The sequence below is a fragment of the Ensifer adhaerens genome (assembly GCF_013283195.1).
GTDB classification, from domain to species: domain Bacteria; phylum Pseudomonadota; class Alphaproteobacteria; order Rhizobiales; family Rhizobiaceae; genus Ensifer; species Ensifer adhaerens_G.
This window is the reverse complement of record NZ_JABEKT010000005.1, coordinates 1-50,583: the sequence shown is the minus strand read 5'-3', so window position 1 is coordinate 50,583 and position 50,583 is coordinate 1. Positions and strand designations below refer to the sequence as shown.

Below are 50,583 nucleotides of genomic sequence, written 5' to 3'. Positions count from 1 at the left end.
TGATGTTGGGCAGCGAGGCATAACGCGGCTCGTTGAGGCGCAGGTCGGTGGTGACGACCGCCGGCAGCTTGATGTCGATCGTCTGCAGGCCGCCATCGACTTCGCGCGTCACGGTCGCCTTGCCGTCACCGATCTCGACCTTGGAGGCGAAGGTGCCTTGCGCCCAGCCGAGCAGCGCCGACAGCATCTGGCCGGTCTGGTTCGAATCGTCGTCGATCGCCTGCTTGCCGACGGATCTTGACGTTGTAGTCAACCACCCGCTTAACCGTCACAAGTATTTTCATGGATTCTTCCCTCCAAGAGCTTTCGCAGGAAAATGCGCCTTAACGGAGCCGCCTGATTGTCGGTTGGCGACATCGATACGCGTTTTTTCTCCAATTACAATCACTGTGCTTGGCGCTAAATCGATATAACCCCGAGAATTGGAATAACGTTTACGTACACGTAAGAAGGTAGCCTGACAAGACCTCTTCGCAGATGCGGCAACGGTGTTTTTCTCCGGTCAGGAAACGACAATCAACCCTTTGAAATAATAGGAAAACTGCGGTGCGCGCGGTGTCCGGCTGACGATTTCAGGCCGTTGGGCGACCCCACGGCGTCGGCGGTTTGCGCGTTTCGGGCAGGGGTTGTGGCAGGACGACGACGGACTCAACCTTGTGTTCGACGGCGCGCGGCGTGACGATCGTGCGGTCGAACAGCGGCACGCCGCGGCGTCGCAAAACGACCACCAACGCGAGCCCGGCGACGATGCCGCCGACATGGGCGCTCCAGGAGACGCCACTACCCGGATCGACCACCAGCATGAAGAATTGCTGGCCGATCCAGAAGGCGAGTGGAATGGCCGCCGGCAGGGGCAAGGGAATGCGGAAAAACACCAGAACCCAGACGCGCACCTTCGGATGCAGCAGGAAATAGGCGGCGACCACGCCGGAGATCGCGCCCGAGGCGCCGATCAGCGGCGCTTCGGATGCCGGGTCGAGCAGGCCATGCGCCAGGGCTCCGGCAGCGGCACAGGCGAAATAGAACACCAGAAAGCGAAAGTGCCCGAGCGCATCCTCGACATTGTCACCGAACACCCAGAGGAACAGCATGTTCATCGCCAGATGCATGAAGTCGCCATGCAGGAAGGAGTAGGTGATGAAGGTAAAGCCATCGGGCACGATGATCAGCGACGGGTCGAGTTGGGCATAGTCGAAGACGAGTGCCGGTATGTAGCCGAAACCCAGGAGCGTCGCATTGGCGAACTCTTCGGTGGCGATCGGGCCGGTTATCAGCCAGACGGCGATGTTGATGACGATCAGGCTGATCGTCACATACTGAACCTTGATGTACTTCAGGGTGTTCTTATCGTGAAGCGGTATGAACATGCGGTCTCCCGAAGCGTGTTTCCCTGGACGTTATCGGTTTTTTCCGGGAATCCATAGGACGTCGGCTTGCCCCTTGTCGTTGGTCCAGCGGGCGGCCACGAACAGGAAATCCGACAGCCGGTTGATATAGGCGATTGCCTCACGGCTGACGATTTCTGTCTCGATCTGCGCCAGCGCCACCATCTGCCGCTCGGCGCGGCGGGCAACGGTGCGCGCTACATGGAGTGCGGCCGATGCGGCGCTGCCGGCCGGCAACACGAAGGAGCGCAGCGGTTCAAGGTCGGCGTTCAGCCGGTCGATTTCCGATTCGAGCCAGTCGACCTGGCTTGCGACGATGCGAAGCGGTTCATATTCCGGCTTCTCGCCGGTATCGGGCGTGGCGAGATCCGCGCCGAGGTCGAAGAGATCGTTCTGGATCCGCATCAAGGTGGCATCGAGAGCGGGCACGTGGGCGGTGTATTGCCGGGCAGCGCCGACAAAGGCATTGGTCTCGTCGACAGCGCCATAGGCATCGACCCTGAGGTCGCTCTTCAGGCGGCGCGGGCCGGCGACGAGCCCGGTGGTGCCGTTGTCGCCCGTCCGGGTGTAAATCTTGTTGAGCTTGACCATGGTGTCGTCAGGTTCCTTAAGACGGGCGGCCGCCGCCGGTCAGCCACAGCGTCAGCATGATCAGGGCGATGGCGACTGCCTGCAACAGGACGCGCGCCTGCATCAGCTTGTTGGAGGTGTTGCCGCTGCCGCCCTTGGCCATGTTCACGAGGCCACGGATCAGGACGATGACGACCAGGCCCATGACGAGCAGGGTCAGGCCGGTGAAGAAACTGGACATCGAATGCTTCCTTGCGTTTACGATCAGCCTAGGCGGCCGATTATGCGGTAAAACAATGCTGCCGGCAGGAGCTTCTTCAGGAGCGCACCCTGCCTGGCGGGCCTTGTTACAATATAGTGCGGCTTGGGTCTTTTTGCCGTCAGCGCATGCTTGAGCACGGCATAGACCGCCTCCGGGCCGAGCTTGCCGGCGGCCGGCTTGCTTTCGCCTTTCAGCCGTCGCAACTGCCGTTCGTATTCGACCCGGTGCACTGATGTCTTCAGGTCGATGAAGCGCTCGATATAGGTCACGGCATTGGCGGTAAACCTGGAGGCGATCGGTCCCGGTTCGATCAGGCTGACCTCGATGCCGCTGCCTGCGAGCTCCATCTTCAGCGTCAGCGACAGCCCCTCGATCGCGAACTTCGAGGCGTTGTAGGCGCCGCGCCAGCGATAGGGCACGATGCCGAGAATGGAGGAGCATTGCACGATGCGGCCGCTTCCGCGGGCGCGCATGGCGGGGATCACCCGGCGCGTCAGGTCGTGCCAGCCAATGACGTTGGTTTCGAGCTGCAGCCGCAAGGCCTCGGTCGGCAGATCCTCGACGGCACCGGCCTGGCCATAGGCGCCGTTGTTGAACAAAGCATCGATGCGGCCGCCCGAACGCGCCATCACGGCTTCGACCAAGGCAGCGATCGTTTCCGGCTGGGTATAGTCCATCAGGAAGGTTTCGATGCCCTCGTTTTCTAGAGCGCTGCGGTCGTCTTCGCGGCGGACGGTGGCGAACACCCGCCAGCCGTCGGCCTTGAGCGCACGGGCGCAATGGGCGCCGATCCCGGATGAACATCCGGTGACAATGATTGTGGGGCGATCGGACATCCTGTCGATTCCTGTAGAAATCCTGCCCCCGTTTCCCATATTCATCGGCGGGATACAATTGAATTGCGCGAGCCCGAACCCGTGTACGTTGTCGCGGTTGGCCGAGCGCCAAAGCCATGGAACGGCATCGGAGGCCCCGCATGCGAATGCAGGTGACCCTGGTGCCACTCGGCCGGAGTGGAAATGCCATCGTTTATACGCATCACCTGGAAAGTCGTGTTCGATGCGCTATGGCACTTCAGTCTGGACGACGGCTGGGCCATGGCGAGCCATGTGGCGCTCTCCTCGCTGCTTGCCGTCTTCCCATTCCTGATTTTCGGAACGGCACTCGGCAGTTTCCTCGGGGCCGATCAGTTTGCCGAGACCGCCGTTCATCTCATTTTCGACGCCTGGCCGGAATCGATCGCCACCCCGATCGCCAACGAGATCGTCCAGGTTCTGACCATTCCGCGTGGGGGCCTGTTGACCGTTTCGGTGCTCGCGGCCGCCTATTTCGCCTCGAATGGCGTCGAGGCGCTGCGGGTGTCGCTCAACCGCGCCTATAGGGTGACGGAAAGCCGCTACTGGTATGTGACGCGCCTGGCGAGCCTCGGCTTCGTGATTGCAGGGGTACTGATCCTGGCAGCGCTCAGCATCCTGCTCGTCGCTGTGCCGCTAGCACTTCGCTACGCCGGCGAATGGCTGCCCTGGCTTGACGGGGTGTTGGCGACCGTCGACAACTGGAGCCTGCCGCTGGCTCTGGTCGTGGTCACGGGCGGGCTCTTCATGTCGCATCTGTGGCTGCCGGACGGGCATCGCAAGGTGATCGACGTGTTGCCCGGCATCTTCCTGACGCTGCTCTGCTGGACGATCGGGGGCTATACCTTCGCCTACTATCTTTCGACCTTTGCGACCTATGTCTCGACCTATGCCGGCCTTGCCTCGATCATGATCGTCTTGGTGTTCCTCTATATGGTCGCGGCGATCTTCATCATCGGCGCCGAGATCAACGCGGCCATCCTGAAGTACCGGGTCAAGCGCATGGTGCGGCGCAGCTTCCAGGGACAGCGCGCGACCGGGGATTAGGTTCGCCTAGAGGATCAATGCCCTGATGTCCGCCGGCGTGCGGCCAGCCTCGCGGAAGGCGGAGATGCCAGTGTCGCGATTGCTCTTGGAGAGTTTCCGGCCGTCCGCGCCGAGCAAAAGGCGGTGATGATGGTAGACCGGCTCCGGCAGGTCGAGGAGCCGCTGCAACAGGCGATGCACCGCAGTTGCATGATAGAGGTCGCGGCCACGCACCACATGGGTAATGCCTTGCAGCGCGTCGTCGACGACGACGGACAGATGATAGCTTGACGGCGCATCAGAGCGCGACAGGATGACATCGCCCCAGGCCGCCGGATCGGCCGCTATGAGGCCCGTCTCTCCCTCCGGGCCGTGGCCGGTCTCCTGCCAGGTCAGGGGCGTTGCGCCGGCCGCAAGCACGGCCCTTTGCATGTCCAGCCGCCAGGCATGGGGTTTGTCGCCGGCCAGAATGGCGTTGCGCGCGTCGCGCCCCAGATCGCGCTCGCGTCCGGGATAGAGTGGTGCGCCATCCGGATCGCGCCGCCAGGCACGGCCCCGCGTTTCGGCATCGGCAACCGCCGCCTTGATCTCGCCGCGGGACATCGCGGAGGGGTAGGCGAGGCCCATATCATCAAGCCGTTTCAAGGCGGATGCGTAGACGTCGAGGTGATCCGATTGTCGACGCGCCGGCTGTTCCCATTCAAGTCCGAGCCATGCGAGGTCGTCGACGATTGCCGTTTCGAACTCGGGGCGGCAGCGCGTCCGGTCGATATCCTCGATGCGCAACAGGAACCGCCCGTTCGACGCTTGCGCCATATCGTGGTTGAGCATCGCCGACAGCGCGTGGCCCAGATGCAAAAGTCCGTTCGGGCTCGGTGCAAAACGGAAAACGGGTTGTGCGGATGACGTGTCTGCCATCGTTTCCCTTTGACATGGAAGCGGTATAAAAATCATCCGCTTTTTGGAGGCGCCATGCGGATCATCCGGACACATGAGGACATCGAGGCGGGTCTTGCCGGCCTGGTGATGCTCGACGCCCGTCTCGAACATGTCGTGGCCAGGGCCGGTCCGGTGCCGCTCAGGCGAACGGATCCCGGCTATCGCGGGCTTGCCAGTATCATCGTGTCGCAGATGGTCTCGAAGGCGAGTGCTGCGGCGATCTGGAAACGCATGGAAGGCTCGCTCGGCGAGATTACCGCGCCTGCCGCGCTCTCGCTCAGCGACGAGGATTGCCGTGCGATCGGGCTTTCCCGCGCCAAGGCCGATACGCTGCGGCGGGTGGCGCAGGCGGTCGTTGCCGGCGATATCGACCTCGACGCGATCTGCAATGTCGAAGCGCTGGACGCGATCCGCGAGCTGACGATGATCAAAGGCGTCGGGCGCTGGACTGCGGAGGTCTATCTCTTGTTTTGCGCCGGACATCCGGATGTCTTTCCATCCGGCGACGTCGCGCTGCAGAACGCCATCGGCCATGGGCTCGGCCTCGAGCTTCGCCCGACCGCCCGCGAGATTGATTCGCTGGCCGCGCACTGGGCGCCGTGGCGCAGCGTCGCGGCGCGTCTGTTCTGGGCCTATTACGCGCAGGAAATGCGCCGGGATGCCGTTCCTGTGACACCTTGAAGGAAAAAGCGAATCCAAGGTTCGCTTTTTTCTTTCCTGCTTCACAATCCTGTTGCAACGGGCCTAATATAGAAGGTGCAGATGCCGAATCGATCAGGAGAATACGCTTGACGATTGCAGTCTCACCGCAGGCCTTACCGGCGCTCGTCTTGAACGCTGACTATCGGCCGCTGAGTTATTACCCCTTGTCGCTCTGGTCCTGGCAGGACGCGATCAAGGCGGTCTTCCTTGACCGTGTGATTATCCTTGCGGAGTACGAGCACTCGGTCTCCTCGCCCAGCTTCTCTATGCGGTTGCCGAGCGTGGTTTGCCTCAAGAGCTACGTGCAGCCGTCGCGTCATCCGGCGTTCACCCGGTTCAACGTCTTCCTGCGCGACAAGTTCGAATGCCAGTATTGCGGCACGCCCGACGACCTGACCTTCGACCACGTAGTGCCGCGCGCCCATGGCGGTCAGACGACCTGGGACAACGTCGTTGCGGCCTGCTCGCCCTGCAATCTGCGCAAGGGCAGCAAGTTGCCGAAGCAGGCAGGCATGGTCCCGCACCAGAAGCCCTACCAGCCGACGGTGCAGGACCTGCACAACAACGGGCGGCTATTCCCGCCGAACCACCTGCATGAAAGCTGGATGGACTATCTCTACTGGGATGTCGAACTGCAGCCCTGAGGTATTTCGGCTATCGGATTGTCGGCGACAGCGCCTCGAACGCCGGGGCAAAGCCACGCCGCGTGAACCTCTTCACGCGGCCGTCTCTTCAGGCGAAAGGTGATTTTACGTCTCAATCAGGCCTTGGCAGCGCCGCGCAGGGCGATCGCTGCAAAGATCAGGCTGGCAATGACGTTCCAGCCGGCAAAGGAGAGGCCGAGCACCCGAAGCGCTGCTTCCGTGCAAGAGGGACCATGCTTGGAATCGAGGTCACCTAAGAGATCGCCGACATTGGACGATACGCCCTGCGCCGTTGTCGCGCAGGTCGACGGCCCTTCCCAGAAGCCCCATTCAGCGCCCGAGTGGTATACGCCCATGCCGGCACCCACGAGCATCAGGATGCCGATCGCCAGAAGCAGCGTGCGCGTCGTCCAGGCCGGCAGCTTCAAGGCGCTGGTGATAACGGCCAGAATGCCGAGCGGGATGCCGTAGTAATAGGGGTCGCGCTGCAAGAGGCAAAGCGCGCAGGGGATATAGCCGCCGATATGCTCGAAACCGAGCGCGCCGCCAACGGTCGCCGCCATGCCGAGCGTCAGGAGAACGGCGATGACGAGGTGATGGCGGGAAGCGGTGGAAGCGTCGATCATGCGTACCTCACGCGGGAAAGCATCGGGATTGGTGTCCGGCATATGCTGCATTGCAACTGAATGATGGCCTTCTTAGGTGCGACGGCGCGCGCTGTAAATCGTCTCGCCTGCGTCGTCTCTGCACGCTTTCGTGATTGTTGCGGAGCAAGTTGAAAATGATGGTTGACCGCAGCAAAAACCTTCGTGTAAATCCACGCCGCTGATATCTTACATCCCTGAGCCCCATTGGCGGAATTGGTAGACGCGCTCGACTCAAAATCGAGTTCCGAAAGGAGTGCTGGTTCGACCCCGGCATGGGGCACCACTCTTAAAAAACCAGCGCTGTTTTTATTGAGATTTTTCGCTGTTTTTCGACGGTTTAATACCGTTCTGTTCCTATTCAAGGGAAGATTTCTATCAACTCTTCATCTGTCATCAGGGCCAAGAGACAACGGTGATATTCGGGGCACGTCATTTTGCCCTGCTCAGTACACGCCAACCCTTGCGGGCGGCTAACCCCAGGAGCCGGCCAGCAAGGACGTGAGCTCCTATTGTGGCGAGCGGAAGTGCGCCGAGCGTGACCGCACTGAAGACAAAGAACCAGTGGGCGACAGCTTGAGACATGTTTGGGATGCCTAGCAAAACGAGCAGTACGCTGGGGATACTAAGGACGTCAGCCGAGAGACTGCGCCAGTTCAATTGAACCGTTCGCGTCGACCACCAGAAGAACGCTATCAGCAAGGGTAGATAGTGAATAGCGATCATCGCCAAGACCACAGAAGCCTCCCAACGCGCATTGGCTCGCCCTAGCTATACGCAACATGGACTAAAAAGCGAGTTGGATGAGCAGGCAACGCGGCGTTGTCACTGATTTGGCTGCATTCCGTCTCAAGGGCACGGTAGACGTGCTTTTCTGCCTCTAGGCAATTCATCCTCCGTGTTGCACAGGCCACTGCCGATTTGTCGCAGTGACTTCCGCTTCAATTTCGATAAAACAGAAAGATCATTCTGTTTTTGGGTGGTCATGCTCGATCTGATTTTTCCCTATTATCTCTGGGTCAAGGCGGCGCATGTCGTCTCGGTGGTCGTCTGGCTCGGTGGGCAATGTCTGCTGGTCGTTCTGCTTGGCAGCCATCGGCAGGTGCTGGCGCAGCAGGACAATGCTGACCTGTTGAGTGCGGTGGAGCAACGCTGCCTGCGTCTGGTCGTCAATCCGGCGATGCTTGCGACGCTTCTCTTAGGCGCGACGCTGTTCTTTCTGCGTGGGCCGGAAACGCTCGGCGAGCTCTGGTTCCAGCTCAAGCTTGCCGGCGTCTTCGCGATGACTGGTCTGCACGGCGCCATCGCGGCAACCGTCGCCTCGCTGCGCCACGGCATCGTCCCCGCCACCCGCATCCGTGTGCTGCAATTTGCGGGGCAGGCGCTGACCGTCACCATCGTTTCCCTCGCCGTCATCAAGTAGGTATGGCTATGCCCGAACATAAAACCAATCAAAAAGTCTCCCGTCTGCTGCGTATCGCAGCGATCGCAGAGGGCACGACTTTGCTGCTCCTCGTCTTCGTCGGCGTGCCGCTGAAGCATGGCCTCGGCTACGGCGAGGTGACGCGCTTCCTGGGGCCTTTGCATGGCCTTGCCTTCCTCACCTATATCTGGGCCGTCATCAACGAACTGTCCTTAGGAGATCAGCCGCGCGGTTGGGCCTTCAAGGCGATGCTGTTCAGCTTCGTGCCGGGCGGCACCTTCTGGTTCTTCCGTCGATCGATCGCTTCTGCGAGCTAGGGCATCATGGGCTACGACAAGGGGCTGAAAACGCGCGAAGAAATCCTCGATGCCGCTGGGCGGCTGATTTTCGTTCGTGGTTATGCCGCCTCCTCCTTTTCCGAGATCACCGCCGCGCTCGGGATCTCGCTCGGCAAGATCACTCACCATTTTCCGAGCAAGGCCGCGTTGTTCGAGGCGCTGTTCGAGCAGGCGGTAGCGCATTTCCGAAAGGAGACGCTGCCGATCTTCGAAGCGCCTGAACTGATGCCATTGCAGCGGATCGAGCGGGTGTTTTTCCGCATCGAGACGTTCTACGCAGCGCAAGGGGAAATCATCGGTTGCCCGGTGGGGCAGACGATGGTCGATCCCGTTGCGACAACCGTGGCGATGCGCGAACTGGCGGCGGCGTTGCTTGGTGATATCGAAAGATTGCTGGCGCGCAATCTCGTCGAAGTGGGTTGGTCGCCGGCGCAGGCGGCGTCGCGAGCAGCGATCGTGACGGCTGCATGGCAAGGTGCGGTGGTAATCTCCCGGGGTGGGGGCGGGGTCGATGGTTTCAGGCGTATTCTCGGTCACGTCAGAACGCTTCTCGCCGAAGAGCCGCCGCGCTGACGTGAGGAATGCGTGGAGGCGACGAAAGAGGAAGCTCGTGCCTGTCGGTGGATAGCCCGCGTCGCGCTGGCGATTGAACTGAGGCCGACGAAGATGTTAGGTGCAGTGCAGCAGAAGTCTGTCGCGGCGGGGCCATGTTACCGACAATCGAAAATTACGACGAACTCTACCGCGCGTTTGAGTGGCAGATCCCCAAGAAGTTCAACATCGGTGTCGCCGTCAGCGATGCCTGGGCCGCGCGTGAGCCGGAGCGCATCTGTCTTCAGCATTTCAGCCCGGACGGCGATCATCGCACACTGACCTACGGCGCTTTCTCGCGGCAATCCTCCGCCTTCGCGCGCGGGCTTGAGCGCCAGGGGATCAAGCCGGGGGACCGCGTGGCGATCCTGCTGCCGCAGGGGTTCGAGGCCGCCATTGCGCATGCCGCCATTTACAAGCTCGGTGCGATTGCCCTGCCGCTCGCCCTTTTGTTCGGGGTCGAGGCGCTGGAATACCGTCTGCACGACGCCGGTGCCGCTGCGATCGTCACCAATGCCTTCGGCCACGAGCGCGTCGCCGCCATCCGCGGGCGGCTGCCGGGGCTGCGGCTGGTCGTGTTGAGCGGCGCCGAGCCCAGGCCAGGGACGCTCGACTTCACTGAGCTTGCCTCAGGGGGCGCCGACGGCTTCGTCGCCGCCGACACCAGGCCCGACGATGCAGCACTGATGATCTACACTTCGGGAACGACAGGGCCGCCCAAGGGCGCGCTGCATGGCCATCGGGTGCTGCTCGGCCATCTTCCGGGGTTCCAGTTTCACCACCATTTCCTGCCGCAGCCTGATGACCGGATGTGGACGCCCGCCGACTGGGCCTGGGCTGGCGGCTTGCTGAACGCGCTCCTGCCCTCGTTGCTGCTCGGCGTTCCCGTGGTTTCGTCGCCGGCGCAAAAATTCGACCCGCATACCGCCTTCCGGATTCTGGAAGAGATGGACGTGCGCAATGCCTTCATTCCGCCGACGGCGCTGCGGCTGATGAAGGCGATCGACAGGCCGCGCGAGCGGTACCGTCTCAATCTCAGAACCATCGGTTCTGCCGGCGAGGCGCTCGGGCGGGAAACCTTCGAATGGGCCAAGGCAGCCCTCGGCCTCGAGGTCAGCGAGTTCTACGGCCAGACGGAGTGCAACATCGTCATTTCGTCGGCCGCCGATCTCAGCGTGGTCAAGCCGGGCTCGATGGGCAAGGCGGTTCCAGGCCACCGGGTGGCGATCATCGACGGTGACGGCCAGGAATTGCCGGCCGGAACTATCGGCCAGGTGGCGATCCGCAGACCAGATCCCGTGATGTTTCTCGGGTACTGGAAGAACGAGAGGGCGACGGACGCAAAGTTTATCGGCGACTGGATGACGACCGGCGACCAGGGCGTGATGGATGGCGAGGGCTACTTCACTTTCTTCGGGCGCGATGACGACGTGATCACCTCATCAGGCTACCGCATCGGTCCTGGAGAGATTGAGGACTGCCTTGCCGGACATCCGGACGTCCAGCTTGCCGCGGCCGTCGGAAAGCCGGACGCGTTGCGCACGGAAATCGTCAAGGCCTATGTCGTCCTGAGGCCCGGCGTGGCTGGCGACGAAGAAACCGCACAATCGATCCGCGACTGGGTGAAGACGCGTCTGTCGATGCATGAATATCCGCGGGAGATCGCGTTCGTCGACAGCCTGCCGCTGACGACATCGGGCAAGGTTATCAGGCGGTTCCTGCGCGAGCAGGCGGCGGCGGAGCCGCCGCACGCGCCCATCTGAGGACGCCGGTCAACGGCCGGCGAGCGCCTTGATCTTTTCCCGCAGCATCCGCGCCATGTTGCGGGTGTTGCGGTAGAGGTGCAACTGTGCTGCGACCTGGCGAACGTCGCGGTCGCGGGTCTGCTGCAGGCCGATGACGAGCGTGCCCATTTCTTCCCGCTGTTGCCAGAACCGGCTCATGATCGGGTGGTCGGGAACGGCGCAGGAATCCGAACGGGCGATGTTGGCGTCGTCGAGGTGCCATTCGGTCAGTTCCGCCAAAAGCAGCTTGCCCGGCGAGAACTTCGCATATTGCTCATTGTAGGCCGTCTTCCACGTATAGGCTTCGCCCGACATCAGGAAAACGACCATGGAGGCAATGGCCTTTCCGTCGAGGTCGAGTGTGTGGATACGAACGCTGTCGGCTTCGGCGAGGTTGGTGATTGCCTCGCGCGCGAAGGCCGCGCGGAAGCGGTCGAGCACCATGGCGCTGCGTTCGCGGCCCTTCCAGCCGGACGCTTCCAGCGCAAGGAACTCTTCCATGCGAATGCGGATCTCGCTCGGCTGGCGCGCGACGGAATAGGCGAGTTTCCCGCGCTTTTCCAGCTGGTTCCATTGGCGCCGCAATTCGCGGAAATGCGCCGGGCTGATCGCCTTTTTCAGATAGGTCGGGCCATCGAGCAGGCTTTCGAGCATCGGCCGGCTGAACGTGTCAGTCACTGTCAGCGGCAGGTTTCGGCCGATGGCGACAGCACGCGCCAGTTGCGCGAACTTGCCCTTGAGGCGCACATCCGGCAGAACCAGAACCGGGGGGAGGCTTGCCGACGGATTGGTCAGGGCTTCAAGCAGGTTGTCGATTGTTTCGGCCGCATCCTCGGCATCGAGCAGCGGCACGCCAAGCGGGCCGAAGGGATTGGACCAGGCGCGGATAATCGGTGCGCCGATCGAAAAGCCGGGCTTCTCGATCGAAAATGGCATCAGGAAGCGCATGCGGCTGCGGCGCTCGTTGTTGTCCCTGATGATGGCGAGCCGGATCACGCGTTCCTCGAGCCTGGGCATCGCCGGCGCCAGGAAACGGCCGGTGAAGAAGACGTTCGGCTCAAGCGCCCGGTTCGACAGGAAGTCGAGTTCGCCCTGCAATTCATAGCCGGCCTTGGCCGGGTAGATAGCGAGATGCCGTCCGGGGCGTCCGACCGCAAGCATGTGCTCCGCCTGGGGATGGGAATGGCCCATCGGTGCCAGCCCGCCAAGGATGCGGGCAGCTCTGTCGTCTGCGTCACCGGGAAGATTGGTATTGCCGATCATGGATGGATCGCCCCGTTGTTGTCATGGTTCGAACGCCCGCTTGCGAAAGCGAACAGCGCGAAGCCGAAGGTGCGCCTTACGGCGAAATGAAGCAGCATTGCCTCGACGAACATAGCACCGGCGGTTGCAAATGCAGCACCAATCAATCCGAAAAGAGGAATGAGGCTCAAGTTCAGCGCGAGGTTTGCCACCAGAGCGCCGGCGTACAGGATCACGCACAGCGTCTGCTGGCCGGCCATCGTCAGCAGGATTTCGGCGGGCCCGATGAAGGCCTTGGCCATGATGCCGGCAAACAGGATGGCCATCAAAGGCCAGCCGCCGACGAAGGCCGGACCGAACAGCGAGAGCAGGATCGGGCCGGCCGCCAGGACGACTGCACCGAGCACCAGTGACGGCCAGAACGCCCAGCGGGCGCTTTCGATGGCGATCTCGGCCAATTGCCTGCGGTCTTTTGCGGCCATGGCTCCGGCAATCCGCGGACCTGCTGCCGCCTTGACGGAGAACATGACGAAGTGAACCAGCGCCATCGTCTTGGCGGCGGCGAAGTAGACGGCGACATCGTCCGGCTTCAGGTAGAAGCCGACAATGACAACGTCGGAATTGGTCAGCAGGAATCCGAAGCCGTCGATCAGGAAGATCGGCACCGCGACCGTGAGCCAGCGTCCCATTTCGATGCGCAGCGGTCCTCGGACGTAGCGCGAACGCAACCGCCAGGTGAGTACGAGGAACTGGCTGATGGTCGTCGCATAGACGGCGGCCATGGCTGCGGCCATGGCAGTGCGCGCCGTGTGCGGCGCGCCCATCGTCGTTGCCAGCACCATGAAGGCGAGCACCAGTAGAGGGCGGATGATGAAGGTGGGGCTCATGGCTGAAAGCGGCCAACCATGGGCGCGGGCGGTGCCGTCCATCACGTCGCCGAGCGCGATCATCGGCAGAATGAACAGGCCGAGATAAAGCGGCACGAGGTAGTAACCCTCGATCCGTTCCGCAAACAGCCACAGGCCCGCAAACCCGACGAGGGCGAGCGTGCTTGCCGACACGAGGGCAAAGATGCGCGCGGTGGTCGTCAGGCCGCGAATTTCGTCCAGCGCCGCTGTTGCCTGGTATTCCGGCAGGAAACGGATCACAGCCGAATGGAAGCCGACGCAGGACAGGTTGCCGAACAGGATCACGAGCACCCAGACGAAGACGAAGATGCCGTACTCGAACTCGCCCATCAGGCGCGCGAGAATGATCTGGGACAGGAAGGCGATTGCGGCGCTGAGGATGCGGATGGCGAAGGCGACCAGCGCCATGCGCCGTGCCGTGTTTTTGGGGTCGGGTTCGGTCAGGGCGGCGACCAGCATGCCCCCCAGCGGAGACAAGCGGTGACGAAGCGCTGACGGCAGCATTCGTCCGGCTGTTTGACACACCGCCATGAACACGAGAACACCCTGAGATTACGCAATACAGGGTTTGGTTGTGCCAGATCAGCGTTAACAAACGGTTCAGTCGGCGGGTTTGCCTTGGGGAGGGAGCCGAGCGGATGGACCCCGTCCGGTGCCGAAAAGACGCTCTTTGGATCGCAACCGGCCAACGCCAGATCGTTCGGCCCCGCCACTGGACATCGGGAGGCGAGGCGGTGTTCGCCTTTCCCGCCTCGCAAACAAAAATGCCGCCCGGAGGCGGCATTTTCAGATCAGGCTTCGTAAATTCCGTGGCAGTGCTTGTACTTCTTGCCGGAGCCGCATGGGCAGGCCTCGTTGCGCGAGACCTTGCCCCAGGTCGACGGATCGGCCGGGTTGCGGTTTTCCGGAGCGACGGCCAGCAGCGAACCGGAGCCGCCGCCAAAATCGTCTTCGCCGGTCAGCGGGTCGATATGGTGACCTTCCATCATCGGCGGAACCGGCTGCGGTGCTTCGGCCGCCTCGCGCACCAGTTCGACGCGCATCAGCTGGGCCGTTACGGCCTGGCGCAGGTTGCCGAGCAGCGCCTGAAACAGCTCGAATGCTTCGGACTTGTATTCCTGCAACGGATCGCGCTGCGCATAACCACGGAAACCGATGACCGAACGCAGGTGGTCGAGGTTGACGATGTGTTCGCGCCAGAGATGGTCGAGTGTCTGCAGGATCACCGAGCGCTCGACATACTGCATGATCTCCGGTCCGAAACGCTCGGCACGGTCGGCAACGGCCTTTTCGGTGGCTGTCGTGACGCGCTCGAGAATATCGGCCTCGTCGATGCCTTCCTCGGCCGCCCATTCGACGATCGGCAGGTCGAGGTTGAGGTACTGCTGCACGTCGGCCTTGAGGCCGGCGACGTCCCACTGCTCGGCATAGGCGCGCTCAGGGATGCGCTTGGATACGATGTCCTCGATGACTTCGGTGCGCATGTCGGTCACGGTTTCGGTGACGCTGACGGCATCCATCAGCTCGATGCGCTGCTCGAAGATCACTTTGCGCTGGTCGTTGAGCACGTCGTCGTATTTCAGAAGGTTCTTGCGGATATCGAAGTTGCGGGCTTCGACCTTCTTCTGCGCGCGCTCGAGCGCCTTGTTGATCCAGGGGTGGATGATCGACTCGCCTTCCTTCAGGCCGAGCTTCTGCAGCATGCCGTCCATGCGGTCGGAGCCGAAGATGCGCATCAGGTCGTCCTGGAGCGACAGGTAGAACTTGGACCGGCCCGGGTCACCTTGACGGCCGGAGCGGCCGCGCAGCTGGTTGTCGATACGGCGGCTTTCGTGACGTTCGGTGGCGAGGACGTAAAGTCCGCCGGCGGCAAGCGCCCTTTCCTTCAGTTGCTGCACCTCGGCACGGATCGCCTGTTCGCGTTGGTCGCGCTCAGGGCCGGGCTCGACTTCCGAGAGTTCCTGCTGGATGCGCATGTCGACGTTGCCGCCGAGCTGAATGTCGGTACCGCGGCCGGCCATGTTGGTGGCGATCGTGACGGCACCGGGAACGCCGGCCTGGGCCACGATGAAGGCTTCCTGCTCGTGGTAACGCGCGTTCAGCACCTGGAAGTTGTCGAAGCCCGACTTCTTCAGGAGGTCGGCAAGCTGTTCGGACTTTTCGATCGACGTCGTGCCGACCAGCATCGGCTGGCCGCGCTCGTGCGCCGACTTAATCTCGTCGATGATGGCTTTCAGCTTTTCGCCCTGCGTCCGATAGACTTCGTCGTCCTCGTCGATACGCTTGATCGGCAGGTTGGTCGGGACCTCGATGACTTCCAGGCCGTAGATGTTGCCGAATTCTTCCGCTTCGGTGGAAGCCGTGCCGGTCATGCCGCCGAGCTTGGAATACATGCGGAAATAGTTCTGGAAGGTGATCGAGGCGAGCGTCTGGTTCTCGGGCTGGATCTGCACCTTTTCCTTGGCTTCGAGCGCCTGGTGCTGGCCTTCGGAATAGCGGCGCCCCGGCATCATGCGGCCGGTGAATTCGTCGATGATGACGATCTCGCCGTTGCGTACGATGTAGTCCTTGTCGCGCTGGAACAGCTTGTGGGCCTTGAGCGCGTTGTTGACGTGGTGGACGATCGCGACGTTCTCGATGTCGTAGAGCGATTCACCCTTGAGCAGGTCTGCCTGTCTCAGAAGGTTTTCGAGCTTCTCGGTGCCTTCTTCGGAGAAGTTGGCCGAGCGTTGCTTTTCGTCGATCTCGTAGTCTTCCGGCGAAAGCATCGGAATGAACTCGTTGATCGTGTTGTAGAGGTCCGAGCGATCGTCGAGCGGGCCGGAGATGATCAGCGGCGTGCGCGCTTCGTCGACGAGGATCGAGTCGACTTCGTCGACGATGGCGAAGAAGTGGCCGCGCTGAACCATCTGCGCACGCTCGTACTTCATGTTGTCGCGCAGATAGTCGAAGCCGAGCTCGTTGTTGGTCGCGTAGGTGATGTCGCAGCCATAGGCGGCCTTGCGCTGGTCATCCGTCAGGCCATGAACGATGACGCCGGTCGTCAGCCCGAGGAAGCTGTAGATGCGGTTCATGGTGGCGGCGTCGCGCTGTGCCAGGTAGTCGTTGACGGTGACGACGTGCACGCCCTTGCTGGCGAGCGCGTTGAGGTAGACCGGCAGGGTCGCGACGAGCGTCTTGCCTTCGCCGGTCTTCATTTCGGCGATGGCGCGCTCATGCAGGATCATGCCGCCGATCAGCTGGACGTCGAAGGGGCGCAGGCCAAGCACGCGGCGGGCGGCTTCCCGGGCAACCGCGAAAGCCGGCACCAGGAGGTCGTCCAGCGTCTTGCCGTCTGCGAATTCCTTGCGGAATTCCACGGTCTTGGCGGCGAGTGCCTCATCCGACAAAGCCTTCATGTCGGCTTCAAGAGCGTTGATGGCATCGACCCTCGCCTTGTAGCCACGCACGCGGCGATCGTTGGAGGAGCCAAACAACTTGCGGGCTAGGCCGCCGAGACTGACCATATGAATGGTCCTTTCTTTTTTGTTGCCTTGGGTTCCACTGGCCGCACTGTCCAAAACCGCGCAATGCCGTGAAACGCCCGGAAACTGTTCTGGACGCGAGGTTGCGTGACAGATAAGAGGGGGGTCGAATTATGTCAACGCACTTGCGTGGCCGGACGGCTACAGAACCGCCACATTCTGGTGGTGTTCAGCCGCCACGAGGCCGACGCAATCGCGTTGATGGCCAAAGGTGAAAGGTTACGAGCATGTCGAAGTTGAAGACCCTGGCCGCTGCGGCCCTGGTTGCGGCGATCGCCGTTCATGGTGTCGCGCGCGCCGAAGATGCGGACCCGGTCATCGCCACGGTCGGTGGCGAAGAAGTGCGCCAGTCCGAGCTCAATCTCGCCCTTGGCGGTCTCGACCCTCAGCTCCAGCAGATGCCGGAAGAGCAGAAGCGCGCAGCCGCGCTGTCGGCCGTCATCGACGTCAAGCTTCTGTCGAAGACCGCAGAGGCGGAAGGCCTTCAGGACGACGCGACGTTCAAGCAGCGTGTCGCCTACCTGACCGAACGCGAACTGCACAATGCCTTCTTCAAGAAGCACGTCGTCGATGCCATCACCAAGGAAGAGGTGAAGGCGCGCTACGACAAGGAAATCGCGGCCGTTCCGGTCCAGGAAGAAGTCAAGGCACGCCATATCCTCGTCAAGACCGAGGAAGAAGCCAAGGAAATCATCAAGGAACTCGACGCCGGCAAGAGCTTCGTCGAGCTGGCCAAGGCCAAGTCTTCCGACCCGAACAAGGACGACGGCGGCGACCTCGGCTATTTCACCAAGGGCCGGATGGTTCCTGAATTCGAAGCCGTCGTGTTCACGCTCGACAAGGGCGCCTACACCAAGACGCCGGTGAAGACGCAGTTCGGCTTCCACGTCATCCTGGTAGAAGACAAGCGCCCGCAGGCTCCGCCGACGCTGGAGCAGGTCGAACCGCAGGTTCGTCAGCTTGTCATGCGCGACAAATACGTTGAGCTGCTTGCTGCTGCCAAGAAGGATACCGGTGTTGAGATTTCCGATCCGGCTCTGAAGAAGGCCTATGACGAGGCCAACAAGGCGCAGGAAGCCAAGTAATCTCTCGACTGACGGGCCCGTCCAAGGGCAGGGCCCGTCGATCAACGTTTCTTGTCGATGCCCGACGGCTGAAGGCCGTTCGGGCATTTGTCGCAACTTCACCTTGATCCCACGTTCTTCAGGCAGGTTTCCCATGTCCGGTTCCGTCTCTCCGCTTGCTCCAAAAACCTTTGTCGACATGCCCGCCCTGCGCGGCGTTCGCATGGCAACGGCCGCGGCCGGCATCAAGTACAAGAACCGTACCGACGTGCTGATGATGGTTTTCGACGAGCCTGCTGCCGTTGCCGGCGTGTTCACGCGCTCCAAGTGCCCGTCGGCGCCTGTCGATTTCTGCCGCCAGAACCTGGGCGGCGGTGTTGCACGCGCGGTGGTCGTCAATTCCGGCAACGCGAATGCCTTTACGGGCAAGAAGGGCCGCGAAGCGACGGAGCTGACGGCAAAATCGGCAGCGAAAGCCGTCGGTTGCGCCGAGAGCGAGGTGTTCCTGGCTTCGACCGGCGTGATCGGTGAACCGTTGGACGCGACGAAATTTTCTGGCGTGCTCGACGATCTCGCCGCTGCCGGCACGGAAGCGTTCTGGTTCGAGGCCGCCAAGGCGATCATGACGACGGACACCTATCCGAAGGTCGCCACCCGCAGCGCCGAGATCGGTGGCGTCAAAGTCACGATCAACGGTATCGCCAAGGGTGCCGGCATGATCGCGCCTGACATGGCGACCATGCTCTCCTTCGTCGTCACCGACGCGGACATCGCTCCGGCAGCACTTCAGGCGCTGCTTTCGGCCGGCGTCGGCCCGACGTTCAATTCGGTCACGGTCGACAGCGACACCTCGACGTCCGATACGCTGATGCTGTTTGCGACCGGTGCTGCCGCTGTCGACGGCCAGCAGCAGGTGACGGACGCGTCTGACGCGAAGCTCGACGCCTTCCGCGCGGCGCTCAACGACCTGCTGCGCGATCTGGCACTCCAGGTCGTTCGCGACGGCGAGGGCGCTCGCAAGATGGTTGCCGTCACGGTGGAAGGTGCCGAGAACGATGCGGCTGCCAAGCGGATCGCGCTTTCGATCGCCAATTCACCGCTGGTCAAGACGGCGGTCGCCGGCGAGGACGCCAATTGGGGACGCGTCGTCATGGCCGTCGGCAAATCAGGCGAAATGGCCGAGCGCGACCGCTTGGCGATCTGGTTCGGCGATGTGCGCGTCGCCGTCGAGGGCGAGCGCGATCCGACCTATTCGGAAGCGGCCGCAACGGCGGTCATGAAGGCGCAGGATATCCCGATCCGCGTCGAAATCGGCCTTGGTTCCGGGCGCGCGACGGTCTTTACCTGTGACCTCACCAAGGAATATGTCGAGATCAACGGCGACTACAGAAGCTGATGCCTTCGTGAAGCGGTCTTGTCGGGGCCTGCGGCTCCTAAAGCGCTCGCATTGACGGTATCCGGGTTTGGCCGGTTGGGGGTAAGCAGATGACATCGAACGAGACACAGCCCGGCACAGGTGATGCCGCGGCTGGAGGCAAGGACAAGCGGATGGTTGATCTTCCGAGCGTGCGACGGCTTGAGGCAGTCGGTTTTCGCGCCTGGCCGGCAGCGTCGGTCCACTATGACGGCAGCTGGCTGATCCGGCTGAACGCCGGTCACGATTCCAAGCGCCTCAATTCGGTCAACCCGCTCGATCCCTCGGATTACCGCGACATCCCGGTTCGGCTGGAAAAGGCCGCCAGACGCTTTGCCGATTACGGGCGGCCGCTGACCGTGCGCCAGACGCCGTTGACGCCGCCGCAACTGATCGCCCACATGGACGGCGAAGGCTGGACTGCCTTTTCCCACAGCACCGTGATGATGGCTGACATTGCCGAGCGTGATTTCGGCGAAGGTATCGACCATCTGCCGATCAAGGATGTCGGCCGCTTCGTCGATGCGCGCATCCGCATCGGCAAGGACGACCCCAAGACCAAGGCGGCACTTGCCGAGATCATCAACGCCATCAAGCCGGAAAGCGGTCTGTTCCTGTTCGAGGATGTGGAGAGCGGCCCCACCGCTGTGTCGCTGGTCGTCCAGGACAATGATCTCGCTGGTATCATGCTGTTTGCGGTCGATGAACATTTCCGCAGGCAGGGGCTGGGCAAGGCCATGCTCGACGTGTCGCTGCGCTGGGCCCGCCTGCGCGGCGCCAAGAAGGCCTGGCTGCAGGTCGAGGCAGACAACGAGGCAGCGCTGGCGCTCTATCGCAGTGCGGGCTTTTCGGACGTCTACAACTATCTCTACCGTACGCCGAAGGCCTGACGAATGGATGCCACCGGAAAGAAGATCGTTCTCGTCGCCGCCTGCGCATTGGTCGATTCCGATGGCCGGATCCTTCTCGCACAGCGTCCTGAAGGCAAGTCGCTGGCCGGCCTGTGGGAGTTTCCCGGTGGCAAGGTTGAGCCCGGCGAGACGCCGGAGGAAACGCTGATCCGCGAACTGGATGAAGAGCTCGGCATCCAGACCAAGGTCGCTTGCCTTGCGCCGCTGACCTTCGCCAGCCACACCTATGACGATTTCCACCTGCTCATGCCGCTGTATGTCTGCCGTCGCTATGAAGGTGTGGCGATTGGCCGGGAAGGCCAGGCGATCAAATGGGTGCGTTCCAAGGCCCTGCGCGACTATCCTATGCCTCCTGCCGACGAGCCGCTCATCCCATTTCTGATGGATTTGCTCTGAACCTACCCAAAAACCGGCCGATTATTAATCGATCGTTTATCTCCCTCCCGCAAAGATAGCTGCAATTCAGTTTCGGTACGTGGCGTTCAGCGAACGGCGTATCGGTTTCGGGCAATGTGGCAGGACGAAGCTTGGGAAGGATGCTCCCGTTCGCCGCACCTTATGCGTTTGTGAGGCTGGGATGGTTGACGACGATTTCTGGAGGACGGTTCAGGAGAAGGACATGGTGACGAGCCAGTCCCGCCGGACGGGTGTGCTCAATCTGTCGCTGCTGTTTGGAACAGCCGTGATTGCGCTGACGCTTATCCTGACCCCGATGCTGTCTTCGAAGGCGGACAAGCGCATGCTCGCGAACACGCCGATGGACTACGACAATATTTCGACCGGCTCTATTCCCTCGAACGGCACCACCAAGCGCTATACCGTGCGCCGCAGCGTGCTGCAGGAAATGCCGGGGGCTGTCTGCATCATCGATGCCGACGGCAGCAAGAGTGGCTGCTGATCTGGGCGGCGCGTCGGACTGGTTCCTTGCGTGTCTGCCGGTCGGGAGGCGAGTTCCAACCGGGCTGGGTACCTATGAACACGTTGAAGCGCCTTATTCGCGATAAAAATGCGGCCACTGCGGTTGAGTACGGACTTATCGCGGGCCTGATTTGCCTCAGCCTGATACTCGGCCTGGAGCAACTACGAGACGCGCTGCTGTCTCTTTTCAATCTGCTGACAACGACGTTCCTGGATTCGCGGAACTGACGACCCGAACATCTGGTTTTCAGACCGGTCGCTCCTTTGTCCCCAACGCCTCCGACAACCGTTGTTTCGCAGAACCCGGTTTCAGCGGTTTCTGCTGGCTTTCGTGCGGCGCCCAGCCTGAGAGATAGACGACCGAGAAGGTTGCACGGATGCGACCGTCCGGGTCGGAAAAGCGTTCCGCGTAGATTTCCGCGGCCCTCAGGAAAAAGCGTCGGGAAACGGGTGTCCGGCTGCGGGCTGCCAGCGGGCTGGTCATGCCCATCGCCCGCAAATCCCTGATAAGCGCGAAGAGCGAATCATAACGCACCGTATAGGTTTCCGCGTCTGCCACCGGCAGGGCAAAGCCCGCCCGCTGCAGCAATGCGCCCATGTCGCGAACGTCGGCAAAGGGAATGACGCGTGGACTTGCGCCACCGGTCAGCTCGGCTTCTGCCGCAAGCAACGCCTCGCGCAACTCGTTCAGCGTTCCATTGCCGGGGATCGCCGCCAGGAACAGCCCATCGGGCTTCAGTGCCCGGCGCGCCTGAATGAAGGCGCCGGGCGTGTCGTTGGTCAGGTGGAGGGAAAGCGGAGAGACGAGAAGATTGAGCGTCTCGGGCTCTGCGGGGACGCGCTCGAGCGGCGCAATCGCAACCGGCATGGCAGCGGTGCCGAAACCGGCATCCGTTTCCACCCGCTCGACCGTTCCGACCTTGCCGGTTTCCAGAAGTCGGAGTGCGGTTGCGCCGGTGTAGCCGTGCAGCTCCATCGCCTTGTCGAACTGGCGCTCGACCACGCTAACGCGGTCGGCCAGTTCCTGTGCGACGATATCGAGGAGGAAGGCTGCTTTCGGGTCGGCATTGTTGAGTGCCCGGCGGCGGTGCGCCTCGACGAGGCTCTGGTCAAAGATGATTTCCACGGTACTCTGCTCCGGCAGCATGATGGCCTCCCCGGATCGGAACCGATTCAAAAGAGAAATCATGCCGAAATTCAAAGTGCTGCGGCGACATCAGCGCATCCGAAATGGCGCGTGGCGCTGCAGCGTTTTCCAGCGTCCTGCAAAGAAACCCACGCGACGGTAAAGTCAACCATATGAACCGGGAAGAGCGGCAATTTGGACTGGCGGGTGGCCTCGCCCTTCTGCGACAGGTCGGCAACGATCTCATCGACCTCGTCTATCCTCCCGTCTGTTGCGGCTGTGGCCGGCTGATGGGCCGCCACCGGGCCGTCTGTGCGCCCTGCTGGTCGACACTCCAACTGATCGAGCGGCCCTATTGCGAAATCCTCGGCCTGCCGTTTGCCCATGATCATGGGGAGGGAACGGTATCGCCCGAGGCGATCGCCGATCCGCCGGTCTTCGACCGTCTGCGCTCCGTTGCCATCCACGACGGCATCGCACGTGATCTCGTGCATGGATTGAAGTATCGTGACCGGACCGATCTCGCGCCAATGATGGCGGAATGGATGGTCCGGGCAAGCGATGGCGCGGTCGCTTCCGCCGATGCTATCATCCCGGTTCCGTTGCATGCCTTCCGGCTCTGGGGGCGCAAATACAACCAGGCGGCGGAGCTTGCCCGTGCCGTGGCAGCGCTGTCAGGCCGCCCCTATCTGTCGTCAACGCTTCGCCGCATCAGGCGCACGACCAAGCAGGTCGGGCTTGGCGCCAAGGCACGCGAGGACAATGTTCGCGGCGCCTTTGCCGTTGCCGAAAGCGGCAGGCAAGGTCTCATCGGAAAACGCATCGTCCTCGTCGACGATGTATATACGACTGGCGCCACCGTCTCGGCCGCGGCTCGCGCGCTGAAGCGGGAGGGGGCCGGACACGTCACGGTTTTAACCTTTGCAAGAGCCATGTCCGGTCTTATATGACAAATGAAAGTCCGGCATCGTTGCCGGTGAAGGAGCGGTTAGGAAACATGGCTTCGATCGTTATTTATACGCGTCAGTTCTGCGGCTATTGCTCGGCCGCCAAAAAGCTTCTGGAAACCAAGGGCGTCTCGTTCCTCGAACACGATGCGACTTACGATCCGCAGGTACGCCAGAAGATGATCGAGAAATCGCATGGCGGCACCACATTCCCGCAGATCTTCATCAACGACATCCATGTTGGCGGTTGCGACGATCTGCATGCGCTGGAGCGGGCCGGAAAGCTCGACGAGATGCTGGCCGCCTAGACCTTCTCCGCCCTGAATGGAGCGACAGAAACGCTCCTTTGCCGTATCTTCAAGAATTCCCTGATGGAAAGCCGGTTCGGACTTTCCCGGGAATGCTCGCAGGAGCCCGACTGCCATGACCTTCAAGGCTGCCGCCATCCAGATGTGTTCCGGCGTCGATCCGGCAAGAAATGCCGAGACGATGGCACGGCTGGTGCGCGAGGCGGCAGGTCATGGCGCGACCTATGTCCAGACGCCGGAAATGACCGGATCGCTGCAGCGCGATCGCGCCGGCTTACGGGCCGTGCTGCGGGACGAGGCCAACGACATCATCGTGCACGAAGCGGCGGCACTTGCGCGTGAACTCGGCATTCATCTGCATGTGGGATCGACCGCCATCGCCCTTGCCGACGGCAAGATCGCCAATCGCGGGTTCCTGTTCGGCACGGATGGCTCCAAGATCTGCGACTACGACAAGATCCACATGTTCGACGTCGATCTCGACAATGGCGAGAGCTGGCGCGAAAGCGCGGCCTACACGCCGGGCGCGACGGCGCGTTTGGCGGACCTCGATTTCGGAAAGCTCGGTTTTGCCATCTGCTACGACGTCCGCTTCCCGGAACTGTTCCGCCAGCAGGCGGTCGCAGGCGCCGAGGTGATGTCGGTGCCGGCGGCCTTTACCCGCCAGACCGGCGAAGCGCATTGGGAGATCCTGCTGCGCGCCCGCGCCATCGAGAACGGCTTCTTCGTCATTGCCGCAGCCCAGGGCGGCGTGCATGAGGACGGGCGCGAGACCTTCGGCCATTCGATGATCGTCGACCCCTGGGGCAAGGTGCTGGCCGCGGCCGGTGCTGCCGGCGAGGGGATCGTGCTGGCCGATATCGATGTTGCCGCTGTGCATGCGGCCCGCGCCAAGATCCCGAACCTCAGGAATGCCCGCAGCTTTGCGCTGGATCAGGTCCTGCCGACCGGCAAGGGAGGCGTTGCCGCTTGATCCGCTATACGCTTTCCTGCGATCAGGGCCACGCTTTCGAGGGCTGGTTCTCGTCGAGTGATGATTTTGATGGCCAGATGGAGCGCAAGCTCGTTTCCTGCCCCACCTGCAATTCCACATCGGTTGCCAAGCAATTGATGGCACCTTCGGTCGCAACCGCGCGCAAGAAGGAAGCGACGCGGGCGCTGGTCATGGATCAGGCGCAGAAGGAAACCGTCGCCAAGATCCGCGAACTCGTCAAAGCGGTGCGTGACAATGCCGAGGATGTCGGCGACCGCTTTCCCGAAGAGGCGCGCAAGATCCACTATGGCGAGGCGGACGAACGCGGTCTCATCGGCCAGGCGACGGTGGAAGAGGCCGTCGCACTTCTCGAAGAAGGCATCGCGATCGCGCCGCTGCCGGTATTGCCCGACGAGGTCAACTGACCGCCGGCGCGGCATCGTTCCCCACGCCAGCCGTTTTGCCGGTCGTTTCATAAAATCCGAAAACGCTCTTTAAAAACAGATTGTTGGTTCCCATTTCCGGATCTTTGCAATCCGGGATTTTGAGAGCAATGGATCTTGCTGACCTTCGTATTTCCACCGACCGCCTGACGATCCGGCATTTTGCGCCTGAGGACTTCGATGGGTTCCATGCCTATCACCGGCTACCGGATGTTTATCGCTATCTCTATGCCGATCCGCTGGACGAGGACGGCGCACGCACCAAATTTGCGAAGGCGCGCGACCCGCGCCTCGATGAGGATGGGGATGTCGCGGTCTTTGCCGTGGAGCGACGGGAGGATGGCGCGCTCGTTGGCGAAGTGCTGTTGAAGCTTGCGAGCAAGGCGGCGCGGCAGGCAGAAACCGGCTACATCTTCAACCCGGCGTTTGCCGGCAAGGGCTATGCGACCGAAGCGATGCGGGCGGCACTCGATCTCGGTTTCTCCCTCCTCAATTTTCACCGGATTTTCGCGCGGCTCGATCCGCTCAATACCGGCTCTGTCGGCGTCGTCGAGCGTCTCGGCATGCGCCGAGAGGCGCATCTTATCCAGAACGACCTGTTCAACGGCTCCTGGGGCGACGAGTACATCTACGCCCTGCTAAAGCACGAATGGAACGCGCGGCCAAAGGCTGCCCGAGGCAACTAGGGGTCAAAATGCAAAACCCTCCGGCGACAGACATCGCCGGAGGGTTTCAAATGTTCAGTCCATATCCCGCAGGCTCGGCCGGTTTGCCGTCAAAGTGGGCGCTTGGCGACGATCATGTAGTTGACGTCCATGTCCTTCGACAGGTTCCACTGGTTGGAGAGCGGGTTGAAGAACACGCCGGTGCGTTCGGTCAGTTCCAGACCGCTTGCGACAAGCGGCTTTTCCAGCTCCTCGGGGCGCACCAGCTTTTCATATTGATGGGTGCCGCGCGGCAGCCAGCGCAGCACGTTTTCGGCGGCGAAGATCGCCAGCGCCGCCGCCTTCATCGTGCGGTTGATGGTGGCGACGAACATCAGGCCACCCGGGCGAACCATATGGGCGCAGGTGCTCATAAAGAAGTCGACATCGGCGACGTGCTCGACCACTTCCATGTTGAGAACGATGTCGAAGCTTTCGCCCGCTTCGGCAAGCGCTTCAGCCGTTTCCGCACGATAATCGACGGCAACTCCGCTACCGGCGGCATGGGTCTTGGCGATGCCGATGTTCTTTTCCGACGCATCGGCGCCGACGACGTCAGCCCCCATGCGGGCCATCGGCTCCGACAGCAGCCCGCCGCCGCAGCCGATATCGAGCAGGCGCAGGCCTTTCAGTGGCTGCGGGCTCTTCGGGTCACGGTCGAAATGCTCGGAAACCCGGTCGCGGATATAGGCGAGGCGGACCGGGTTGAACTTGTGCAGCGGCCGGAACTTCCCCGTCGGGTCCCACCATTCGGCGGCCATGGCCGAAAAGCGGTCTACCTCGCTCTGGTCGATCGTCGTGCGCGCTGTCTCGCTCATGCTGCCGTCTCCTTCATTCTGCCTGATGAAGTCGGACGATCGGGCAGGGATGTCAAGAGGCGGGCCGCGGCCACAACAGCGCATCCAAGGCAGCTACAGCGGGTTCTGCCGATGGCACCCCAGCTGACAAGCGTTCGGTCAAGCCTCCGGCTGCGGTTGGTAATGCAGGATGACGACACCGGACTTGAGCGGCCGCGCGTGGGTGAGCTTTAGAGTGGTGCGCTTTGGCAGGGATTTGAAGAGCGGGACGCCGCCGCCAAGCAACACCGGGTTGATGCCGAGGCGATACTCGTCGACGAGGCCTCTTTCCACCAGCCCCGCGGCAAAATCCGCGCTGCCGAAGATGAAGATGGTGCCGCCGTCCAGCGCCTTCAGGCGTTCGACTTCGGCGACGGCATCGCCGGAAACCAGCGTGGTGTTGTGCCAATCGGCACGCGTCAATGAACGGGAGAAGACGTATTTCTCGGCGCCGTTCATGTAGGTGGCGATATCGCCCTCGGCCGCTGGCCAATAGGATGCCATCATTTCGTAGGTCACTCGGCCGAACAGCAGCGTATCGCCTTCACGCTGGGTCTCGCCGATGTAGGCGGCGAGCTCGTCCTCGAAGACGAACCAGCTGATGTCATGGCCCGGGGCCTCGAAGAAACCATCGACACTGACCATGTCCCACATGATGACCTTCCGCATTGTCATTGCTCCCGTTTTCGCTCGCCGCCGGTTGCGGACCATTTGCCGATAATTAATCCTCGCAATACTGGTTCAATTTTGCAAGTGGTTTTGTTGTTGTATCGGATATCGCCCGCCGTCGACGGGCCTTTCATGTATCGGCTGGCAGGGAAGCAAAGTGCGCGGGAAGCAGATTTTGGGCGATCGAAACCGTCGCCCCACAGCCTTCGCAACGCTTGCTGGAAATCGGTTGCGTGATCGCACGGCCGGACAGATCTGAAAGCGGCCATCCCGGATGACGTGCGCGACGGGGTGGGACGAAGCCCGGGCGGTCCAACCCGAGCTTCAATCTGTCCTATCTCTGCGCGTCGACGATCAGGATCATCGGCCGTTCCATCTCTTCTGCAAGAGCTGGATTGGCGTCGATCTGGGCTGTCGTCGGGTGCCACTCCTCGACGTGACGGATGGAAAAACCGCCGCGCACCAGGGCGTTAAGCGTGGTGCCGATCGTGCGGTGGTATTTGATCACGCCCTTGGCCAGCCAGTCCGTCGTGCGCCGACCCTCGACGGAATAGTGATCCACCGGCCAGCGCTTCTGCCCGTCTTCGCCGACCTGCCAGCCAGGGTTCAGCGATGCCATGTAGATCGGGTGTTCGATGGTGAAGACCAGGTGGGACCCGGGGATCAGCGCATCGTGGATCGCCCGGACCAGCCGGTCGAAATCCTCGACATAGTGGAAGGCGAGCGAGCTATAGGCGACGTCGAAGGCGCCGGCCTCGAGCGCCAGTTGGTCGAGATCGGCGATGCCGTATTCAATTGCCGGATCGGACGTGTCGCGCCGGGCGCGGGCAATCATATTTTCCGACAGGTCGAGGCCGAGAACGCGATCGGCCCCCTGCTCGCCGGCGAAGCGCGAGAACCAGCCGAAGCCACAGCCGAGATCGACCACGCGCTTGCCCGCCAGATCCGGCAGGGCGGCGCGGATCGACGGCCATTCGGCCGCGCCATCCAGACCATGCACGGATCGACCGAGCTGGCTGTAGCCTTCGAAAAATTCCGGTTTGTCGTAGATATTCTGTGCCATTTCATTCTCCATCAAAAATGCCGATGGACGGCGCACCCGTCAAAAGAAGAACCCCGTCCGTTTCCGGCGAGGCTGCAGGTGCGCGAACGCTCTCTTATCAGCGTGCTCTATCGCCCTGCATCCCGCCTGTTGGGATGCCGGCCGAACGCGCAACGATATGGACGTCATGTTCGCACATGGGCCCGATATCGCCCGATCCGGCAATCCAGTCAAGGTTCGCATCTGCCGCAAAGAGCTTAACGCCGGGGCGAGGGTATCAATCGAGATATTCCAACGGATATAACGCTGTGCCATAGTCGCGCCGAACCATCGTCCGCACCTCGAACAAGAGGCTTCACCATGATCAGTTACTTCGCCGGCGCCGTCGGCGCCTTTCTTGCCCTGATACCGCTTGCGGCTGAGGCGAAACCCTTCACGGATGCTGCCGGACGCACGGTCGAGCTTCCCGATCATATCGGCAAGGTGCTGGCGGCCGGTCCGCCGGCGTCGGTGCTGATCTATGCGATTGCTCCGGAAAAACTGGCGGGCTGGGTGCGCGAGCCGAAGGAGGACGAAAAGCCCTACCTGATCGAGGCGGTGCGCGGCTTGCCGACCTATGGCCGGCTGACCGGCAAGGGAGGGACGGCGAACATCGAGGCGGTGCTAGCCGCCAAGCCCGACATCATCATCGATGTCGGCACGGTGGACGCGACCTATGCCTCGCTTGCCGACAAGGTGCAGAGCCAGACCGGAATTCCCTATGTCCTGATCGACGGTTCCTTCGGCAAGAGCGCCGAGACCCTGCGCAGCCTCGGCGTCATGCTCGGCGCTGAAGAGCGGGGCGACAAGTTAGCCGACTATGCCGACGAGACACTGAAGGAACTCGCAGCGACCATGGCGGCGGTGCCCGCCGACAAGCGCCCGCGGGTCTATTATGGCCGCGGTCCCGATGGTTTGGAGACCGGTCTTGCCGGCTCGATCAATCTGGAAATTCTCGAATCTGCCGGTGCCGTCAACGTCGCTGCCGCCGCCGGAAAAGGCAGTCTGACCCAAGTTTCGTCGGAACAGGTGCTCGCTTGGAACCCGGAGGTGATCATCGCGGCAAGCCCGAAGTTTGCCGCGTCGGTTGCAGCCGATCCGGTGTGGAGCAAGGTCCAGGCGGTCGGGAAGGGGCAGGTGTTCAGCGCGCCGTCGCTGCCGTTCGGCTGGTTCGATTCACCGCCCGGCATCAATCGCCTGATCGGTATCCGCTGGCTCGAGGCACTGCTTTACGGCGATATCTACCAGGGGGACCTGAAAGCCGAGACGCGCGAATTCTACAAGCTGTTCTACCAGGTGGATCTTGATGATGCGCAATTGGCGACGCTGCTCAAAGGCGCTCTGCCGGAAGCGGAATGACAGGAAAAGCAATGACAAGGCGAATGCTGTCGAGGCGCCGATTGGCCGGCTCGGGATTTCTGCTTGCGTTCGCCGGCCTGCTGGCGCTCGCCGTCCTGTCCATGACAGTCGGCAAGTTCGACGCCGGGCTGGCGGATCTGCTCGCCCAGATCAGGGCAATGCTTGGCGGTGCGCCGGCGGATGAAACGGTGGCAACGGTCTTCTGGAACATCCGCCTGCCGCGGGTGGTCGCCGGTCTCGCCGTCGGCGCCGCTCTTGCGGCGGCCGGTGCAACCTATCAGGGCCTGTTTCGCAATCCGCTGGTCTCGCCGGATATTCTCGGCGTTTCCGCCGGCGCCAGTTTCGGCGCGGTGATCGGCATCTTCCTGTCTCTGCCTGTCGGCATCATCCAGTTGATGAGTTTTGCCGGCGGGCTGATTGCCGTGTTCTCGGTCTATGCGGTTGCCGCAGCGATCCGCAACCGCGATCCGGTGCTGGTTCTCGTGCTTGCGGGCATCGCGGTCGGTGCGCTTGTCGGTGCCGGCATATCGCTGATCAAGATCCTCGCCGATCCCTACGATCAGCTGCCGGCCATCACCTATTGGCTGCTCGGCAGCCTGGCATCGGTCACGTCGGGCGATATCATCTCCATCCTACCGGCGCTTGTCGTCGGCATCGTCACGCTCTTTCTCCTGCGCTGGCGAATGAATGTCATGACGCTGGGCGAAGAGGAGGCGAAGGCGCTGGGTATCGATACCGGCCGCCTGCGCGTGGTGCTGGTGCTTGCGGCAACGCTCATCACGGCTGCAGCCGTTTCGATCACCGGCATCATCGGGTGGATCGGTCTCGTTATTCCGCATGTGGCGCGCCTCATCGTCGGTCCGGATTTCGTCCGGCTCCTGCCGATTTCGATGGCGCTCGGCGCCGCCTACCTGCTCGTTGCCGACATCTTGGCGCGCAGCATCGCGCTGATCGAGGTGCCGCTCGGTATCCTGACGGCGACCGTCGGTGCCCCGTTCTTTCTCTTCCTGCTCGCGTCAGGGCGAAGGGGCTGGCAATGAGGCTCGAGGTCGACCGGATCGCCTTTGGCTATGGCAGCCGCCTTGTCGGCCAGGACATCAGCTTCACGCTCGAAGAAAACGAAGTCTTGGTGCTGTTCGGACCGAACGGCGCCGGCAAGACGACGCTGTTCAAGACCTTGCTCGGGTTTGTTCCCTTAAGGGCCGGAACGATCCGGCTGGACGGCCAGCCGATCGGCGCCTGGTCCGGCCGCGAGCGGGCATCGCGCATCGCCTATGTGCCGCAGGCCCATGCAGCGCTTTTTCCCTTCACGGTGGAAGATCTGGTGCTGATGGGCCGCGCGCCGCATGTCGGCCTGTTTGCAACGCCCGGCCTCCGTGACCGCGACGTGGCCGCCGCCACTCTGGAGCGGCTCGGCATCGGCCACCTGGCAGGCCGCGCCTATACCGAAATCAGCGGCGGCGAGCGCCAGATCGCGCTGATCGCCCGGGCGCTGGCACAGGAACCGTCGATCCTGGTGATGGATGAGCCGACGGCGAGCCTCGACTACGGCCACCAGATGCGGGTGCTCGACCGGGTGCGCGAGCTTGCGGGCGAGGGCGTCTCGATCGTCTTGTCGACCCACAATCCCGACCACGCCTTTCGGGTGGCCGACCGGGTGGCGCTGGTGTTCCAATCGAGGCTTGCGGCACTCGGAACACCGGAAGCCGTGCTGACGGCAGACACGCTCAAGCAACTTTATGACATCGATGTGGTGATCGGCACGCTTGCCGGCAGCGACGCACGCCTCTGCGCACCACGAAACAAGACCTGACGGAAAGAAGGCCACATGGTTCGGGAAAATGAAATCCGGGAAAACGAAGTCTCGATCACGCCGCCCGAGGTAAACGATGCGGGCCTGACCTTCATCGGCCGCATTTCGACGCCGTGGGTCTCACGGCTTGGCTGCCCGCGACAGGGGCGCCATGACGGGCCGATCTGCCGGATCGAGATCTTTGCGCCCTGGGTCGAGGCGCTGAAAGGCGTCGAACGCTTCGAACGGCTGGAGATCCTCTATTGGCTCGACCGGTCTCGCCGCGACCTCGTGTTGCAGAGCCCGGCCAACAATGGCGAGACGCACGGCACCTTTGCCCTGCGTTCGCCGGTGCGGCCGAACCCGATCGGCACCTCGATCGTCCAGCTGGAAGCGGTCGAAGGCAATGTGCTGCTGGTGCGCGGGCTCGACTGCCTCGACGGCACGCCGCTCATCGACCTGAAGCCCGACCGCACGCTGTTCAAGCCGATCGCGCCGCCGCAGCCGGGAGACTTCGAGACCGGTGACAATGGCACCGCACACTACTGCAAGAAGGCGTGAGCGTTCAGTCGATCGCGACCATAACGTCGGACGCCTTGATGACGGCATAGGCGTCATCGCCGGCCTTGAGGCCGAGTTCATCGACGGCCTCGTTGGTGATCGAAGCCGTCACGATGGCCCCGGCGCCGAGATCGATGCGCACATGCGCGGTGGTCGCCCCTTTGACGACGTCGACGATCTTGCCCTTGAAGCGATTGCGCGCGCTGATTTTCATGCCGGCTTCCTCCGCTTGGAGGGGGAGGTTAGGCGGCGCAGGCGCATCGGTCAAATGGTGGTGCGCGACGATTGTCGCGCACCACGTATCGATCAGGCCAGGTCTGCCTGCGCGGCCGCAGCGAAGAAATCTTCGGGATCTTCGACCTCGACGAGCTTGCGTTTCTCGATCAGCCAGAAACGATCGCCGACGTTGCGCACGAAGCTGCGGTCGTGCGACACCAGCAGGCAGCTGACCTCGTTCTTCATCAACTCGTCTTCGAGCGCCTCCTGACCCTCGATGTCGAGATGGTTGGTCGGCTCGTCGAGCAGGTAGAAGTTCGGCTCGCGCAGACGCAGCACCAGCATCGCCAGGCGCGCCTTCTGGCCACCGGAGAGCCGACCGACCGGCTTGTCCTGCATGTCGATGCCGACACCGGCGCCGGCAAGCAGCGAGCGCACTTTCGGGTCGCTCAGCGAGAAACGGCGGGAGAGGGCTGCAAGCGGCGTCTCCTTGTCCGAAAGACCCGCAAGCGCCTGGTCGCTGTAACCGAGCACCAGGGAAGGCGTGGCCTTCAGCGTTTCGGGCGCACGCGCCGGCTCTTCGATCGCTGTGCGGATCAAGTTGACCAGCCGTGTCTTGCCGGCGCCGTTCTCGCCGAGCAGGACGATGCGGTCACCCTGGCAGATCCAGCGCTTTCCCGTGCGGAAAAGCGGGGTACCGTCGGGCGTTTCCACCTGGACATCGTCGAGCGTCACCAGGATTTTCGCGTGCGTGCCGCGATTGGTGAGCCGGATTCCTCCGGCGGAACGTTCCTGATGGGCTGGCTTGGCGGCGTCTTCCAGCCGGTCGGCGCGCTGGCGCAGCTGCTTGGTCTTGATCGTCAGGAGATCGCTGCCGGAATTGATGCCGATATTGTTGAGCTTGGCCGCCTGCCGCCTGAGTTGCTGCGCCACCTTCATGTCGCGCTGGTAGCGCCGCTCTTCCGAGGCGTCGAGTTCGTCGATCGCATCGCGCGCTCGCGAATAGGGCAGTGCAAAAACAGGCGATTGCTCCGGGCGCAGGAACAGCGTGCGGTTGGTGGTAGCGTCGAGGAAGGCGCGGTCGTGGCTAGCGATCAGCACCGGCACGTCGCGCGGAAGCGCGTTCAACCAGGCTTCGAGTCTTGCAATCTTGGCGAGATCGAGGTGGTTTGTCGGCTCGTCGAGCAGCAGCGCATCGGGATCGGTCACCCAGACGCGCGCCAGCAGCGCCAGCCGCTGCCAGCCGCCGCTCAACTCGGCGACCGCACGCTCACGAAGGGCTTCGGGCACGTCGAGCTGGTCGAGCACGATATCGACGCGCCAGCTCTCGCTGTCCGCCTGTTCGGCCGACAGCGCCGACAGCACCGCCTCATGGAACGATAGAGGCAAAAGCTCTGCCGGCACGTTTTGCTCGACATGGCCGACGGTCAGGCCGCGCGAGCGGGTGATCTCGCCCGCCGTCGGTTCGAAGCTGCCGCCGATCGCCCGGAGCAGGGTGGATTTGCCCCGGCCGTTTGCGGCGACGATGCCGACACGATCGCCGGCCGCGACCGAAAGGTTGAGATTGGAGAAGAGCGACGTGCTGAGGGTGACGTCGAGGTTACGGATGTTGATCAAGGCCATGTTAATTCTCTGGACTGCGCGAGCGACGGCAGACATCCACGGGCGGCAAGACTTCTGCCGAGTTGGGCGGAATGTCGGACCCGATGCACGATATCATGCAGTGTTCGGGCCGCGTCGGCTCGGTATGGAAAACGGCGCGGGCGTTCAAACCGAAACGGTTTTCAGCCGCACCACACTGGGGCAGACCAGGGATAAGGTTCGCGAAGACGCGAAGCGATTGTACCGGTCAGCCCTGCAAACGCATCTGCAGGGCGTTGACGGGGCCACGCTGGCGGTGGTGCCGGAAAAATGTCATCACAACGCAGCCCTCCTTTCACAATCGAGTTGCAGCGCGTGTTTACCATCGGTGCGAGCAGCTTTCAAGGGGACGCGTCGGTCCTGCCGACCTGAAGCGCGCGCCGATTGCAAACCGGCACCCCCCTACATATCCACGCCGAGGAACTTGAACGGTTCTGCCTGCTTGAAATCGCCGGTCGCATCGCCCGAGTAGGTATGGTCCTGGTTTTCTCCGAGATCGAGCTTCATGACCTTGCCGGTCGCTTCCGAGAAGTCGATCTTGTTCAGGTCGACCCAGAAGGTGTTCGGGGTCAGTGCAGACTCGAAGAAATAGAGCTTGCGCTTGTGATCGACCACGGTTCGCCAGCGGGTGGAGGAGATGTTCGGCTCTTCCGGAGTGTTGAGGCCATAGGGCACGGAGACGTTGCGGATGACGCTGAAGACGCTAGCAATCGCCCGGTTGGCATCCTCTTCCTTCGGGATTGCGTTGACGTAGAAGGACGCCCGCGCGAAGCGGTCGGCAGCGCGGTTCGTTCCCGGCAGCATGACGGTGCCGCCGATCTGCTTCCAGTAGCTGTTGAGCGCGAGCTGCTGGTCGAAGGTCGGCGAGTTGGTCATGACCTGGTACTTGCGATCGTGATGGATCACCTGCTTGCCGCCGATATATTCGACGATCGCGCTGTCGCCGCTGCGATCGGAGATCGACAGGTGCAACGTCGCCAGCCGGTTTTCGCCGGGCACGTTGTCGGTGACGATGGTGAAGGGCTCTTTTTCGAGCGCGGCCACGGCCTCTTCCACCGTCGCAAAGCTATCGAGCACATATTGTGCCCAGGCGGCGATCGTCAGACCCGGCTTGTTATCGTCCAGTTTCGGATATTCGGATTCCACCAGCCAGAGAAGGTTGGCGTTGAGGCCCGCTTCGTTGACGCCGTCGGTTGTCGAAACGTCGTATCCCGTTGCGACGACGCTGCCAAATTTCGCCGTCCACTTGAAGGAGTTGGGACCGGTCTGACCGTTGCGCTCGATGCCACGGGGCAGCACCCAGAGATTGGTCGCGACGTCGCTCTTCCAGTCCATCGAGCGCGCGGTGATGATGGTATCATCAGGGCCGAGATAGACGAGCCGCGTGCATGCCTCTGCTGGCACCTGGGCAAGGACAAGCAACGACGCGAGGAGGGTAGAACTCAGTGCCCGTGCGGTGCGAATTGCCTTGATGGTCATGGCTTCACTCCTTGTGCGGATAGCGATCGGTCTAGAACACCATCGAGAAACCGAGCACGGGTCCATGCTCATTGACATCCCAGCGGAACGTGTTGGCGCCGGTGAAGTCGTCGTTCTCGTAGTCCTGATAGAGCATGCGATAGCCTCCGCGCAGGATCGTCGGGTGTCCGAGCATTTCGGTTCTATAGCCGAGATAGGTCTGGGCGTTGACGCTCAGCCTGGAGCCGACGTCGAAGCCGCCGACATCGACCTCGCCGACCAGGTTCCAGCGCTCGTCGAGGTCGCCGTTGAATCGGACCCCGACGAACGGATCTGTCCAGTTGGCGCTCTTGGTCGCGTTGAGGCCGAAGGCGGACACGTCGGCTTCGAGCTTGGTCCAGCGCAGGCCGACGGTCGGCTCGATCGAAAAGGTGCGGGGGTTGCCGAATACCGTGTCGCCGCCAAGCTCGTCTTCATAGACCTTGTAGAACAGACCTGCTGCAAGCCAGGTCATGCGGATATCGAGGCCGATCTCGTGGGCTTGCACCTGCTCATCCTGGCTGGTGCGCACATACTGGCCGTCGAAGTAGACACCCCATTGTCCGTTGGTCAGCTCGATGTTGCCCATGGCCGCGAGATCGAGATGCTCCAAAGTGTCGGAGAAGGGGACATCGACATCAGTGTCGAAGCCGGCAAGCGAGGCGTTTCCCTTCAGGCTCGCCGCCCAGACATAGGGGCTGACGATCACCGTCCAATCACGCTCCGGCGCCATGCGCTGCGTGTCGAAATCGGCGGCCGGCGCGGCGGCAGATGTGACGACGAGGGCGGCTGTTGCGAGAAAGACCCGGCGCGCGTGTCGCGCGGCGGCATGGCTAAGCGATGGCGGCATCAGCGGACCCTCTCCGAAGATGGTGGCAGCCTAGCGGGTGATGCTGCAATTTCAAGTCGTAAATGCGCGTCGGCCGCTTGATCATCGACCATCCGGCGTTGCTGACCTTACGTGCCCGTCCGGCCTTATTCCTGCCTTCTTGCCATTGCGCCCCGCCCCCCGATCCGCTAAGAGACGCCGCGACTTTCCGCTCCCCGAAGCGGTGATTGGCCGATGTCCGAGAAGTCTCCCAAGCTTTTTGACCGTCGGGCGCCGACGGGGGCGCTTTCCTGTCACGCGCTCACGCGCAAACATTCGGTACCGGTAGAGGCGAAATGGCACGCATCGTGATGAAATTCGGCGGAACTTCCGTCGCTGATTTGGACCGCATTCACAACGTTGCCCGCCATGTGAAACGTGAAGTCGATGCCGGCCATGAGGTCGCAGTCGTCGTTTCCGCCATGTCCGGCAAGACCAACGAACTGGTTGGCTGGGTGCAGAACATGCCCAAGGTCGCCGGCAGCAACGCGCCGTTCTACGATGCGCGCGAATATGATGCCATCGTTGCCTCGGGCGAACAGGTGACCTCGGGGCTTCTCGCGATCGCGCTGCAGTCGATGGGCATCAATGCGCGCTCCTGGCAGGGCTGGCAGATCCCGATCCGCACCGACAACGCCCACGGCGCCGCGCGCATCCTCGACATCGAGGGTGCCGAAATCATCCGCCGCATGGGCGAGGGCCAGGTGGCCGTGGTCGCCGGCTTCCAGGGGCTTGGCCCGGACAACCGGCTGGCGACGCTCGGTCGCGGCGGCTCCGACACCTCGGCGGTTGCAATTGCAGCAGCCGTCAAGGCCGACCGTTGCGACATCTATACCGACGTCGATGGCGTCTACACCACCGACCCGCGCATCGAGCCGAAGGCGCGGCGTCTGAAAAAGATCGCGTTCGAGGAAATGCTGGAAATGGCATCGCTCGGCGCCAAGGTGCTGCAGGTGCGCTCGGTCGAGCTTGCCATGGTGCACAAGGTCCGCACCTTCGTGCGTTCGTCTTTCGAGGATCCCGATGCGCCGGGCATGGGTGACCTTCTCAATCCGCCCGGCACGCTGATTTGTGATGAGGAAGAAATCGTGGAACAGGAAGTCGTAACCGGCATTGCCTATGCCAAGGATGAAGCCCAGATTTCGCTGCGCCGTCTTGCCGACAGGCCGGGCGTTTCCGCGGCGATCTTCGGGCCGCTGGCCGAAGCCCATATCAATGTCGACATGATCGTCCAGAACATCTCGGAAGATGGTTCGAAGACCGATATGACCTTCACGGTTCCTTCCGGCGACGTCGACAAGGCGCTGCGCGTGCTCGGCGACAACAAGGACAAGATCGGCTACGACGTGATCCAGTCGGAAGCAGGCCTGGTCAAGGTCTCGGTCATCGGCATCGGCATGCGCAGCCACGCCGGTGTTGCCGCCTCGGCCTTCCGGGCGCTGGCCGACAAGGGCATCAACATCAAGGCGATCACCACGTCGGAAATCAAGATCTCGATCCTGATCGACGGACCCTATGCCGAATTGGCAGTTCGCACTTTGCATTCCGCCTACGGTCTCGATAAGAGTTAATTCTGAGATGACTGATTTGGGATTCGCAGCGGTTTTGGCTGCGAATTCTACCGCCGTCGTCGTCTACTCTTTTTCGGGGGACCCCACGCGATGAGAGACCTTTCCGCAGGTCCGCGCGTTCTCCTCAAGCGGTTGCGCGAACTGATGGCGGAACCGCTCGAGCCACAGGAGCGCCTTGACCGGATCGTGCGCCAGATCGCACAGAACATGGTCGCGGAAGTGTGTTCGGTCTATGTGCTGCGTTCCGACGGGGTGCTCGAACTCTACGCGACCGAAGGTCTGAACAAGACCGCCGTCCACCTGGCGCAATTGAAGATGGGGCAGGGCCTCGTCGGCACCATTGCCGCGTCCGCGCGTCCGCTCAACCTGTCCGACGCCCAGGCGCATCCAGCCTTTACCTACCTGCCGGAGACCGGCGAAGAGATCTACCACTCGTTCCTCGGTGTGCCGATCCTGCGCACCGGCCGCGCGCTCGGCGTTCTCGTCGTGCAGAACAAGGCGCAGCGCAACTACCGGGAAGACGAGGTCGAGGCGCTCGAAACGACCGCCATGGTTCTGGCCGAAATGGTCGCGACCGGCGAGTTGAAGAAGATCACCAAGCCCGGCCTCGAACTCGACCTGTCCCGCCCTGTCTCGATCGACGGCAACAGCTACGGCGAAGGCATCGGCCTTGGCTATGTCGTGCTGCACGAGCCGAGGATCGTGGTCACCAATCTTCTGAACGAGGATACGGACCAGGAACTGCAACGGCTGGCCGAAGCTCTGGGGTCGCTCAGGATCTCGATCGACGACATGCTGTCGCGTCGCGAAGTGTCGATGGAGGGCGAGCACCGCGCGGTGCTCGAGACCTACCGCATGTTTGCCCATGACCGCGGCTGGGTGCGGAAGCTCGAAGAGGCGATTCGCAACGGCCTGACGGCCGAAGCTGCCGTCGAGCGGGTCCAGAGCGAGACGAAGGCGCGGATGATTCGGCTGACGGATCCCTATTTGCGCGAGCGCATGCACGATTTCGACGATCTCGCCAACCGGTTGCTGCGCCAGCTTTCGGGCTATGGTGCGAAGCTTTCGGCGAGCGATTTCCCGACCGATGCAGTGGTCGTCGCCCGTGCGATGGGGGCTGCCGAACTTCTGGACTACCCGCGCGAAAACGTTCGCGGCCTGGTGCTTGAAGAGGGTGCGGTCACCAGCCACGTGGTCATCGTTGCCCGTGCCATGGGCATTCCCGTGGTCGGCCAGGCGGCTGGAGCCGTTGCGCTTGCGGAAAATCGCGATGCCGTCATCATCGATGGCGACGATGCCAAGGTGCACCTGCGGCCCTTGGCCGATCTGCAGCGCGCCTACGAGGAAAAAGTCCGCTTCCGGGCTCGCCGCCAGGCGCAGTTCCGGGCACTTCGGGATGTCGAGCCGCTCACCAAGGACGGCAAGCGCATCACGTTGCAGATGAATGCCGGGCTTCTGGTCGACCTGCCGCATCTCAACGAAGCGGGGGCGGAGGGCATCGGCCTCTTCCGCACCGAACTGCAGTTCATGATCGCCTCGACCATGCCGAAGGCGGAAGAACAGGAAGCCTTCTATCGCAGCGTCCTGAAGCAGACCGGCGGTAAGCCGGTAACGTTCCGCACGCTCGATATCGGCGGCGACAAGGTGGTTCCGTATTTCCGCGCGGCGGAAGAGGAAAATCCGGCGCTCGGATGGCGGGCGATCCGTCTTTCGCTTGACCGGCCAGGCCTGTTGCGCACCCAGCTTCGCGCCATGCTGCGTGCAGCGGCCGGCCTCGAGCTGAAATTGATGCTGCCGATGGTGACCGAGGTCTCGGAGCTGAAGGAAGCCCGCGAACTCCTGCAAAAGGAAATCGAGCGCCAGTCGAAACTTGGCGAACAGCTTCCGCGCAAGCTGCAGTTCGGCGCCATGCTGGAAGTGCCGGCGCTGTTGTGGCAGCTCGACGAGTTGATGAGCGAAGTGGACTTCGTTTCGGTCGGTTCGAACGATCTGTTCCAGTTCGCCATGGCGGTCGATCGCGGCAATGCCCGCGTCTCCGACCGTTTCGACGTGCTGGGCCGCCCCTTCCTCCGCATCCTGCGCGATATCGTGCGCGGCGGCGAGCGCCATCAGACGCCGGTGACCCTGTGTGGCGAAATGGCAAGCAAGCCGTTGTCTGCAATGGCGCTGCTCGGCCTCGGCTACCGCTCGGTGTCGATGTCGCCGACGGCAGTCGGTCCGATCAAGGCGATGCTCCTGGCCCTCGACGCGACCAAGCTCGGCGAGGTGCTGAACGCGGCGCTCGACGATACGCGCGACCATACGCCGGTTCGCCAGATCCTCATCGATTTTGCTGCGACAAACGGCATCCCGGTTTAGATAGATTTGAAGCGCTTTTGTCCTCGTCCGAGCTATGATCCGGGCGAGGCGAAGTGCATTTGGAGTGACACTTGGCAAAGCTTCCCATTGAGAAAATGCGCGAACTGGAACGACGGTTCGGCGAGATCGAGGCCCGCATGTCAGCGGGACCGGCAGCCGACGTCTATGTGAAGCTGGCGTCGGAATATTCCGAACTGCAGCCGGTGGTGACAAAGATTCGCGCCTACGAGAAGGCGACCGGCGAGCTTGCCGATATCAACGCGATGTTGGCCGACAGGACGACCGACAAGGACATGCGCGACCTGGCGGAAATGGAAAGGCCCGACGTCCTGGAGGCGATCGAACAGTTGGAGCAGGAGATCCAGATCCTGCTCTTGCCGAAGGATGCTGCGGACGAAAAGAGCGCGATCCTCGAAATCCGTGCGGGAACCGGCGGTTCCGAGGCGGCGCTGTTTGCCGGCGACCTGTTCCGGATGTACGAGCGCTACGCGGCAGGCAAGGGATGGAAGGTCGAAGTGCTCTCGTCGAGCGAAGGCGAAGCGGGCGGTTTCAAGGAAATCATCGCCACCGTTTCCGGGCGTGGCGTGTTCGCGCGGCTGAAGTTCGAGTCCGGCGTTCACCGCGTTCAGCGCGTGCCGGAAACCGAGGCGAGCGGTCGCATCCACACATCGGCGGCGACCGTTGCCGTGTTGCCGGAAGCCGAGGAGATCGACATCGAGGTTCGCCCCGAAGACATCCGCATCGATACCATGCGCTCGTCGGGCGCGGGCGGGCAGCACGTCAACACGACGGACTCTGCGGTGCGCATCACCCATCTTCCGACCGGCCTCGTCGTCACGAGCTCGGAAAAGTCGCAGCACCAGAACCGCGCCAAGGCGATGCAGGTCCTGCGGTCCCGGCTCTATGACATGGAGCGCCAGCGCGCGGATAGCGAGCGTTCGGCTGATCGCAAGAGCCAGGTGGGCTCCGGCGACCGCTCGGAGCGTATCCGCACCTACAACTTTCCGCAGGGCCGCATCACCGATCACCGCATCAACCTGACGCTCTACAAGCTCGACCGGATGATGATGGGCGAGATCGACGAGGTGGTCGATGCGTTGTTGGCCGACTACCAGGCGAGCCAGCTGGCGCTGCTTGGCGAGCAGCGGGGCTGATCGCGATGACGGCCACGCTCGCGCGCCTCGTGTCGGAAAGCCGGGACCGCCTGACGGCGGCCGGCATCGAGCATGCGGCGCTCGATGCGCGCCATCTGGTCTCGGGCCTGCTCGGACTGTCGCTGACGGATGTCGTGACCCGCGGCCGGGATACGGTTTCCGAGGCCGATGCCGTCAGGGTGCGGGCGGCCGTGGAGCGACGGGCGGCCCGTGAACCGGTCTACCGCATTCTCGGGGAACGGGAGTTCTTTGGCCTGCCGCTCAAACTGTCGCGGGAAACGCTGGAGCCGCGGCCGGATACGGAAACGCTCGTCGATCGCATGATCCCGTATCTGCGCCAATCCGTTGCGGCGAAGGGGAGCTGCCGGCTCCTCGATCTCGGCACGGGCACCGGGGCGATCTGCCTGGCCCTGCTGGCGAGCGTTCTTGAAGCCCGAGGCACGGCAACCGATATATCGCGGGACGCGTTGGCGACGGCGAGCGCAAATGCCGAGGCGCTTGGGCTTTCAGATCGCTTCGAGGCCCTGCGCAGCAACTGGTTCGAACATGTGGAGGGCCGGTTCGACGCGATCGTCTCAAATCCGCCTTATATACGGTCCAGTGTGGTCGCAGAGCTTGAGCCGGAAGTGCGATTGCACGATCCAGCCGCAGCGCTCGATGGCGGAGACGACGGCCTTGATGCCTATCGTGCCATCGCCCTTCAGGCCGGTCATCATCTTGAGACAAACGGCGTGATAGGCTTGGAAATCGGTTTCGATCAGAAAGAGGCGGTTACGGCATTGTTTAATGCCGAGAACTTCCGTTTGCGCGAAGAAGCCAAGGATCTGGGCGGCAACGACCGGGTGCTGATCTTCGGGCGTAGCTTCGACCGTTGAAAAAATGCTGCACTGGCGCATCTTCTTTCTTGCAGACGCAAAGAAAGGGCTTGGAATCCCAGAGGAAGCGGGCTAGTTTGCCCGCGCACTGGGCAGATGGTCATGGACCTAAGATTCGTTCCGGTATGACCTGGCCACGGGGATTGCTCTCAAGAAAGAGTTGCTAGGGTTCAACAGTGCCTTGTGCAGGTACCTGTTAATTTGACGCCAGTCGGCGCCGAAGCCGCCAATGTGCGGGCTCACCGGCGCGCGGCCTGTCGGGCGCGGACTTATCCGGCCGGAAGACGAAACCACATGATCATCATTATCAAGAGAATTCGGGTGAATGTACTATGAGGCCAGGACAGCAAAACAAGCGCGGCCGCGGGCGGAATAACAACAATAATAACAACAACAATAACAACAACGGAAATAACAACAATCATAACCGCAAGGGATCCAATCCCCTGACACGGACCTATGATAGTTCGGGTCCGGACGTGAAGATTCGCGGCACCGCGCAGCATATCGCCGAGAAATACTCGGCACTGGCTCGTGACGCGCAGAGTTCTGGCGACCGTGTCATCGCTGAAAACTATCTCCAGCACGCCGAGCATTACAACCGCATTATCGCAGCCGCGCAGGCGCAGATGCAGGACCGCTTCCAGCGCGAAGAGCGCCAGGACTTCCGCGGACAGGATGGCAACGACCAGGACCAGGATCAGGATCAGGACGATCTGGATCAGGGCTATGCCGACGAAGCGCCGGCCCAGGTTGCAGCCGCTCCGGCTCCCGTGGTGGTCGTCGAGCAGCAGCCGGTGATCGACGGTTCGGGCCCGCAGCCCGTCATCGAAGGCACGCCGGCCGAAGTCGCCATGGAAGAAGAGACGCCAGCGGCGTCCGGTCGTGCGGCCTCGCGTCGCCGCAGCGCACCGCGCCCGCGCCGTCCGCGCCGCAGTGCAACGGATGAAGCTGCCGGCGAAGGCGAAGCTTCTGGCGAAGCGCCTCCGGAAGCTCCGGCACTGGCCGCGTCCGAGTAAGTTTTCGCAGGGCCGTATGCGGCCCGGAAAAAGCAGATATCAAAAGCCCGGTCCGCCTTGCGGCCGGGTTTTTTGTTGCCCGGGTTATCGGGCGGCGGCTGAAGCCTGCTGGAGCCGCCCGCTTTCAAGTGGCATCACCGAAGGCGGACAAGATGCTTTGGAAAGAGAGTGCGAGAGCGTTGTTCCGAACGCCCGGCGCTCTCGCATCAGGTACCCTCGTGATCGCTCAAACGCCGCTTCAGTGTGCCGTAATCAGGCGCTGATCCCGTTGACGATCAAGGCTGCGAGATTGGCAGCCGCATTCTCCTCGGTCGCTCGGCCACGGACAAACTCGCGGGCAATCGTTTCCGCAGCACCGGCAAGGCCCGCGCAGCGCAGGCGCAGATCGTCCTTGGAAAGATTGGCGAAGGGGCCGACGGCGGCGCCTATGAGCGCGACATAGTCGTCGGCGAGTTCCTGCTGAACGCGATCCATCTCGGCATTGCCACGCAGCGCGCTCGACATAGCCTGCCATTCCGCACCATTTTCCGAGGCGCAGCCGATGTAAACGGAGCCGATGGTGCGGGCGACGGATGACAGATCGGATGGTGTCTCCTGCAACGCCTTCTTCAACTTTTCGGTATGGCGCTCCTCGATCTCGCGCGAAAGCGCGATCAGCAGCCCCTCGCGGGTGCCGAAGTGCTCGTAGGCGATCGGTTTGCTGACGCCGGCGCGCTCGGCAAGGTGGCCCAAGGTGAGGGCGTCGGCGCCGCATTCCCGCAGGATCTCCTTGGAGGTTTCAAGGAGCTGGGCACGCCGTTCGGGCTTGGCAAGTTTCCTGATTGCCGTCTTTGCCATCGGCTGCTCTCCTCGGGTCGTCCACGCTGCTGCATGTTTCCTTAAATCCTATTCGATTCAAGGATAAAACATGCAGCAATTCAAAGTGCTGCAGGGCCTTTGCGCGTCTGATAAGACGCGCGGCGCTGTAGGCGATAAAATATCGAGATCTCTTGACGCAGCGGATTCGCTACTTATCTACCAATGGTAACTTACTAATGGTAGGTTGGCAAAAATGCCGACCTCGTTCCCGTCTAGGAGATATGAACATGTCGAGCAAGTTCTCACCCGTGCTGATCATTGGCGGTTCGGGCGTCGTCGGATCGCAGGCGGCCAGGGCGATCCGCAGGCTGTATCCCGATCTGCCGCTGGCAATCGGCGGTCGAGATCTTGTCCGGGCGCAAGCGGTGGCCAGCGAGCTCAGTGGAGCAACCGGTGTGCGGATCGATCTCGAGCGCGCCGATCTCGGTCTCCCCGACAATGCCGGTTTCAGCGCCGTGGTCATCTTCGTCAAGGACGAGAGGCTGACTTCGATGCGTTACGCGCAGCAGAAGGGCATCCCCTATGTCAGCGTTTCCAGCGGAACGTTCGAGATCGGGCCGGAGGTTGCGCAATATATCCATGCGCCGGACAAGGCGCCGATCCTGCTTGCCAGTCATTGGCTGGCCGGAGCCGCGATCTTCCCCGTGCTTGACGCTCTCTCGTCTTACAGGACCGTCGATGCGATCCGCATCGGCGTGCTTCTCGACGAGGAGGATATGGGCGGGCCGGCGGCTCTTGCCGACTACAATCGCATCACCGGGACTGCACCGGCCTCGCTCACGGTCAAGGACGGCAAGCTGCATTGGGTGAGCGGCCAGGAGGCGAGTGCGCGTTACACCAGCGTCGATGGCTTCGAACTTGATGCGGCCGCCTACTCGCCCTTCGACGTCATGGCGCTGGCTGCCAAGACCGGTGCAAAGGAGATCCGCCTGGACCTCGCCTACAGCGTTTCCGCCAGCCGGAGGCGCGGCGAACCTTTTTCGACGGAGATCATGCTCGAAATCGAAGGGACGTCGAAAGACGGAGAGCGCCTCGCCCGCAAGCATGAGATTGTCCACCCCCAAGGACAGGCGCCGCTGACGGCGCTTGGCGTCGCACTTGCGGTCGAGCGCATGCTCGGTCTTGATGGCGGCGCGGCGCCCAAGGCGGGTCTCTACCTTCCGGAGGTCCTGATCGAGCCGGCATACTACGTCTCTCGCATGAAGGAGTTCGGCACGTCGTTCGTTGATCACTGATGCATCTGCCACTGCCGAGGCGCGTTCGTTCGACGCGTCGAGGTGACGCGTGACCTCCATCTGCAAACGACCACGCATCGCAAAGATGCGTGGTCGTTTTCGTCACGGACGAGATTTCCTAATTGCGACATGCAATCAGCCCTTTAATTTCCAAAACCGCTGCCCCATATTCGCTACGGACGTGTTGATCCCGCGCAAGGTGTGGATCGATGCCCAATGACAGGTTCGCCGAATGAGGGAGCCTGATCCTGAAACACCAGCGGGTGCCGCGTGACGGGCCCGATGGGCTATGGAGGTAAAGTATGAATATCGAGAAATACTCCGAACGTGTGCGCGGTTTCCTGCAATCGGCGCAGACCTATGCGCTGGCGCAGGGACACCAGCAGTTCACGCCCGAGCATGTGCTGAAAGTGCTGCTTGACGACGACCAGGGTATGGCCGCTTCGCTGATCGAGCGGGCGGGTGGCGACGTGCGCGAAGCACGCGCCGGCAACGATGCAGCGCTCGCAAAACTGCCGAAGGTTTCCGGCGGCAACGGTTCCGTCTATTTGTCGCAGCCGCTCGCGCGCGTCTTTTCGAGCGCTGAAGAGGCGGCCAAGAAGGCCGGCGACAGCTTCGTCACCGTCGAGCGCCTGCTGCTGGCACTGGCGATCGAAAGCACGGCCGCCACCGCCGATATCCTGAAGAAGGCCGGCGTGACGCCGACCAAGCTCAACCAGGTCATCAACGACATTCGCAAGGGCCGCACGGCCGACAGCGCCAATGCCGAGCAGGGCTTCGACAGCCTGAAGAAGTATGCCCGAGACCTGACGGCCGATGCGCGCGAAGGCAAGCTCGACCCGGTGATCGGCCGTGACGACGAAATCCGTCGCACGATCCAGGTGCTTTCGCGCCGGACCAAGAACAATCCTGTCCTGATCGGTGAGCCCGGCGTCGGCAAGACGGCGATCGCCGAGGGCCTGGCGCTGCGCATCGTCAATGGCGACGTGCCGGAAAGCCTCAAGGACAAGCAGCTGATGGCGCTCGACATGGGCGCGTTGATCGCAGGCGCGAAGTTCCGCGGCGAGTTCGAAGAGCGGCTGAAGGCCGTGCTCAACGAAGTGCAGGCGGAAAACGGCGAGATCATCCTGTTCATCGACGAAATGCACACGCTGGTCGGTGCCGGCAAGGCGGAAGGGGCGATGGACGCCTCCAACCTCCTGAAGCCCGCGCTCGCGCGTGGCGAGCTGCATTGCGTCGGCGCGACGACGCTCGACGAATACCGCAAGCATGTCGAAAAGGACGCAGCGCTTGCCCGGCGCTTCCAGCCTGTCATGGTCGAGGAGCCGACGGTCGAGGACACGATCTCGATCCTGCGTGGCCTCAAGGAAAAGTACGAGCAGCATCACAAGGTGCGGATCTCCGATTCCGCGCTGGTTGCTGCCGCGACGCTGTCCAACCGCTACATCACCGATCGGTTCCTGCCGGACAAGGCGATCGACCTGATGGACGAAGCTGCCTCGCGGTTGCGCATGCAGGTGGATTCGAAGCCCGAGGAGCTTGACGAACTCGACCGGCGCATCATGCAGCTGAAGATCGAGCGGGAAGCCCTGAAGAAGGAAACGGACGCTTCGTCTAAGGACCGGCTGGAGAAGCTCGAGCTTGACGTCGTCTCGCTCGAAGAGCAGGCATCGGCGCTGACGGCCCGCTGGCAGTCGGAAAAGCAGAAGCTTGGCCGCGCCGCCGACCTCAAGAAGCAGCTCGAGGAAGCCCGCAACGAACTGGCGATCGTCCAGCGCAAGGGTGAATTCCAGCGCGCCGGTGAGTTGACTTACGGCGTCATCCCGAAGCTCGAGAAGGAGCTTGCCGATGCTGAAAGCCAGGAAAACGCCAACGCCAATCCGATGGTGCAGGAGGTCGTGACCCCCGACAACATCGCCCATATCGTTTCGCGCTGGACCGGGATCCCGGTCGACAAGATGCTGGAAGGCGAACGCGACAAGCTGCTTCGTATGGAAGACGAGCTGGCGAAATGGGTCGTTGGTCAGGGCGATGCCGTCCAGGCGGTATCGCGTGCCGTTCGCCGCGCCCGTGCCGGCCTGCAGGATCCGAACCGGCCGATCGGCTCGTTCATCTTCCTCGGTCCGACCGGGGTCGGCAAGACCGAGTTGACCAAGGCGCTTGCGCGCTTCCTGTTCGACGACGAGACCGCGCTTCTGCGTATCGACATGTCGGAATACATGGAGAAGCACTCGGTCGCCCGGCTGATCGGTGCACCTCCGGGCTATGTCGGCTACGAGGAAGGTGGCGCGCTGACCGAATCCGTCCGCCGCCGGCCCTATCAGGTCGTGCTGTTCGACGAAATCGAGAAGGCGCATCCGGATGTCTTCAACGTGCTCCTGCAGGTGCTTGATGACGGCCGCCTGACCGATGGTCAGGGCCGCACCGTCGACTTCCGCAACACGATGATCATCATGACCTCGAACCTCGGTGCCGAGTATCTGGTCAGTCTGGGTGAAAACGAAGACAGCGATGTGGTTCGCGACCAGGTGATGGACGTCGTCAAGTCGGCCTTCCGGCCGGAGTTCCTGAACCGCGTCGACGAGATCATCCTGTTCCACAGGCTTCGTCGCTCTGAAATGGGCGCGATCGTCGATATCCAGCTGGCACGGCTGCTCAAGCTCTTGTCCGAACGCAAGATCTCGCTGGAGCTGGAGGACGATGCAAGGGCGTTTCTGGCCGACAAGGGTTACGATCCGGCCTACGGCGCTCGCCCGCTGAAGCGAGCGATCCAGAAGTATCTTCAGGACCCGCTCGCCGAGAAGATCCTCCAGGGCGAGTTCCCGGATGGATCGACCATCAAGGTTCTGGCCGGCTCCGACCGGCTGAACTTCAAGGGCGGGGCGCGTTCGGAAAAAGAAGCCGCCTAACCGCAGAAACTGGAAAAGGCCGCCTTTCGGGGCGGCCTTTTGCGTTCATGCATCGCAAATGGAGGCATCAGCCGCCAACCGGCAGAAGTCACCGCCAGATTGTGCGGGCTACTTGCTGGCGACTTCGCTGCCGTTGCCGTCCTTGTTCAGCAACTCGTCGATGCGGTCCCGTTCCTTTTCGAACTTCGCAAGTGCATCGCCGTCGAGCGATTTGCCGCCTGGCAGGCGGATGCGCAGCGGATCGACCTTGTTGCCGTTGACGATCAACTCGTAATGCAGGTGCGGACCGGTCGAAAGGCCTGTTGTGCCGACCCAGCCGATCACCTGACCCTGGACGACTTTTGCGCCGGCCTTGACGGTCTTGGCGATCGCGCTCTGGTGGTTGTAGGACGAGACATAACCGTTGGCGTGGCGGATCAGCGTCTGGTTACCGTATCCGCCGGAATCCCAGCCGGCTTTCTCCACCGTGCCGTTACCGGCAGCGATGATCGGCGTGCCACGGGGGGCTGCCCAATCGACGCCGGTGTGCATACGCGAGAAGCCGAGGATCGGGTGGCGGCGCATGCCGAAGCCGGAGCGGAAATGGCCGTTCGGCACGGGGTTGCGCAGCAGGAACTGCCGGATGCTCTTGCCTTCGCTGTTGAAGTAGTCGATCGAATTGTCGTCCGGGTCCTGGAAGCGGTAGAAGGTCGTTTCGGCATCACCGAACTTCGCCTTGACGTAAAGCAGTTCGGACTCCGCCGTCGCCATGCCGCGATCGTCGGTGACCGAGAAGAAGGCTTCGAGCGAATCCGTTGGCTTCAGCTGCGCCTGGAAGTCGACGTTGCTGGCGAGCAGCTTGACGACGAGCCCGACCATGTCGGCGTTCATGCCGTAGGACAGGGCTGCGCGGTAGATACCATCATAGACGCGCGGCAGATCGTGGGTGCTGGTGATCGTCGGCGTGCCGTTGTCGTCGAAGGCGGTCGCGACCGCATCGAGCCTCGGCGGTTCGGCGCCGGGTACGAAACGGCCGCCGTCGTCGACGGCCATCGTCAGCACATGGCGATTGCGCGAATAGATGGTGGCGCGAACGATGCGGGCTTCTTCGCCCTTTTGGATGATGCCGATGCGCAGCACGTCGCCGTCGTTCAATTCCTTGGCGCCGAGCGCGTCGCCGATATAGGAGGCGGCGTCTTCGGCCTGCGCCTTGGCGTAGCCGGCATTGACCATGGCGGTCGCGATACCGGTCTTGCGGCGCACCGGAATGATATCGTCGGCGTATTCGGTGCTTTGTTCGTTGATGCTCTCGTAGGCAGCATCACTCTTGTTCTGTTCGACGATGCGTGCCGTCAGGCCCTGCAAAAGGTCGAGGCCGTCGCTATCGGAAGCGAAACGCTGCGGATCGACATAGAAGAGCGACGCGACCTGGGTGCTGCCTTCGGTCAAGACCGAACCGTTGGTGCGGACGTTCTCTTCGACCTCGTCGAGCGACATAGAACTGTCGAAAGTGAGGCTCGAGCCGTTGATCGGAAAATCCACCGTCTTCAGCGCCACCTCGGAATCGACGTTCGAGCCGTAGAGCGTGCCGGTGCGCGCGACCTGCGGTTCGGCATCGGCGTCGTCGGTGGAGAAGATCGCCAGCGGATCGAAGTCGGGATAGCTGTCGGAAACCTGGTGGTTGGCGGCAAGCGCCATCTTGACGTGAACGAAGGGCTGCTTGCGTACCACTTCCTTCTCGCCGTCATGGATCATCGTCGAGACTTCCATGACGGTCTTGTCGGCCGGCTTGGCAACGATGTTGGGAGAAAGGATACGGTCGCCGCGCTTGGCGGTGACGGGGGCGTTGCCGCCGTTCGATGCGTCGAGTGCGGCATAGGCTTCGGCCGGGATTGCCAGCTGCTGGCGACCGTCGAGCGCTGCGAAAAGGGCGACGCCCATAAGAAGACTGGAGGTGATACCTGTCAGGAAGGTGCCGGAAAGCCAGCGCAACGAAATCTCGCGCCTGTCCGGCGCGCGCCGGCCGTCCGCAAGGATCGGCGGTTGGTCGCCGAGCGACCGGACCATTTTCTTGTCGGTGATCATTCCGAGCTGGGGGCCCCTGATTTCTCTTGCCGTATTCTTGCAGGCGATACGTTGCGCGAAGATGTGCATCTTTCGCACACGGGAGTCAAATCCATGGGGAGGATAGGGGAGGGCAGTGCACACCCCTATATGCGTGCCCCCGCGTACCCCGTGCGCCCCCGTGTGACGCGCCGATAATCTCGCTTAGATCGGTGGATTGTGAAGAAGTAAGGGCCAAAATGTGTCTCCACAGGCCGTTCGGAGGCGTTCGAAAGTTTTTTTGAGGGAAAAAGCCCGCATTTGCTGGCTTTGTCAGAAATCTGTCATTTATTTTGAAATTGTCTGTTGACGTGTTCGAGGTGTGGGGTCTATAAGCCCGATCACTGAACGAGGGCGG

General features: G+C 62.3%; 48 protein-coding genes, 1 tRNA gene and 1 pseudogene. 30 read left to right on the top strand and 20 right to left on the bottom strand.

Translation table 11 applies throughout. From position 1 onward, the window contains the following. From LPJGGPFB_RS29500 to LPJGGPFB_RS29480, 5 genes and pseudogenes are all read right to left on the bottom strand, one after another. Positions 1-232: pseudogene (locus tag LPJGGPFB_RS29500) on the bottom strand (electron transfer flavoprotein subunit beta/FixA family protein); the annotation flags it as partial. Between the two features lie 340 nt (positions 233-572). Then, positions 573-1,367: a rhomboid family intramembrane serine protease gene (locus LPJGGPFB_RS29495; protein ID WP_173423505.1), complete on the bottom strand. Its 795-nt coding sequence runs from the start codon at positions 1,365-1,367 to the stop codon at positions 573-575. Between the two features lie 30 nt (positions 1,368-1,397). Then, positions 1,398-1,976 carry a cob(I)yrinic acid a,c-diamide adenosyltransferase gene (locus tag LPJGGPFB_RS29490; RefSeq protein WP_173423504.1) on the bottom strand — a complete coding sequence of 193 codons (579 nt, stop codon included), beginning with the start codon at positions 1,974-1,976 and terminating at the stop codon, positions 1,398-1,400. A 16-nt stretch (positions 1,977-1,992) separates the two neighbouring features. After that, positions 1,993-2,196 carry a twin transmembrane helix small protein gene (locus LPJGGPFB_RS29485; protein ID WP_077500997.1) on the bottom strand — a complete coding sequence of 68 codons (204 nt, stop codon included), beginning with the start codon at positions 2,194-2,196 and terminating at the stop codon, positions 1,993-1,995. A 23-nt stretch (positions 2,197-2,219) separates the two neighbouring features. Beyond that, entirely contained in the window at positions 2,220-3,053 is an 834-nt protein-coding gene (locus LPJGGPFB_RS29480) for an SDR family oxidoreductase (protein ID WP_173423503.1), read from the bottom strand. Positions 3,054-3,236: 183 nt separating this feature from the next. Here LPJGGPFB_RS29480 and LPJGGPFB_RS29475 point away from each other — a divergent pair, with 183 nt between their 5' ends. Beyond that, entirely contained in the window at positions 3,237-4,118 is an 882-nt protein-coding gene (locus LPJGGPFB_RS29475) for a YihY/virulence factor BrkB family protein (protein ID WP_173423502.1), read from the top strand. Between the two features lie 6 nt (positions 4,119-4,124). Here LPJGGPFB_RS29475 and gluQRS read toward each other — a convergent pair whose 3' ends face one another. Beyond that, positions 4,125-5,015 (bottom strand): tRNA glutamyl-Q(34) synthetase GluQRS, encoded by an 891-nt coding sequence (gene gluQRS / locus LPJGGPFB_RS29470; protein ID WP_234903141.1) that lies wholly within the window; start codon positions 5,013-5,015, stop codon positions 4,125-4,127. A 54-nt stretch (positions 5,016-5,069) separates the two neighbouring features. Here gluQRS and LPJGGPFB_RS29465 point away from each other — a divergent pair, with 54 nt between their 5' ends. Together LPJGGPFB_RS29465 and LPJGGPFB_RS29460 are read left to right on the top strand one after the other, a co-directional pair. Then, positions 5,070-5,717 carry a DNA-3-methyladenine glycosylase family protein gene (locus LPJGGPFB_RS29465; RefSeq protein ID WP_173423500.1) on the top strand — a complete coding sequence of 216 codons (648 nt, stop codon included), beginning with the start codon at positions 5,070-5,072 and terminating at the stop codon, positions 5,715-5,717. Positions 5,718-5,824: 107 nt separating this feature from the next. Then, the gene (locus LPJGGPFB_RS29460; RefSeq protein WP_173423499.1) at positions 5,825-6,382 is read left to right on the top strand and encodes an HNH endonuclease; all 558 of its coding nucleotides are present in this window, start codon (positions 5,825-5,827) and stop codon (positions 6,380-6,382) included. A 116-nt stretch (positions 6,383-6,498) separates the two neighbouring features. On the opposite strand, the gene LPJGGPFB_RS29455 is transcribed toward LPJGGPFB_RS29460, so the two are convergent. Beyond that, entirely contained in the window at positions 6,499-7,008 is a 510-nt protein-coding gene (locus tag LPJGGPFB_RS29455; RefSeq protein ID WP_173423498.1) for a disulfide bond formation protein B, read from the bottom strand. 219 nt (positions 7,009-7,227) lie between these two features. Between LPJGGPFB_RS29455 and LPJGGPFB_RS29450 the strand changes: the two genes are divergently transcribed. From LPJGGPFB_RS29450 to LPJGGPFB_RS29430, 5 genes are all read left to right on the top strand, one after another. Then, positions 7,228-7,312, top strand: a tRNA-Leu gene (locus LPJGGPFB_RS29450). Between the two features lie 699 nt (positions 7,313-8,011). After that, entirely contained in the window at positions 8,012-8,449 is a 438-nt protein-coding gene (locus tag LPJGGPFB_RS29445; RefSeq protein WP_173423497.1) for a CopD family protein, read from the top strand. A gap of 8 nt (positions 8,450-8,457) precedes the next feature. Continuing rightward, entirely contained in the window at positions 8,458-8,766 is a 309-nt protein-coding gene (locus tag LPJGGPFB_RS29440) for a DUF3817 domain-containing protein (protein ID WP_234903140.1), read from the top strand. A gap of 6 nt (positions 8,767-8,772) precedes the next feature. After that, entirely contained in the window at positions 8,773-9,360 is a 588-nt protein-coding gene (locus tag LPJGGPFB_RS29435) for a TetR/AcrR family transcriptional regulator (protein WP_173423496.1), read from the top strand. A 134-nt stretch (positions 9,361-9,494) separates the two neighbouring features. Then, a complete protein-coding gene (locus tag LPJGGPFB_RS29430) occupies positions 9,495-11,141 on the top strand; it encodes an AMP-binding protein (RefSeq protein ID WP_173423495.1) in 1,647 nt (548 codons plus the stop codon). Between the two features lie 9 nt (positions 11,142-11,150). Here the strand turns inward: LPJGGPFB_RS29430 and LPJGGPFB_RS29425 are convergent, their stop codons facing one another. From LPJGGPFB_RS29425 to secA, 3 genes are all read right to left on the bottom strand, one after another. Further along, on the bottom strand, positions 11,151-12,425 hold the full coding sequence (locus LPJGGPFB_RS29425) for a GNAT family N-acetyltransferase (protein WP_173423494.1): 1,275 nt from the start codon (positions 12,423-12,425) through the stop codon (positions 11,151-11,153). Next, a complete protein-coding gene (locus tag LPJGGPFB_RS29420; protein ID WP_173423493.1) occupies positions 12,422-13,816 on the bottom strand; it encodes a lipopolysaccharide biosynthesis protein in 1,395 nt (464 codons plus the stop codon). The genes LPJGGPFB_RS29425 and LPJGGPFB_RS29420 overlap by 4 nt, the downstream gene beginning before the upstream one ends. A gap of 287 nt (positions 13,817-14,103) precedes the next feature. Then, entirely contained in the window at positions 14,104-16,818 is a 2,715-nt protein-coding gene (gene secA, locus LPJGGPFB_RS29415) for a preprotein translocase subunit SecA (protein WP_173423492.1), read from the bottom strand. 245 nt (positions 16,819-17,063) lie between these two features. Here secA and LPJGGPFB_RS29410 point away from each other — a divergent pair, with 245 nt between their 5' ends. From LPJGGPFB_RS29410 to LPJGGPFB_RS29385, 6 genes are all read left to right on the top strand, one after another. Beyond that, a complete protein-coding gene (locus LPJGGPFB_RS29410; protein ID WP_173423491.1) occupies positions 17,064-17,921 on the top strand; it encodes a peptidylprolyl isomerase in 858 nt (285 codons plus the stop codon). A gap of 133 nt (positions 17,922-18,054) precedes the next feature. Beyond that, on the top strand, positions 18,055-19,296 hold the full coding sequence (gene argJ, locus LPJGGPFB_RS29405) for a bifunctional glutamate N-acetyltransferase/amino-acid acetyltransferase ArgJ (protein ID WP_173423490.1): 1,242 nt from the start codon (positions 18,055-18,057) through the stop codon (positions 19,294-19,296). An 89-nt stretch (positions 19,297-19,385) separates the two neighbouring features. Next, positions 19,386-20,204 (top strand): GNAT family N-acetyltransferase, encoded by an 819-nt coding sequence (locus LPJGGPFB_RS29400; RefSeq protein ID WP_173423489.1) that lies wholly within the window; start codon positions 19,386-19,388, stop codon positions 20,202-20,204. Positions 20,205-20,207: 3 nt separating this feature from the next. Further along, positions 20,208-20,621, top strand: a complete 414-nt coding sequence (mutT, locus tag LPJGGPFB_RS29395) for an 8-oxo-dGTP diphosphatase MutT (RefSeq protein WP_173423488.1) — start codon at positions 20,208-20,210, stop codon at positions 20,619-20,621. 181 nt (positions 20,622-20,802) lie between these two features. Continuing rightward, positions 20,803-21,123, top strand: coding sequence for a hypothetical protein (locus tag LPJGGPFB_RS29390; RefSeq protein WP_077500981.1), 321 nt, complete (start codon positions 20,803-20,805; stop codon positions 21,121-21,123). A 74-nt stretch (positions 21,124-21,197) separates the two neighbouring features. Then, complete coding sequence (locus LPJGGPFB_RS29385) at positions 21,198-21,371, top strand: Flp family type IVb pilin (protein ID WP_173423487.1); 174 nt, start codon at positions 21,198-21,200, stop codon at positions 21,369-21,371. Between the two features lie 19 nt (positions 21,372-21,390). Here LPJGGPFB_RS29385 and LPJGGPFB_RS29380 read toward each other — a convergent pair whose 3' ends face one another. Further along, positions 21,391-22,269, bottom strand: coding sequence for a methyltransferase domain-containing protein (locus tag LPJGGPFB_RS29380; RefSeq protein WP_173423795.1), 879 nt, complete (start codon positions 22,267-22,269; stop codon positions 21,391-21,393). A 173-nt stretch (positions 22,270-22,442) separates the two neighbouring features. On the opposite strand from LPJGGPFB_RS29380, the gene LPJGGPFB_RS29375 reads away from it, so the two are divergent. The 5 genes from LPJGGPFB_RS29375 (at position 22,443) to LPJGGPFB_RS29355 (ending at position 25,626) form a co-directional block, all read left to right on the top strand. After that, positions 22,443-23,219, top strand: coding sequence for a ComF family protein (locus LPJGGPFB_RS29375; protein WP_173423486.1), 777 nt, complete (start codon positions 22,443-22,445; stop codon positions 23,217-23,219). A 47-nt stretch (positions 23,220-23,266) separates the two neighbouring features. Further along, the gene (gene grxC, locus LPJGGPFB_RS29370; protein ID WP_173423485.1) at positions 23,267-23,524 is read left to right on the top strand and encodes a glutaredoxin 3; all 258 of its coding nucleotides are present in this window, start codon (positions 23,267-23,269) and stop codon (positions 23,522-23,524) included. A 115-nt stretch (positions 23,525-23,639) separates the two neighbouring features. Next, positions 23,640-24,497 (top strand): carbon-nitrogen hydrolase family protein, encoded by an 858-nt coding sequence (locus tag LPJGGPFB_RS29365; protein WP_173423484.1) that lies wholly within the window; start codon positions 23,640-23,642, stop codon positions 24,495-24,497. Further along, positions 24,494-24,922 carry a DUF1178 family protein gene (locus tag LPJGGPFB_RS29360; protein ID WP_173423483.1) on the top strand — a complete coding sequence of 143 codons (429 nt, stop codon included), beginning with the start codon at positions 24,494-24,496 and terminating at the stop codon, positions 24,920-24,922. Before LPJGGPFB_RS29365 ends, LPJGGPFB_RS29360 begins: the two co-directional genes overlap by 4 nt. 128 nt (positions 24,923-25,050) lie before the next feature. Beyond that, positions 25,051-25,626: a GNAT family N-acetyltransferase gene (locus LPJGGPFB_RS29355; protein ID WP_173423482.1), complete on the top strand. Its 576-nt coding sequence runs from the start codon at positions 25,051-25,053 to the stop codon at positions 25,624-25,626. Between the two features lie 89 nt (positions 25,627-25,715). On the opposite strand, the gene ubiG is transcribed toward LPJGGPFB_RS29355, so the two are convergent. From ubiG to LPJGGPFB_RS29340, 3 genes are all read right to left on the bottom strand, one after another. Then, positions 25,716-26,462: a bifunctional 2-polyprenyl-6-hydroxyphenol methylase/3-demethylubiquinol 3-O-methyltransferase UbiG gene (gene ubiG / locus LPJGGPFB_RS29350; RefSeq protein WP_173423481.1), complete on the bottom strand. Its 747-nt coding sequence runs from the start codon at positions 26,460-26,462 to the stop codon at positions 25,716-25,718. Between the two features lie 138 nt (positions 26,463-26,600). Beyond that, the gene (locus LPJGGPFB_RS29345) at positions 26,601-27,149 is read right to left on the bottom strand and encodes a dihydrofolate reductase family protein (RefSeq protein ID WP_173423480.1); all 549 of its coding nucleotides are present in this window, start codon (positions 27,147-27,149) and stop codon (positions 26,601-26,603) included. Between the two features lie 334 nt (positions 27,150-27,483). Beyond that, positions 27,484-28,212 carry a class I SAM-dependent methyltransferase gene (locus tag LPJGGPFB_RS29340; protein WP_173423479.1) on the bottom strand — a complete coding sequence of 243 codons (729 nt, stop codon included), beginning with the start codon at positions 28,210-28,212 and terminating at the stop codon, positions 27,484-27,486. A gap of 339 nt (positions 28,213-28,551) precedes the next feature. Here LPJGGPFB_RS29340 and LPJGGPFB_RS29335 point away from each other — a divergent pair, with 339 nt between their 5' ends. The 4 genes from LPJGGPFB_RS29335 to tsaA are packed head-to-tail and all read left to right on the top strand — an operon-like array spanning position 28,552 to position 31,942. Next, positions 28,552-29,589 carry an iron ABC transporter substrate-binding protein gene (locus tag LPJGGPFB_RS29335; protein WP_173423478.1) on the top strand — a complete coding sequence of 346 codons (1,038 nt, stop codon included), beginning with the start codon at positions 28,552-28,554 and terminating at the stop codon, positions 29,587-29,589. 11 nt (positions 29,590-29,600) lie between these two features. Then, on the top strand, positions 29,601-30,629 hold the full coding sequence (locus tag LPJGGPFB_RS29330) for a FecCD family ABC transporter permease (protein WP_173423477.1): 1,029 nt from the start codon (positions 29,601-29,603) through the stop codon (positions 30,627-30,629). After that, entirely contained in the window at positions 30,626-31,402 is a 777-nt protein-coding gene (locus tag LPJGGPFB_RS29325; protein ID WP_173423476.1) for an ABC transporter ATP-binding protein, read from the top strand. The genes LPJGGPFB_RS29330 and LPJGGPFB_RS29325 overlap by 4 nt, the downstream gene beginning before the upstream one ends. Before the next feature lie 15 nt (positions 31,403-31,417). After that, positions 31,418-31,942 (top strand): tRNA (N6-threonylcarbamoyladenosine(37)-N6)-methyltransferase TrmO, encoded by a 525-nt coding sequence (tsaA, locus tag LPJGGPFB_RS29320; RefSeq protein WP_173423475.1) that lies wholly within the window; start codon positions 31,418-31,420, stop codon positions 31,940-31,942. A gap of 4 nt (positions 31,943-31,946) precedes the next feature. Here the strand turns inward: tsaA and LPJGGPFB_RS29315 are convergent, their stop codons facing one another. The 4 genes from LPJGGPFB_RS29315 to LPJGGPFB_RS29300 form a co-directional block, all read right to left on the bottom strand. After that, entirely contained in the window at positions 31,947-32,156 is a 210-nt protein-coding gene (locus tag LPJGGPFB_RS29315) for a TOBE domain-containing protein (RefSeq protein WP_173423474.1), read from the bottom strand. 92 nt (positions 32,157-32,248) lie between these two features. Next, positions 32,249-33,781: an ABC-F family ATP-binding cassette domain-containing protein gene (locus tag LPJGGPFB_RS29310; RefSeq protein ID WP_173423473.1), complete on the bottom strand. Its 1,533-nt coding sequence runs from the start codon at positions 33,779-33,781 to the stop codon at positions 32,249-32,251. A gap of 420 nt (positions 33,782-34,201) precedes the next feature. Continuing rightward, on the bottom strand, positions 34,202-35,278 hold the full coding sequence (locus LPJGGPFB_RS29305) for a linear amide C-N hydrolase (protein WP_173423472.1): 1,077 nt from the start codon (positions 35,276-35,278) through the stop codon (positions 34,202-34,204). Between the two features lie 31 nt (positions 35,279-35,309). Further along, positions 35,310-36,146, bottom strand: coding sequence for a porin family protein (locus tag LPJGGPFB_RS29300; protein ID WP_173423471.1), 837 nt, complete (start codon positions 36,144-36,146; stop codon positions 35,310-35,312). Positions 36,147-36,460: 314 nt separating this feature from the next. On the opposite strand from LPJGGPFB_RS29300, the gene LPJGGPFB_RS29295 reads away from it, so the two are divergent. The 5 genes from LPJGGPFB_RS29295 to LPJGGPFB_RS29275 all read left to right on the top strand — a co-directional run bounded on the left by LPJGGPFB_RS29295 (position 36,461) and on the right by LPJGGPFB_RS29275 (position 43,141). Beyond that, a complete protein-coding gene (locus LPJGGPFB_RS29295) occupies positions 36,461-37,735 on the top strand; it encodes an aspartate kinase (RefSeq protein ID WP_173423470.1) in 1,275 nt (424 codons plus the stop codon). A 90-nt stretch (positions 37,736-37,825) separates the two neighbouring features. Further along, positions 37,826-40,093 (top strand): phosphoenolpyruvate--protein phosphotransferase, encoded by a 2,268-nt coding sequence (gene ptsP / locus LPJGGPFB_RS29290; protein WP_173423469.1) that lies wholly within the window; start codon positions 37,826-37,828, stop codon positions 40,091-40,093. A 71-nt stretch (positions 40,094-40,164) separates the two neighbouring features. Further along, a complete protein-coding gene (prfA, locus tag LPJGGPFB_RS29285; RefSeq protein ID WP_173423468.1) occupies positions 40,165-41,247 on the top strand; it encodes a peptide chain release factor 1 in 1,083 nt (360 codons plus the stop codon). 5 nt (positions 41,248-41,252) lie between these two features. Continuing rightward, complete coding sequence (prmC, locus tag LPJGGPFB_RS29280) at positions 41,253-42,122, top strand: peptide chain release factor N(5)-glutamine methyltransferase (protein WP_173423467.1); 870 nt, start codon at positions 41,253-41,255, stop codon at positions 42,120-42,122. A 332-nt stretch (positions 42,123-42,454) separates the two neighbouring features. Beyond that, positions 42,455-43,141: a DUF4167 domain-containing protein gene (locus LPJGGPFB_RS29275; protein WP_173423466.1), complete on the top strand. Its 687-nt coding sequence runs from the start codon at positions 42,455-42,457 to the stop codon at positions 43,139-43,141. Between the two features lie 252 nt (positions 43,142-43,393). On the opposite strand, the gene LPJGGPFB_RS29270 is transcribed toward LPJGGPFB_RS29275, so the two are convergent. Next, positions 43,394-43,978, bottom strand: a complete 585-nt coding sequence (locus tag LPJGGPFB_RS29270; protein WP_173423465.1) for a TetR/AcrR family transcriptional regulator — start codon at positions 43,976-43,978, stop codon at positions 43,394-43,396. 248 nt (positions 43,979-44,226) lie between these two features. On the opposite strand from LPJGGPFB_RS29270, the gene LPJGGPFB_RS29265 reads away from it, so the two are divergent. Both LPJGGPFB_RS29265 and clpB read left to right on the top strand, forming a co-directional pair. Continuing rightward, positions 44,227-45,234, top strand: coding sequence for an NAD(P)-dependent oxidoreductase (locus LPJGGPFB_RS29265; RefSeq protein WP_173423464.1), 1,008 nt, complete (start codon positions 44,227-44,229; stop codon positions 45,232-45,234). 302 nt (positions 45,235-45,536) lie between these two features. After that, complete coding sequence (gene clpB / locus LPJGGPFB_RS29260) at positions 45,537-48,143, top strand: ATP-dependent chaperone ClpB (RefSeq protein ID WP_173423463.1); 2,607 nt, start codon at positions 45,537-45,539, stop codon at positions 48,141-48,143. A 108-nt stretch (positions 48,144-48,251) separates the two neighbouring features. On the opposite strand, the gene LPJGGPFB_RS29255 is transcribed toward clpB, so the two are convergent. Further along, positions 48,252-50,207, bottom strand: a complete 1,956-nt coding sequence (locus LPJGGPFB_RS29255; protein ID WP_173423462.1) for a M23 family metallopeptidase — start codon at positions 50,205-50,207, stop codon at positions 48,252-48,254. Positions 50,208-50,583 lie beyond the last annotated feature (376 nt).

Bases quoted from the DNA above. Each gene is read 5' to 3' on its own strand.
- LPJGGPFB_RS29475 (WP_173423502.1), top strand. From the start codon at position 3,237: ATGCCATCGTTTATACGCATCACCTGGAAAGTCGTGTTCGATGCGCTA.
- ubiG (WP_173423481.1), bottom strand. From the start codon at position 26,462: ATGAGCGAGACAGCGCGCACGACGATCGACCAGAGCGAGGTAGACCGC.
- LPJGGPFB_RS29480 (WP_173423503.1), bottom strand. From the start codon at position 3,053: ATGTCCGATCGCCCCACAATCATTGTCACCGGATGTTCATCCGGGATC.
- LPJGGPFB_RS29425 (WP_173423494.1), bottom strand. From the start codon at position 12,425: ATGATCGGCAATACCAATCTTCCCGGTGACGCAGACGACAGAGCTGCC.
- LPJGGPFB_RS29375 (WP_173423486.1), top strand. From the start codon at position 22,443: ATGAACCGGGAAGAGCGGCAATTTGGACTGGCGGGTGGCCTCGCCCTT.
- LPJGGPFB_RS29330 (WP_173423477.1), top strand. From the start codon at position 29,601: ATGACAAGGCGAATGCTGTCGAGGCGCCGATTGGCCGGCTCGGGATTT.
- LPJGGPFB_RS29420 (WP_173423493.1), bottom strand. From the start codon at position 13,816: ATGCTGCCGTCAGCGCTTCGTCACCGCTTGTCTCCGCTGGGGGGCATG.
- gluQRS (WP_234903141.1), bottom strand. From the start codon at position 5,015: ATGGCAGACACGTCATCCGCACAACCCGTTTTCCGTTTTGCACCGAGC.
- LPJGGPFB_RS29440 (WP_234903140.1), top strand. From the start codon at position 8,458: ATGCCCGAACATAAAACCAATCAAAAAGTCTCCCGTCTGCTGCGTATC.
- LPJGGPFB_RS29275 (WP_173423466.1), top strand. From the start codon at position 42,455: ATGAGGCCAGGACAGCAAAACAAGCGCGGCCGCGGGCGGAATAACAAC.
- LPJGGPFB_RS29445 (WP_173423497.1), top strand. From the start codon at position 8,012: ATGCTCGATCTGATTTTTCCCTATTATCTCTGGGTCAAGGCGGCGCAT.
- LPJGGPFB_RS29295 (WP_173423470.1), top strand. From the start codon at position 36,461: ATGGCACGCATCGTGATGAAATTCGGCGGAACTTCCGTCGCTGATTTG.
- secA (WP_173423492.1), bottom strand. From the start codon at position 16,818: ATGGTCAGTCTCGGCGGCCTAGCCCGCAAGTTGTTTGGCTCCTCCAAC.
- LPJGGPFB_RS29335 (WP_173423478.1), top strand. From the start codon at position 28,552: ATGATCAGTTACTTCGCCGGCGCCGTCGGCGCCTTTCTTGCCCTGATA.
- LPJGGPFB_RS29300 (WP_173423471.1), bottom strand. From the start codon at position 36,146: ATGCCGCCATCGCTTAGCCATGCCGCCGCGCGACACGCGCGCCGGGTC.
- clpB (WP_173423463.1), top strand. From the start codon at position 45,537: ATGAATATCGAGAAATACTCCGAACGTGTGCGCGGTTTCCTGCAATCG.
- LPJGGPFB_RS29390 (WP_077500981.1), top strand. From the start codon at position 20,803: ATGGTTGACGACGATTTCTGGAGGACGGTTCAGGAGAAGGACATGGTG.
- LPJGGPFB_RS29430 (WP_173423495.1), top strand. From the start codon at position 9,495: ATGTTACCGACAATCGAAAATTACGACGAACTCTACCGCGCGTTTGAG.
- LPJGGPFB_RS29305 (WP_173423472.1), bottom strand. From the start codon at position 35,278: ATGACCATCAAGGCAATTCGCACCGCACGGGCACTGAGTTCTACCCTC.
- LPJGGPFB_RS29265 (WP_173423464.1), top strand. From the start codon at position 44,227: ATGTCGAGCAAGTTCTCACCCGTGCTGATCATTGGCGGTTCGGGCGTC.
- LPJGGPFB_RS29410 (WP_173423491.1), top strand. From the start codon at position 17,064: ATGTCGAAGTTGAAGACCCTGGCCGCTGCGGCCCTGGTTGCGGCGATC.
- LPJGGPFB_RS29315 (WP_173423474.1), bottom strand. From the start codon at position 32,156: ATGAAAATCAGCGCGCGCAATCGCTTCAAGGGCAAGATCGTCGACGTC.
- LPJGGPFB_RS29400 (WP_173423489.1), top strand. From the start codon at position 19,386: ATGACATCGAACGAGACACAGCCCGGCACAGGTGATGCCGCGGCTGGA.
- LPJGGPFB_RS29490 (WP_173423504.1), bottom strand. From the start codon at position 1,976: ATGGTCAAGCTCAACAAGATTTACACCCGGACGGGCGACAACGGCACC.
- mutT (WP_173423488.1), top strand. From the start codon at position 20,208: ATGGATGCCACCGGAAAGAAGATCGTTCTCGTCGCCGCCTGCGCATTG.
- LPJGGPFB_RS29435 (WP_173423496.1), top strand. From the start codon at position 8,773: ATGGGCTACGACAAGGGGCTGAAAACGCGCGAAGAAATCCTCGATGCC.
- LPJGGPFB_RS29270 (WP_173423465.1), bottom strand. From the start codon at position 43,978: ATGGCAAAGACGGCAATCAGGAAACTTGCCAAGCCCGAACGGCGTGCC.
- grxC (WP_173423485.1), top strand. From the start codon at position 23,267: ATGGCTTCGATCGTTATTTATACGCGTCAGTTCTGCGGCTATTGCTCG.
- LPJGGPFB_RS29340 (WP_173423479.1), bottom strand. From the start codon at position 28,212: ATGGCACAGAATATCTACGACAAACCGGAATTTTTCGAAGGCTACAGC.
- ptsP (WP_173423469.1), top strand. From the start codon at position 37,826: ATGAGAGACCTTTCCGCAGGTCCGCGCGTTCTCCTCAAGCGGTTGCGC.
- LPJGGPFB_RS29455 (WP_173423498.1), bottom strand. From the start codon at position 7,008: ATGATCGACGCTTCCACCGCTTCCCGCCATCACCTCGTCATCGCCGTT.
- LPJGGPFB_RS29355 (WP_173423482.1), top strand. From the start codon at position 25,051: ATGGATCTTGCTGACCTTCGTATTTCCACCGACCGCCTGACGATCCGG.
- LPJGGPFB_RS29255 (WP_173423462.1), bottom strand. From the start codon at position 50,207: ATGATCACCGACAAGAAAATGGTCCGGTCGCTCGGCGACCAACCGCCG.
- argJ (WP_173423490.1), top strand. From the start codon at position 18,055: ATGTCCGGTTCCGTCTCTCCGCTTGCTCCAAAAACCTTTGTCGACATG.
- LPJGGPFB_RS29345 (WP_173423480.1), bottom strand. From the start codon at position 27,149: ATGCGGAAGGTCATCATGTGGGACATGGTCAGTGTCGATGGTTTCTTC.
- LPJGGPFB_RS29325 (WP_173423476.1), top strand. From the start codon at position 30,626: ATGAGGCTCGAGGTCGACCGGATCGCCTTTGGCTATGGCAGCCGCCTT.
- LPJGGPFB_RS29465 (WP_173423500.1), top strand. From the start codon at position 5,070: ATGCGGATCATCCGGACACATGAGGACATCGAGGCGGGTCTTGCCGGC.
- prmC (WP_173423467.1), top strand. From the start codon at position 41,253: ATGACGGCCACGCTCGCGCGCCTCGTGTCGGAAAGCCGGGACCGCCTG.
- LPJGGPFB_RS29365 (WP_173423484.1), top strand. From the start codon at position 23,640: ATGACCTTCAAGGCTGCCGCCATCCAGATGTGTTCCGGCGTCGATCCG.
- LPJGGPFB_RS29310 (WP_173423473.1), bottom strand. From the start codon at position 33,781: ATGGCCTTGATCAACATCCGTAACCTCGACGTCACCCTCAGCACGTCG.
- tsaA (WP_173423475.1), top strand. From the start codon at position 31,418: ATGGTTCGGGAAAATGAAATCCGGGAAAACGAAGTCTCGATCACGCCG.
- LPJGGPFB_RS29485 (WP_077500997.1), bottom strand. From the start codon at position 2,196: ATGTCCAGTTTCTTCACCGGCCTGACCCTGCTCGTCATGGGCCTGGTC.
- LPJGGPFB_RS29495 (WP_173423505.1), bottom strand. From the start codon at position 1,367: ATGTTCATACCGCTTCACGATAAGAACACCCTGAAGTACATCAAGGTT.
- LPJGGPFB_RS29385 (WP_173423487.1), top strand. From the start codon at position 21,198: ATGAACACGTTGAAGCGCCTTATTCGCGATAAAAATGCGGCCACTGCG.